The following is a 55631-nucleotide window of genomic DNA, read 5'->3' on the forward strand; positions in this document are numbered from 1 at the left end:
CTACGCCGACGGCCCCGCCGGTGGTGCCCGGCGGGGCCGTGGGGACGAGCGGAGGTCAGTCCTTGATCTCGCAGATCGTCGCGCCCGAGGTGAGCGAGGCGCCGATCTCGGCGGTGAGGCCCTTGATCGTGCCCGACCGGTGGGCGTTGAGGGGCTGCTCCATCTTCATGGCTTCGAGTACGACGACGAGGTCGCCCTCCTCGACCTGCTGGCCCTCCTCGACCGCCACCTTCACGATCGTGCCCTGCATCGGCGAGGCGAGCGTGTCGCCGGACGCCGCCGAGCCGGCCTTCTTCGTGGCGCGGCGCTTGGGACGGGCACCGGCGGCCAGACCCGTGCGGGCCAGGCTCATACCGAGGCTGGAGGGCAGCGAGACCTCCAGGCGCTTTCCGCCGACCTCCACGACGACCGTCTCACGGCCGGGCTCGTCGTCGGTGTCCGCGTCGGCGGGGGTGGTGAAGGCGGGGATGGTGTTGACGAACTCGGTCTCGATCCACCGCGTGTGGATCGTGAACGGGTCGGCGGTGAACGCCGGATCGGCCACCACCGCGCGGTGGAAGGGAATGGCGGTGGCCATGCCCTCGACCTGGAACTCGCCCAGCGCACGCGCCGCGCGCTGGAGGGCCTGCTCCCGGGTGGCGCCGGTGATGATCAGCTTGGCGAGCAGGGAGTCCCACGCCGGGCCGATGACCGAGCCCGTCTCGACCCCGGCGTCCAGGCGCACACCCGGTCCGGTCGGCGGGCGGAAGAGGCTGACGGTGCCGGGCGCGGGCAGGAAACCCCGGCCCGGGTCCTCGCCGTTGATACGGAACTCGATGGAGTGTCCGCGCACCGGCGGGTCGTCGTAGCCCAGTTCCTCGCCGTCGGCGATCCGGAACATCTCGCGCACCAGGTCGATCCCGGTGACCTCCTCGGTGACCGGGTGCTCCACCTGGAGCCGGGTGTTGACCTCCAGGAAGGAGATCGTCCCGTCCGTCCCGACGAGGAACTCGACCGTGCCGGCGCCGACGTAGCCGGCCTCCTTCAGGATCGCCTTCGACGCCGCGTACAGCTCCTCGTTCTGCTCCTTCGTCAGGAACGGGGCGGGCGCCTCCTCCACGAGCTTCTGGTGCCGGCGCTGCAACGAGCAGTCACGGGTGGAGACCACGACCACATTGCCGTGCGTGTCCGCGAGGCACTGCGTCTCGACATGGCGCGGCTTGTCGAGATACCGCTCGACGAAGCACTCGCCGCGTCCGAACGCCGCGACCGCCTCACGCACCGCCGAGTCGTACAGCTCGGGTACCTCCTCCAGCGTGCGGGCCACCTTCAGCCCGCGCCCGCCACCGCCGAACGCCGCCTTGATCGCGATCGGCAGACCGTGCTCCTCGGCGAACGCCACGACCTCGTCCGCGCCCGAGACCGGGTCGGGGGTGCCGGCGACCAGCGGGGCACCCGCGCGCTGCGCGATGTGCCGGGCGGCGACCTTGTCGCCGAGATCCCGGATCGCCTGCGGCGGCGGCCCGATCCACGTCAGACCGGCGTCCAGCACGGCCTGCGCGAACTCCGCGTTCTCCGACAGGAATCCGTAACCCGGGTGCACCGCGTCCGCGCCCGAGTCCTTCGCCGCCTGAAGAACCTTCCCCATGTCGAGATAGCTCGCCGCCGGGGTGTCCCCACCCAGCGCGAACGCCTCGTCGGCCGCGCGCACATGCGACGCGTCCCGGTCCGGATCCGCGTACACAGCCACCGAGCCGATACCGGCATCCCGGCACGCACGAGCAACACGGACAGCGATTTCGCCACGGTTGGCGATGAGCACCTTGCGCACGATGGCTCCCTCCTGGAAACAAGCTGAGTTTAGGGACTGCCGACACGACTCCTCGACCCGTCCCCAGTGGTGAGCTTGCCCACACGCAGTGTGATCCGAGGCCCGCTCAAGTCGCGAAATCCCTTGTGACGCAAGGGTACGCCGGGACTCTTAGCCGCACAGTAATCGCCTCAGGTGGCCAAGGTCTCTGTCAGAGCGCCCCGGCGCGTCTCATGATTCTTTGTTGAGTTCCCACTAACGCCTCTTGGATTCTTTGCCTCTGCCCGGGCCCTTGTCCCGTGGTTTACCGGTGAGTAGCCTTCCCGATGCCGAACGTACTTGGGGTAACAGGGGAAGAGGTGGGTGCCGTGGTGCGCAGACCGGTGGCCTGGGTGGCCGCGATCGTGCTGCTGGTGGAGGCGGTCGGCTTCGTCTTCGTCAACGGTCTGATGGCCACCGTCGTCGACAACCAGCAGATGTCACTCGCCGGACTCGACCCGGACGCCATGTCCACCGGCGCCTGGTCGGCGGGCGTCGCGACCGGCTTCTATCTGGTCGTGTGCGCGGTGCTGCTGGTGCGCGCGGCGATCACGGACCGGGGGTTCGGCCGGGTCGCGAAGCCGGTCCTGATCAGCTGCGCGGTCCTGCACGGGCTGCTCGGCGCGCTGGCGGTGGGTCTGGTGGGCTGGACGGCGTTCCTGTCGATGATGGTGGTGCTGGGGCTGCTCGTGCTGACACTCGTCGCGTACGGCGAGCGGACGGAACCGGCCCCCGAGGGCGCCCCGGCCGAGGCAGGCCCGTCGGCCGCCTGAACACGCGTGCGGGGCCGTGCTCGTGAGGACCGGGCCGCTCATGCCCAGAGATCGGTGATCGTGACGCCGTGCTCGGCCAGCAGTGTGCGCAGCAGCGGCAGCGAGAGCCCGATCACGTTCCCGTGGTTGCCCTCGATCGAGTCGACGAACGGCGCCGAGCGGCCGTCCAGCGTGAACGCCCCCGCCACGTACAGAGGTTCACCCGACGCGACGTACGCCGCGATCTCCGCGTCCGTCGGCTCCCCGAAGCGGACCGTGGTCGAGGCGGTCTCCGAGACGCTTCGGCCGGTCACGGTGTCGATCACACAGTGCCCCGTCCGCAGGACGCCCGCACGGCCGCGCATCGACTTCCACCGTGCCGTTGCCTCCTCGGCGTCGGCGGGCTTGCCGTGGGCCTCGCCGTCCAGCTCCAGCACCGAGTCGCAGCCGACGACCAGGGCGCCCGCGGCCTCGGGCCGTTCGGCGACGGCGGCGGCCTTGGCCTCGGCCAGCACGCGCGCCAGATCGGCGGGCGTGGGGGCCGACAGCGCGTCCTCGTCGACCCCGCTGACGATCACTTCGGGCGCGAGCCCGGCCTGCCTGAGCAGCCCGAGGCGGGCGGGTGAGGCGGAGGCGAGGACGAGGCGGCGGCGCTGATCGGTCATGACGAGCAGGGTAGCCACCCGGCGGCGGTGCGGGGTTCCCGGCCCGTTCCCGTACGCGGCCGGGAGCGGGCGGTGGCGGTGGTGTCAGCGGATGCCGGAGACGATCATCGCGAGGACCATCGCCAGCGCGAGGACGATGCCGGCGCGGCGCATCATCGCCTGCATGTCCCGCATTTCCTGGGGAGGTTCGTTCTCAGGGTCCGACCAGAGCATGCCTTCGATCCTGCGGGCGCGGCGGCGAGAACGCCTGAGTACCCGTACTCAAGCGTCCCCGCGCGCCGGACAGGACCTCGCGTCTGTCGTTCGGATCGGGCCCTAGCCCGGCCAGTACGTGCGTGCCCACGCCCGGGGCCCCGGGCGGCGGTTCTCGTGGCGGGCGATACGGGCCGGGTCCGACCAGCCCGGCGCGGGCGGCGGGCCGCCCGTCCCGCCCGACCCGGCCGCGGCTCCCGCGCGTGCCCGGACCACCGCGAGTGCGGCGGCCAGCTCCTCCGGGGTCGGGTTGCCCCGTACGACCTTGATCATTGCGGCCTCCTACAGAGGGATGTTGCCGTGCTTCTTCGGGGGCAGACTCTCCCGCTTCGTACGCAGCTGGCGCAGGCCCTTCACCAGATGGGCCCGGGTCTGGTGCGGCAGGATGATCGCGTCGACATAGCCGCGTTCGGCCGCGACGTACGGGTTCAGCAGCGTGTCCTCGTACTCCGCGATCAGCGCGGCGCGCGTCGCCTCCTGGTCCTCGGCGGCGGCGATCGTACGCCGGTGCAGGATGTTGACCGCGCCCTGCGCCCCCATCACCGCGATCTGCGCCGTCGGCCAGGCCAGATTGAGGTCGGCGCCCAGATGCTTGGAGCCCATGACGTCGTACGCGCCGCCGAACGCCTTCCGGGTGATCACCGTGATCAGCGGGACGGTCGCCTCCGCGTACGCGTAGATCAGCTTGGCGCCGCGCCGGATGATGCCGCCGTACTCCTGGTCCACACCCGGCAGAAAGCCCGGCACGTCCACGAAGGTGATGACCGGGATGTTGTACGCGTCGCAGGTGCGCACGAACCGCGCCGCCTTCTCCGAGGCGTTGATGTCCAGACAGCCGGCGAACTGCATGGGCTGGTTGGCGACGATGCCGACCGGATACCCCTCGACCCGCCCGAAGCCCGTGATGATGTTCGGCGCGAACATCGCCTGGGTCTCCAGGAATTCGGAGTCGTCCAGCACGTGCTCGATCACGCCGTGCATGTCGTACGGCTGGTTCGCCGAGTCCGGGATGAGGGTGTCCAGCTCCAGGTCCTCGGCGGTGGGCGCCACATCGGCCACCTCCGGGAAGGCCGGCGGCTCGGAGAGGTTGTTCGACGGCAGGTACGACAGGAGCGACTTCACGTACTCGACGGCGTCCTTCTCGTCACCCGCCATGTGGTGCGCGACGCCGGACGTCGTGTTGTGCGTACGCGCGCCGCCCAGCTCCTCGAAGCCGACGTCCTCGCCGGTGACCGTCTTGATCACGTCCGGTCCCGTGATGAACATGTGCGACGTCCGGTCGACCATCACGGTGAAGTCCGTGATCGCGGGGGAGTAGACGGCGCCGCCCGCGCACGGACCCACGATGAGGCTGATCTGCGGGACGACACCCGACGCGTGCACGTTGCGGCGGAAGATCTCGGCGAAGAGGCCGAGGGCGACCACGCCCTCCTGGATACGGGCGCCGCCGCCGTCGTTGATGCCGATGATCGGGCAGCCGGTCTTCAGCGCGAAGTCCATGACCTTGACGATCTTCTCGCCGTAGACCTCGCCGAGTGAACCGCCGAAGATCGTGAAGTCCTGCGAGTAGACACAGACCGGGCGGCCGTCGACCGTGCCGTAGCCGGTCACGACACCGTCTCCGTACGGACGGTTCTTCTCGATGCCGAAGTTGGTGGAGCGGTGCCGGGCGAACTCGTCCAGCTCGACGAACGACCCCTCGTCCATCAGGAGGTCGATCCGCTCGCGGGCCGTCAGCTTGCCCTTGGCGTGCTGCTTCTCCACCGCCCGCGCGGAGCCCGCGTTCGTGGCCTCCTCGATACGGCGCTGGAGGTCCGCGATCCTTCCTGCGGTGGTGTGGCTGTCATCTGTTCCGCGGGCGGTTTCCGGCTCGGACATGGGGATGCGGCTCCCTGCGGGTCTGCGGATCTGTCTGCCGCCGCTCGGCGTGCGACCACCGATCGCGTGCGGCTACTGATCCGTAGCGTATCGGCGGGCCCGACGTTCGGCAGTGCGTCGTTGGCCACACCCTCTCCACCGCCGCGCCTAGGCTGACGCGCATGACCGAGCACAACGCCGCGGGCAGCCGCTGGACCGACCTCGAACGCCCGCCCCTGAACACCACCGCCCTGCGCCGGGGGCTGATCGGGCCCGGGGGCCTGTGGACCTCGCTGGAGGTCGTCAGCACGACCGGATCCACCAACTCCGACCTCGCCGCCCGCGCGGAGGGCCTCCCGGAGGGCGCGGTGCTCGTCGCCGAGGAGCAGACCCGGGGGCGCGGGCGGCTGGACCGCGGCTGGTCTGCGCCCGCGCGGTCCGGCCTCTTCGTCTCCGTACTGCTGCGGCCGGGACCGGACGTGCCCATGGAGCGCTGGGGGTGGCTGCCGCTGCTCACCGGCGTCGCCGTCGCGACGGCCGTCGCGCGAACGGCCGGCGTGGACACGGCCCTGAAGTGGCCCAACGACCTGCTGGTCACGGTCGGCGGCAAGGAGGGCGACGAGAACGCCAAGGAGGAGCGCAAGGCGGGCGGGATCCTCGCGGAGCGCGCGGGGGACGGAGTCGTCGTCGGCATCGGTCTGAACGTCACCCTCACCGAGTCGGAGCTGCCCGTCCCCGGCGCCGGCTCGCTCGCGCTCGCGAACGCGGTGTCCGTCGACCGCGACCCGCTGCTGAGGGCGGTGCTGCGGGGCCTGGAGCGGTGGTACGGCGAGTGGCGGGAGGCGGCGGGGGACCCGGCCGCATCGGGGCTCCAGGAGGCGTACGTGGCGGGCTGCGCGACGCTCGGGCGCGCGGTGCGGGCGGAGCTGCCCGGCGAGCGGCAGGTCGTCGGGGACGCCGTCGCGATCGACGGGGACGGGCGCCTGGTGATCGCGACGGAAGGCGGCGGGAGGGAAGCGGTGGGCGCCGGGGACGTGGTGCATCTACGCGCGGTGTAGAAGCGGCACGGAAGCCGGGACGCGGTGGCGGACGGACACGCTCCGGGACGGGCCGGCCCGCCTTCCGCGACTACCCGCAACGGCGACCCCGACAGCCCCGACCTGCCGTATCGTTGAGGCGACCCACGACAGATGATCGGCAGGGCAGTGCGCAGGGAACGGGCAGGAGGCGGCTGGTGACGGTCGACGACACGACCTCCGGCGGTGGGGACGAGAAGCCGCCGTCGGAGTCCTCCGGTCACCCCACCCCGCACCACGCCGTCGACCATACGGCCGAGCCCACGGACGACCCCCTCGCCATCCGGCTCGAACAGCTCATCATCGGGGCCGAGCGCCGCTACACCCCCTTTCAGGCCGCCCGCACCGCCGGTGTCTCGATGGACCTCGCGTCCCGCTTCTGGCGGGCCATGGGCTTCGCGGACATCGGCCAGGCACGGGCCCTGACCGAGGCCGACGTCCTCGCGCTGCGCCGCCTCGCCGGTCTGGTCGAGGCCGGGCTGCTGAGCGAGCCGATGGCGATCCAGGTCGCCCGGTCGACCGGGCAGACCACCGCCCGGCTGGCGGAGTGGCAGATCGATTCCTTCCTGGCCGGGCTGACCGAACCGCCCGAGCCCGGAATGACACGGACCGAGGTCACGTATCCCCTGGTCGAGCTGTTGCTCCCGGAGCTGGAGGAGTTCCTGGTGTACGTGTGGCGGCGTCAGCTCGCCGCCGCCACCGGACGAGTGGTCCAGGCCGCCGACGACGAGGAGATGGTCGACCGCCGTCTCGCCGTCGGCTTCGCCGACCTCGTCGGGTTCACCCGGCTGACCCGCCGTCTCGAGGAGGAGGAGCTGGGCGAGCTGGTCGAGGCGTTCGAGACGACCTGCGCCGACCTGGTGGCCGCCCACGGCGGCCGGCTCATCAAGACGCTCGGCGACGAGGTCCTGTACGCCGCCGACGACGCGGGCACGGCCACGGAGATCGCGCTGCGGCTGATCGAGACCATGACGCACGACGAGTCGATGCCGGCGCTGCGCGTGGGCATCGCGTTCGGCACCGTCACCACCCGGATGGGCGATGTCTTCGGCAACACCGTGAATCTCGCGAGCCGGCTCACGTCGATAGCTCCCAAGGACGCGGTCCTGGTCGACGGGGCGCTCGCCGAGGAGCTGATCCGGACGGGCGACACCCCCGCGTCCGAGGCCGAGGCGGCGGAGCAGGCGGCGGAGGCCGAGAAGGCCGGTGAGGAGCCGCCCTCGTACCGCTTCGCGATACAGCCGATGTGGCAGCGGCCGGTGCGGGGCCTGGGCGTCGTGGAGCCCTGGCTCCTGACGCGGCGGCCCAGACCGGAGGCCTGACCCGTCGCTGCGGGGCGCCGCCTATGATCCCGGTCAACGATCGTTGACCGGGAAGCGGGTGGGTGCGGTGGGCGCGGAGAACGGGCGTCGGTTCGGGGAGTACGTCGAGGTACGCCGGCACGGTCAGGTGGCCGAGCTGGTCCTCGACCGGCCCAAGGCGATGAACGCGGTCTCGACGGAGATGGCGCGCTCCATCGGGGCGGCCTGCGCGGCGCTCGGCGAGGACCGGGACGTACGCGTCACCGTCCTCACCTCCACGCACGCGCGCGCCTTCTGTGTGGGCGCGGACCTCAAGGAGCGGAACGCGCTGAGCGACGCCGAGCTGGTCCGGCAGCGGCCGACCGCCCGCGCCGCGTACACCGGCGTCCTGGAACTCCCGATGCCGACCATCGCCGCCGTGCACGGCTTCGCGCTCGGCGGCGGGTTCGAGCTGGCGCTCTCCTGCGACCTCATCGTCGCCGACACGACGGCGGTCGTCGGGCTGCCCGAGGTGTCGGTGGGCGTGATCCCCGGCGGCGGCGGTACGCAACTGCTGCCGCGCCGCGTCGGAGCCGCCCGCGCGGCCGAACTGATCTTCACCGCACGGCGGTTGGAGGCCCCGGAGGCGCACGCCCTGGGCCTGGTCGACCAGCTCGTGGGGGAGGCGGCCGACCGCGACGAGGCGCTGGCGCTGGCCTCCCGGATCGCCGCGAATTCGCCGGTCGGCCTGCGGGCGGCGAAGCGCGCGCTGCGGCTCGGCCACGGACTCGACCTGCGGGCCGGTCTGGAGGTCGAGGACGCGGCGTGGCGGTCGGTGGCCTTCTCCGGCGACCGCAGGGAGGGTGTGGCCGCGTTCAACGAGAAGCGGAAGCCGGAGTGGCCCGGGGAGTAGGGCCCGGGATGGCGGACCTTGCGCACGTGATGAACGGAGAGTGACGACAGCTCGCTCCAAGTGATCAAATCACCCCAAAACACCCTAAGGTGGGGTGATGGGAGAGGACGCACGGCTACGGGCCGTGGTGGAGCTCGCGCAGGCCATGGCTTCGGCGCACACCCCCCACGAATCCTGGCGGGCAGCCGCGCTCGGCGCGCGCGAGGCGCTGGCCGGCAGCTTCGCCGCGCTGTCCGTGTGGGAGCGGGACCTCGGGCAGCTCAAGGTCCTCGTGAACGCGGGGGACCTGGCCGAGGGCGAGGAGGAGTTCCCCGAGGACGAGGCGTACCCGGTGCACCGCTTCCCCGAGATCGCCGAGTTCCTGCACGAGCGGTGGGCGGGGGGCGGCGAGCCCAACGCGTGGGTCGAGACGGTCGACGGCCCGGCCGCGACCGCCACCGACGCCGGCGGGCCGGGCTACTGCCACCAGCGGGTCGCGGCCCTGCGCAGACGCGGCCGGGGCTGCTGCGTCGTCGCGCCGATCGTGCTGCACGGGCGGGCGTGGGGCGAGCTGTACGTGGCGAGACCGCTCGGGGTGCCGGTCTTCCGGCGCGAGGACGCGGACTTCGCGACCGTCATCGCCTCCGTCGTGGCGTCGGGGATCGCGCAGACGGAGCGGCTCGAAGAGGTCCGGCGGCTGGCCTTCACCGATCCGCTGACGGGGCTCGCGAACCGTCGCGCGGTGGACATGCGGCTCGACGAGGCGGTCGCGCGGCACCGCGACGACGGATCGGTCGTCAGCCTCGTGGTCTGCGACCTCAACGGGCTGAAGCGGGTCAACGACACCCACGGGCACGCGGTCGGTGACCGGCTGCTGGAACGGTTCGGCTCGCTGCTCTCCGTCTGCGGGGCGCGGCTGCCGGGGGCGTTGGCGGCGCGGCTGGGGGGCGACGAGTTCTGTCTGCTGACGGTGGGGCCGCCGGCGGACGAGGTGGTCGAGGTGGCGGGTGAACTCTGCCGCCGGGCCGCGGAGTTGGAGCTGGGGGAGGGGGTGGCGTGCGGGATCGCGTCGACGGGGGATCCGATCGGGCCGCTGAGATCGGCACGGCGGTTGTTCCGGCTGGCGGACGCGGCGCAGTACCGGGCGAAGGCGGCGCGGTCGCCGGAGCCGGTGGTGGCGGGGCGGGACGGCGGGGTGGTCCGGCTGGCGGACGAGCCACCGCCGAGGCCGCCGGGGGGTGGGGAGCGGAGACGGTTCCGGGGCATGCCGAAGGTTCCTCCGGGGTGAGGGGTCCGATTGGGCCCGCGGGGTCGCCTGCGGCGGGCTGTGCCGTTCGCGTGCGGGCCTGTGCCTGGCTGGGGTCGGCCTCAAGCGCCGGCCGGGCTGGGGGTGGTTCCGGTGGTTGCCGGGTGCCGCTCCGGGGTCATGCCCGGACGGCGTGATTTACGCCGCGTGCACCGCTCGTTGGACCCGACGGGACCGGGTTGTCCACGCGGCACAAATCAGCCTGAGTGTCCGGACACGACCCCTGCGCGTCCCCCTCCAGCCCGCAGACCGGAGGAGCTTGAACAGCGCCACGCGACAGCCTGAGGGGGGCGGGGTCGCAGGAGGGGTGTGTTCGGACACTCAGGCTGATTTGTGGCGCGTGAACAAGAACGCCACAGCGGGACCAACGAGCCCCGCACGCGCCGTAAATCACGCCGTCCGGACACACCCCTCCGGAGACCCCGAACCCCGCCCGTCGGCAGACAACCGCAACCCACCGCCCCGCAACCACCCCGAGGCGACATAGTGACACGTTGAGTTTCAGTACGTACGCTCCTGAATATGAATATGCGCACAGTCGTCGTGGGGACCTCCGGCACCACCGCCGAAGACGTCGTCGACGTCGCCCGCGGCAACGCCCCCGTCGAGCTCTCCGCCGACGCCCTCTCCGCGCTCGCCGCCGCCCGCGAGGTCGTCGACTCCCTCGCCGCCAAGCCCGAGCCCGTGTACGGCGTCTCCACCGGCTTCGGGGCCCTCGCCAGCCGGCACATCGGGCCGGAGCTGCGCGCGCGGTTGCAGCGCAACATCGTGCGGTCGCACGCCGCCGGCATGGGTCCCCGGGTCGAGCGCGAGGTCGTGCGCGCGCTGATGTTCCTGCGGCTCAAGACCGTCGCGTCCGGTCGTACCGGCGTACGCCCCGAGGTCGCGCAGACCATGGCGGACGTGCTGAACGCGGGGATCACACCCGTCGTCCACGAGTACGGCTCCCTCGGCTGCTCCGGCGACCTCGCGCCGCTCTCCCACTGCGCGCTGACGCTGATGGGCGAGGGCGACGCCGAGGGCCCGGACGGGGTCGTGCGGCCCGCCGCCGAACTGCTCGCCGAACACGGCATCGTGCCCGTGGAGCTGCGGGAGAAGGAGGGGCTCGCGCTCCTCAACGGCACCGACGGCATGCTCGGGATGCTGGTCATGGCCCTCGCCGACCTCCAGCGCCTCTACACCTCCGCCGACATCACCGCCGCGCTGACCCTGGAGGCCCTGCTCGGTACGGACAAGGTCCTCGCCCCCGAGCTGCACGACATCCGCCCGCACCCCGGCCAGGGCGTCAGCGCCGACAACATGCTGCGGGTGCTCGCCGGGTCCGGGCTGACCGGGCACTTCCAGCAGGACGCCGCCCCCCGGGTGCAGGACGCGTACTCGGTGCGCTGCGCCCCCCAGGTGGCCGGCGCGGGCCGGGACACCCTCGCGTACGCCCGGATCGTGGCCGACCGTGAACTGGCCTCCGCCGTCGACAACCCGGTGGTCCTCCCGGACGGGAGGGTGGAGTCCAACGGCAACTTCCACGGCGCCCCCGTCGCCTACGTCCTGGACTTCCTCGCGATCGTCGCCGCCGACCTCGGCTCCATCGCCGAGCGCCGCACGGACCGGCTGCTCGACAAGAACCGTTCGCACGGGCTGCCCGCCTTCCTCGCGGACGACCCCGGTGTCGACTCGGGTCTGATGATCGCCCAGTACACGCAGGCCGCGCTGGTCAGCGAGATGAAGCGGCTGGCCGTCCCGGCGTCCGTCGACTCCATCCCCTCGTCGGCGATGCAGGAGGACCACGTCTCGATGGGCTGGTCGGCGGCGCGCAAGCTCCGCACGGCCGTCGACCATCTGGCGCGGATCATCGCCGTCGAGATGTACGCCGCGACCCGCGCGATCGAGCTGCGTACGGGCCTGCTGCCCGCGCCCGCGTCGATGGCCGCCATCGAGGCGGTGCGTGCCGCGGGGATCGAGGGGCCCGGGCCCGACCGCTTCCTGTCGCCGGATCTCGCGGCGGCCGACACCTTCCTGCGGGAGGGCCGGCTGGTCGCGGCGGTGGAGCCGGTCACCGGCCCGCTGGCCTGACCGCTCACGTACGTACGGAAGGGGCCGCCCGACAGCCGGGTGGCCCCCTCCGCTCTACTGCCGGGCGCGTCAGAGCGCGCCGCGCGCCTCTCTGCGTACCGAGTGCGCGACCAGCGCCGCGCCGATGCCCAGGAACGCCGTTCCGCCGATCACGTACGGCGTGGTGTCCACGCCGCTTCCCGTGTCGGCGAGGGCGAGGCCCGAGTTCTCGTGGGTGGTGGAGGCTGACCGCTGCTGGACACCGCGCTCGTTCGTGGCATTCGCCGAGGGGACGAAGAACAGGGCGCAGAGCAGGATTCCGGCGGCTATGGCCGTCAGCAGCGGTCGGCGTACGACAGGCACGTGCACGTAATCGATCTCCCTTGGGAAAACGCCGAATTGGCCGGGTGCGCCGATGCTAGTGAAAGCAGCGGGTCGCGGGAAAGTCGCCCGGGTCCGGAGGCCTACTCTCCGGTTATGAGCACTCCTGAGACCTCCCGTTATGTCCGGCTGCACGTGGAACTGGTGCTGGAGATCACTGATCCCGAAGAGCTGACCGCCGCCGCCCTGACCCTGATCGCGACGGACGACTCGATGCCCGAGGAAGAACGTACGCATGCCCGCTCCACGGTGCGGGAAGACGAGGCGGAGGCGCTCGCGTACCTGGTCGAGCCGCCGGAGCTGGTCGGCGACGTGCCCGGGGTGGAGCTCGCCCAGGCCTCGTGGAGCAGCGAGCGGATCGACTACGACCCCGAGGCCGTGGAATGGGACGTGGACGAGGAGGACCTGACGGACGGCGATAATGAGGGTGACGAAGGCGTGGACGGTGGGGGGACCGGGCGCCCGGGCGGGCTGTAGCCCGGGCTGGGTGACACCCCTAGCCCCGGGCCGTCGCACCGCGCGGACCGGGGCTTACACGTGCGCCGTCTGTGTATATCCCGGAACGCGAGTGGCGTTGGACACATCTTCGTCGGCGGTGGAACCGGACGTACCGGTATGGGTGTTCTTAAAGGTCATAGGGCAGGGAATCGGCGACGATGGAGAAGCGTGTGATGACGAACGGCAAGCGGCGCAAGGGCCTCGCGGCCGCGTCCGCACTGCTCGGCGGGGTGCTGATGCTCTCGGCCTGCAGCGGTGGCGACGGTGACGACGACTCCGGAGCCGGCGGTTCGAAGGATTCGCAGGCACAGGTGGACGAGGCTGCGGCGAAGGACACGTCCGAGGCCCAGATAGCCATTTCGCCCAAGAACGGTGCCGACGACGCGAGCATCAACAACGCCGCGAAGGTCACGGTCACCAAGGGCACGCTCACGAAGGTCGAGATGACCACCGGCGACGGCACCGCGGTGAAGGGCACGCTGGCGGCCGACGCGAAGAGCTGGAAGCCGGACGGCCAGCTGGAGCGGTCCACCACCTACAAGATCACCGCCACGGCGAAGGACTCCGACGGCCGTGAGGCCCACGAGAACTCGTCCTTCACCACCGTCTCGCCGGACAACAGCTTCATCGGCAACTTCACGCCCGAGGACGGCTCGACCGTCGGCGTCGGGATGCCGGTCTCGCTCAACTTCGACAAGGGGATCACCAACAAGGCCGCCGTGCAGGACGGGATCACCGTCACGTCGAGCAGCGGCCAGGAGGTCGTCGGCCACTGGTTCAACTCCCAGCGCCTCGACTTCCGCCCCGAGCAGTACTGGCAGGGCGGCTCGACCGTCACGCTGAAGCTGGCGCTCGACGGCGTCGAGGGCGCGGACGGTGTCTTCGGCGTCCAGCAGAAGACGGTCACCTTCAAGATCGGTCGTAACCAGGTCTCCACGGTCGACACCAAGGCCAAGACCATGACCATCCAGCAGGACGGCAAGACGATCAAGACGATCCCGATCTCGGCCGGCTCGCCCGACAACCCGACGTACAACGGTCAGATGGTGATCTCCGAGAAGTTCAAGGAGACCCGGATGAACGGCGCGACGGTCGGCTTCACCGACGACGACGGCAAGGGTGAGTACGACATCAAGGACGTGCCGCACGCCATGCGGCTGTCCACGTCGGGCACCTTCATCCACGGCAACTACTGGGGCGACGACTCGATCTTCGGCTCGTCCAACACCAGCCACGGCTGCGTCGGTCTGAACGACGCCAAGGGCGCCAACGACCCCAACCAGCCCGCCGCCTGGTTCTACGACAACTCCATCGTCGGTGACGTGGTCGTCGTCAAGAACTCCCCGGACAAGACCATCCAGCCCGACAACGGCCTCAACGGCTGGAACCTGAGCTGGGCGGACTGGAAGGCCGGCGCCGCCGCCTGACCCTCGCCACGTATCGCCACGGCGGCGGCACCCCCTCCGGGGTGCCGCCGCCGTCGCTCGTCCGGGGACCGGACGCGTCTCCGGTGCAACCAACGGCGCCGAAAACGAGTCTCACTGTCCGGGAAGGCCGTACAACTCGGGGGCACGGGCCGGGTAGTGCGCGTAGGTTCGGATCATGCTGATGACTCTGGGGACCCCGCCGTCGGAGGCGGAGACAGACGCCTGGCATGACGTGATCGCGGCTGCCCATCTCCAGGACGTGCCCGCGTCCGTACCGGAGCCCGGCCGCACCGAGACCGCCGGGAAGCTGCGGGTGCAGCCACCCCACGCGCGGATGCTCCGTCTGGTGTGGGCGGCACCCGACGGGTCCTACGACGGAGTGGCCGCGCTGCTCCTGTTCACCGAGGAGGGCAACCGGCACACGGCCCTCCTCGACGCCCTGGTCGTCCGCCCCGAGGCCCGCCGGCGCGGTGTGGGCGCACGGCTGTGGAGCGCGATACGGGCCGAACTGACCGCCGACGGGCGCACGTCGGTCTCCACCATGCTCGAACTGGGCGGCGCCGGCGAGGCGTTCGTCGACGGGCTCGGCTTCGGCAAGGCGCTGCCGCTCGCCTGGTACGTCCAGCGGGTGCGCGAGGCGAACACCCGACTGCCGCAGGCGCGGCTGCCCGACGGCTACCGGTTCGAGGACTGGAACGGTGTCGTCCCCGACGCGCTCGCCGAGGAGTTCGCGCGGGCGCACGACGTGATGCGGGACGCGCCCGGCGGCGTGGAGGAGCGGACACCGCGATGGGACGCCGAACGGGTACGGGGCGCGGCCCGGCTCGTGGACGACCGGGGCGGCATCATCCTGACCTCCGTGGTGCTCGCGGAGGCGGACGGCGCGGGCGAGGGCGTGGACCGGGTCGCCGCGTACACCGAACTCGTCCTGCGCGACCCCTCGCACACCCGCGCGCTCCAGTACGACACGGTGGTCGTCCCGGAGCACCGGGGGCGCGGGCTCGGCCGCGCCGTCAAACGCCATCTGCTGGGCAGGCTCGCCGAACGCCATCCCCGGGTACGGGAGATCAGCACCACCGTCGCCGACGACAACGCGCCGATGCTGGCGGTGAACGCGGCGCTCGGCTACCGGCGCGAGCGGCCGGCCGCGATCTTCCAGGCCAAGCTCTGAGTCCGGGTCCGCTCCGGCGAAGAGCCGCCGGACCGGACCCGGAGCTCCCCCGTCAGCTGCCGGGCACCACCCGTCCCGCCGCCAACTCCAGCCGCGCGCCTTCGAATTCGCCCCGGAAGCGGCGGTCGTGCGAGACCACGACCACGGCGCCCTCGTAATCGAGGAGCGCCCGCTCCAGCTCCTCCACCAGGCTCAGCGCCACATGGTTCGTCGGCTCGTCCAGGATCAGCAGATCGGCGGGGCGGGTCAGCAGCCGGGCCAGTTCGAGGCGGCGCCGCTGCCCCACCGAGAGGCCGGCCACGGGCACGGACAGGTCCTCCTCGCGGAACAGCCCGAGGGCCAGCAGTTCCTCGGTGTGCTCCTCGGGCAGCCCCCGCCGGCCCACCGCGAACGCGCCCAGCAGCGAGAGCCGCGACGCCGTCGGGCCCGCGGCCAACTCCTGGGCCAGATAACCGACTCCGGCCGTCACGTGCACGGTGCCCTCGTCCGGTGCGAGATCCCCGGCCAGCACCCGCAAGAGCGTCGTCTTGCCCGCGCCGTTGGGCCCGTCGACCAGCAGCCGGGTTCCCGCCTTCACCTGGAGCGAGTCCACCCGCAGCCGGTCCCCCACCACGATGCCGGTCAGCTCGGCCAGCACCCCGTCGGCCCCGGTGGTGGCCGGGGAGGCGGCGAAGGCCAGCGGCTCCGGCGGGGCGGGCACCGGCTCCCGTTCCAGCCGCTCCAGCCGTACCCGCGCGGCCCGCACTTGGCCCGACAGCTTCGCCTCGTGCGAGCGGCGGTGCTTGCCGAAGCCCTGCCGGGGGTCCTTCCCCGTCGAGGCGAGGCGCTGCCCGGCGGCGGTGACCAGCTCCTTCGTACGGGCCAGATCGTCCAGCCACTCCTGGTGGTCCTGCTCCCAGCGGCGGCGGGCGGCGGCCTTGGCGGTGCGGTAGCCGCTCCAGCCGTCGCCGTACCGGGTCACCGCGCGGGTGTCCCGGTCGACCTCCAGGATCGTCGTCGCGATCCGCTCCAGGAACGCGCGGTCGTGGGTGACGGCGACCACCGTGCCTTGGTGCGCCCGCAGCCGCTCCTCCAGATAGGTGGTGGCACGGAGATCGAGATGGTTGGTCGGCTCGTCGAGCAGCAGCAGCTCGGGCGCCGCAGCGAGGACGCACGCGAGCGCCACCCGGGACCGCTCACCGCCGGAGAGCGACCCGAGCGGGCGCTCCCGGCCGACATGGGCGAGCCCGAGTCCGTGCAGGGCGGCGTCGACGCGGGCGTCCGCCTCGTAGCCGCCGCGCTCCTCGTAAGCGGTCAACAGATCGCCGTACGCGGTCAGTTCGTCCTCCGTGGCGCCGGCGAGCGCGGCCTCGGCCGCGCCGATACGCCGTTCGAGCTCCCGCAGATCGGCGAGCGCGGCGTCCACCGCGCCCTGGACCGTGCTCTCCGGATCGAGCCCGAGGGTCTGGGCGAGATACCCGGTCCCGCCGGGGAAGTGGACGGTGACCTCCCCGCCGTCCGGTGACTCGGCCCCGGCGAGCAGCCGGAGCAGGGTGGACTTACCGGAGCCGTTCTCCCCGATGACCCCGGCCTTCTCGCCGGGCCGTACGGAGAGTGACACCTGATCGAGGACGGTCCTGTCGCCGTACGACTTGGAGACGTCCTTCATCGACAACTGGGCGCGTTCGCGCATGCTTCTTCCCTGAAAGTGACATGCCTCGGCGGCGCGCGTCGGCGCGCGGGTGACCGGAGGCCGGACGGGCGGAGAGATGCGGACGCCGGCGGTCCTGAGGACCTACGGGGCGTCCGTGCCCGGAATCAGCGGAAGAAGTAGTACGAGTACACACCCATGCCGGCCAGCGTACCGAAGGGCGTGGCAGGGCGCCCTTCGATTTCCGCCGGACACCTCCTAGAGCTTCGCGGCCAGTTCGAAGGCGTGCGCCGACACCCAGGTGTACGCCGCCCGTATCTCGTCGACCACGCCCCGCTCGCGCAGCGCGGTCATCGCGGGATCGCCGCGCTCCGCCGCCTCCTCGATGCCGCGCCAGGAGCGGTCCTGCCACCACAGGATCGTCCGGACGATGCCGTCCCGGTCGTCCAGCCCGTACGCGTCGCAGACCAGCGTGATCCGGCGGGCGGCGTCGCCCACGTCCGGCACCCGGGGGCCGAGGTCCAGATACCGCCAGCAGAGATGGGCGACGTCGTGGACACGGTCGCCGGGGGCGGCCAGGTCCCAGTCCAGAAGCGCCACGGGCAGCGGCTCGGAGCCGTTCTGCGCCGCGTAGACGGTGTTCCTGGGCGACAGGTCGTTGTGACACACGACCTCGCGGCCGGCGGCGAACGACGATCCGGCCGTCAGGTCGTGGAACTCCCGCACGAGCTCGGAGACCCGTGCCAGCCGGGCGTCCGACAGGGGCAGGTCCACCTCCCCCTCGATGTGCCCGAACACCTCGCGGCCCTGCTCGTCCAGCCCCCGGAAGCGCGGTGCGCCGCCCCAGCCCCGCTCCTCGAACCAGCCGAGCAACTCACGCGTGTACGCGGCGCGTCGGGCCGACGACGTGGGGGAGCGCCGGACGGTGTCACCGACGCGTACGACCTGATTGATGAACCCACCGGGCAGAGGAGTCTCGTCCATGCCCCCACGATGCCAGGCCCCGCCCGACGGGGACGAACGAGCGGTCGACGCTCAGACGCCCTTACGGATACGGGCGCGTGCCTCCGTGCCGCGCAGTGCCGTCGCGCGGGTCGCCGTGAAGAACGCGGCCGGGTCCCGACGGGTGCGCCACGGAAGGGCGTTCACATAACCGTCGACCAGCCGGAAGGCCTCCAGGGCCTCCTCGTGCCGCGACTGGCGCGTCAGGAAGTACGCCAGCAGGTGGCGCATCTCCGGGAGCCGGGGATGGTCGTCGGGCGCCGCCGCCGCGTCCGCGAGAGCCGCGTCGACCAGGGCCGTCAGCCGAGGGGCCGTGTAGTCGCGGGGCGTCGCCGCCGCGTCGTGGTGGTCGAACCAGGCGATCAGCGGGAACGCCGTCATCAGCGTGCCCGGCGGCGCGTCCGCCGTCGCCTGGGCGGCGAACTCCCCGGCCAGCTCCGCCGAGCCGTGCCACGCCCCGCTCCAGTACTGGATGGCCGCCTCGTGCGCCCCGTACAGCGGCGCCGACGTCGGATGCGGGGTACGGGCCGTGATCTCCGCCCACAGCTCACGCAGCTGCTCCGGCCCGTAGCCGACGCCCAGGGCCGTACGGATCTCGATGATGTACGGCGAGGGGTCCTCCGGGCCCAGCGCCGCCGCGCGGGCGGTGTCGGCGCGGGCACCCGGCAGCAGTTCGTTGAAGCGGTCCGCCTGCTCGGGCGTGGTGTGCCTGGCGTACGGCGAGCCCCGCAGCAGCCAGGCGCGCGAGACCGTCGCCGACGCCTGGACCAGCTCCGCGTCCACGTCGGGGGATTCCTCGGAGCGCGACGCGCGCCAGGCCCGCAGCCAGGAGTCGTCCCGGGCCGCCGCCTCGCCCAGCACCCGCGCGTAGAGGGAGCGCCGCTCCCAGTCCCGGTCCCTGCCCGTGGCGGCCAGCAGCACCGCCGCCGGCTCCCAGCGGCCCGACCGCGCCTCGGCCAGCGCATGCTGAAGGGCGCTGTCCTCGCCGGCCAGCTCCGTGTTCTGCCGGTCCCTGGGGAGCAGCCCCAGCTCCGCCTCCGTACCGACGAGTGAGGACACGCTCCGGCGGGCCTTCAGCCAGAACCAGATGCCGAACGCGAAGAGTACGAAGGGCAGAGCGCGTGCCATCTGATGGCCCCCAGAGGTGCGGAGAACAGGTGAAGAGACGGTGTGGGGGATCTGCGGAGTATGCACCACCGCAGGTCAGCGGGGCAATGGTGCCTCGACGTCCGGGCCGGGGGCCGGGCGTGCCCGGGGAGTTACCCGTCCGTCCGCCCCTACCGCGGCAGCGTCGCCGGATTCCCGCCGTTCGCCTCGTACCCCGCCACCGCCAGCGCCCGGTACACCGCGTACCGCGCCGCCGGGTCCTCGTCGAGCGTCCACGGCAGCGCGCCGACATAGCCGTCCACCCGTACCAGCTGGTGCATCGCCTCGGACCACCGCGCGCCGCCCACCAGGAAGAGGATCAGCAGATGCCGCACGTGCGCGAGCATCGGGTCGTCGGGGCGCGCCGCGTGGACCGCGAAGAGCGCGCCCTCCATCGCCTTCGAGACCACCGCGCTGGAGAAGAAGTCACGCACCAGCGTGAGGTCACCCATGTGCTCGTACACCGCGAACAGCGGCAGCGCCGCCAGCAGCGAGCCCTCCGGGGCGCGCGCGGCCGAGGCCGTCGCGAACCGGTCCGCCTCCTCGCGTGAGCCGTGCCACTTCTCGCACCAGTAGTGCAGCGCCGCGAGATGCGCGCCCATGTGGTCCGGCGCGCGGTCGATGACCTTCGCCCAGAGCTGGTCGAACCGCTCGTGCGGATAGCCGAGCCCCCGGGCCACGGCCAGCTCGACGATGTACGGCACGGGATCGCCGGGCGAGAGCAGCGCAGCGTCGCCGCAGACCGAGAGGGCCTCCTCAAGGATGATCCGGAAGTCGTCCGTGCCCGCCGCCGACGAGCGCCACGCCTGCTGCACCAGGAACTCCGCGTGCACCTGCGCGCCGCCCGCGTCCTTCGGCGAATCCGCGCGCCACGCCCGCAGCCACGCGCCGCCGACACCCGGCTTCTGCTGGAGCTCCAGCGACGCGGCGCCCGCGAAGGCCTGCACCCGCTGCCAGCGCACCTCGCCCTCCTTGGCCGTCCCGGCGAGCAGCTGCGCCGCCGCGCGCCAGTCCTGGGTGCGCTGCACGACGTCCAGTACGTCCAGAAGGTCCTGGTCCGGCCCCGGAAGCCGGACGTCCAGCTCCTCCTGCCGGACGAACTCGTAGTCGTCCGGGTCGGCGGCATCGGGCGAACCGGGCGCGACCTGGCGGATGCCACCGCCCCGGCGCCGCACGACGGGAGCCACGACGGCCGCCACCATGCCCGCCGCGATCAGGAACCAGAGAATCTCCATGCACCCCATTGTCCCGGACGCGGACGGCGCTCTGCCTCGCCCCCCGGGCCGCTACGCTCAGGGCCCATGAGCGACGAGCACAGCTTCGAGACCATCGCCATTCACGCGGGGAACACGCCTGATTCCCTCACCGGCGCGGTCGTACCCCCCATCTATCAGGTGTCCACCTACAAGCAGGACGGAGTCGGCGGACTGCGCGGCGGCTACGAGTACAGCCGCAGCGCCAACCCCACACGCTCCGCGCTGGAGGAGAACCTCGCGGCCCTGGAGGGCGGCCGGCGCGGACTCGCCTTCGCCTCCGGCCTGGCCGCCGAGGACTGCCTCCTGCGTACGCTGCTGTCGCCGGGCGACCACGTGGTGATCCCCGACGACGCGTACGGCGGCACCTTCCGGCTCTTCGCGAAGGTCGTCTCCCGCTGGGGCGTGGAGTGGTCGGTGGCCGACACGTCCGACCCGGTCGCGGTACGGGCCGCGCTGCGCCCCCGTACGAAGGCGATCTGGGTCGAGACCCCGTCCAACCCGCTCCTCGGCATCAGCGACATCGTGGCGCTCGCCGACGTCGCCCGCACCGCCGGGGCCCGGCTCGTCGTGGACAACACCTTCGCGAGCCCCTACCTCCAGCAGCCGCTCGCCCTCGGCGCCGATGTCGTCATGCACTCGACCACCAAGTACATGGGCGGTCACTCGGACGTGGTCGGCGGCGCGCTGATCACCGCCGACTCCGCGCTCGGCGACGAACTCGCCTACCACCAGAACGCGATGGGCGCGGTCTCCGGCCCGTTCGACGCATGGCTCGTGCTGCGCGGTGTGAAGACGCTCGCCGTCCGGATGGACCGCCACAGCGAGAACGCGACGCGGGTCGCGGAGATGCTCCTGCGGCACCCGAAGGTCTCGAAGGTGTACTACCCGGGCCTGCCGGACCACCCCGGCCACGAGGTCGCGGCCAAGCAGATGAGGTCCTTCGGCGGCATGGTGTCCTTCCAGGTCGCGGCCGGCGAGGAGGCGGCGATCGAGGTCTGCGGCCGGACGAAGGTCTTCACGCTGGGGGAGTCGCTCGGCGGTGTCGAGTCGCTGATCGAGCACCCGGGGCGGATGACGCACGCGTCGGTGGCGGGCTCCCCGCTGGAGGTGCCGGACGATCTGGTCAGGCTGTCGGTCGGTATCGAGTCCGCCGACGATCTGCTGACGGACCTTCAGCAGGCCCTCGCCTGACGGGAGTCGGGGTGACGGCGGACGCCGCCGTCACCAGCCCTCCAGCGGCGGGGTCGTCTCGGACGGCGGGACCGACCACGGCTCCACGACCGACGCCCACACCGTGAACGCGACCACGGCCACCGTGACGAGCAGCCAGAGGAGCAGTCGCACGGTGCGCCTGCGGGCCAGAAGGCGGTTGCCGAGGGCGGTCGCACGGGCCGTGAGATCGACGGGGACCGGCGGATGCGGCAGATCGAGCATCCGGCGGACCTCGTCCTCCTTACGGCTGTGGCCGCTCATCGCGTGGCCTGCCGGGAGAGCAGCGACAGCGGCCAGTGCGGAGCCGGACGGCGGGGCGGCGCGGGCTGCCGCATCGCGCCGACGGCCCGCGCGCAGATCGCCCGCACCCGCTCGACCGGCAGCCCGATCAGCGCCGCCGTCTGCTCCTCGGCCACCCCCTCGTACAGCCGCAGCACCAGGATGAGCCGCTCCTGGGGAGTGAGCCGGCCGAGCAGACCCTCCCCCGTGCGGGGCTGCCGCCAGGCGCCCCGCGCGTACCGCACCGCGATCTCCTGGCGCGCGGCGTCGTACGGATCCTCCCCGCGCAGCCGCTCCCAGTCCGCGTACGTACGGGCCAGAGCGGTCGTCAGCAGGTGCTCGGCGCGGGGTCTGGAGTCGGCGGGCTCACCCGTCAGCAACATGGCGGCATGCAGCAGTCGCCCTGCCGCGCCCGCGACGAACGCCTCGAACTCCTGGGCGCGACGGCGATCCGAACCCGGCTGCCCTCGCTGTCGCACACCTCATATGAGGACAGACCCGGGCCGAAATCAAGAGGCCGGCGGTGGCTCCGTGCCGTCGGGTTCGTCCACCGGGGCCCGGTGCGACACCGGTTCGGCCGACGCGGGGCCGGCCTGGCGTGCCGACAGGGCGGTGTTGAAGCGGGTGAGGAGCGTGCAGAACGAGTCCCGCTCGTCCTCCGTCCAGCCGTCCGTGACCTGCGACATCAGTTCACGGCGCGAGGACCGGACCTCGTCGAGGCGGCTCAGCCCGCGGGCCGAGAGCTCCAGGACGACGGCGCGGCCGTCCTCCGGGTGCGAGGTGCGCTTGACCAGGCCGGTGTCGACGAGCGGCGCGACCTGGCGGGTGACGGTGGAGGAGTCGATCCCCATCCCCGCCGCCAGCGCCTTGACGCCCATCGGGCCTTCCAGGTCGAGCCGGTTGAGCAGCAGATAGGCGGCGCGGTCCATGGAGTTGCGCACCTGGCCGACGCCGCCCAGGCGGGTCTGTTCCGCCCGTCGGGCGAAGACGGCCACCTGGTGCTGGAGTGCGTCGAGAAGTGCGGCGTCGTCGGACGCGCCGACGGATTCGGTACCGACTGAAGGTGCCGGTGCGGTCTCTAAAGGTGCGGAGCCGGAAGGGTCGGAACCGGAGGATTCGGAGCCGGAGCCCGGGGAGGCCGACACAGCGGAAGTCATGTCCTGAGTAGGGGGCATGGCTGGGGCTCTCTCGTGCGGTGGTCGGTTGGTGGGGGACAGAGTACGCGGCCCCGCCCCTGGCCGTACCAGCCGTGGGTAAACCCGTGGACGACCCTTGGTTTCGGGCGTCCGGCCGGGTGATGAGCTGCGAGACTGGCCGTCATGACCTTCGGTACGTCGCGTCCCTCCGGATCGTTCACCTCCGCCTCTGCGCGCGGCTCCGCGCCCAGCCTGATCCTCGACGACATCCGCGGGGCACAGAAGATGCTCGCCGGGGTCGCGCGGAAGACCGCGATGGAGGGCAGCAGGCATCTGACGCGTCTCGTCGGCTCCCCGGTCCACCTCAAGTGCGAGAACCTCCAGCGCACCGGGTCGTTCAAGCTGCGCGGCGCGTACGTACGGATCGCCGGGCTCAGCCCCGAGGAGCGCGCGGCCGGTGTGGTCGCGGCCAGCGCGGGCAACCACGCGCAGGGCGTCGCGCTCGCCTCCACCCTGCTCGGCGTGCGCTCCACCGTCTTCATGCCCGTCGCGGCGCCGCTGCCCAAGGTCGCCGCGACCCGGGAGTACGGCGCCGAGGTGCGGCTGCACGGCCAGGTCGTCGACGAGACCCTGGCGGCGGCGCAGGAGTACGCGCGGGAGAGCGGCGCGGTCTTCATCCACCCCTTCGACCACCCGGACATCATCGCCGGACAGGGCACGGTGGGCCTGGAGATCCTGGAGCAGTGCCCCGAGGTACGGACCATCCTCGTCGGGCTGGGCGGCGGCGGCCTGGTGGCCGGCATCGCCCTCGCGGTCAAAGCGGTACGGCCGGACGTGAAGGTGATCGGCGTACAGGCCGAGGGCGCCGCGGCGTTTCCGCCCTCGCTGCGGGCCGGGCGGCCGATGTCGATCGACGAGCAGCAGACGATGGCGGACGGCATCAAGGTCGGCCGGCCGGGTGAGATCACGTTCCCGCTGGTCAGGGATCTGGTCGACGAGGTGCGCACGGTCTCGGAGGACGAGTTGTCCGCCGCGCTCCTGCTCTGTCTGGAGCGGGCGAAGATGGTCGTGGAACCGGCCGGCGCGAGCACCGTCGCGGCGCTGCTCAGCGCGCCGGGGGCGTTCGACGGGCCGGTGGTCGCCGTGCTGTCGGGAGGCAACGTGGACCCCCTGCTGATGCAGCGGATCCTGCGCCACGGGATGGCGGCGTCCGGGCGCTACCTGCGGCTGCGGCTACGGGTCACCGACCGGCCGGGGGCGCTCGCGACGCTGCTGGGGATGCTGTCGGTGGCCGACGCCAACGTCCTGGACGTGAGCCACGTACGGACCGATCCGCGGCTCGGGCTGACGGAGGCGGACGTGGAGCTGCATCTGGAGACCAAGGGTCCCGAGCACTGCGCGGACGTGGCCACGGCGCTGCGGGAGGCCGGGTACACGATCCTCGGCCAGGGCTGAGGCCGTCACCTGCGCGTCGTCTCCCGGTCGTCTGTCGGCGCGTCCGTCGGCTTAAGCTCTCCATGAGTACGGATCGCACGATTTGACCGCATCTGACGTAACGCTGGGAGTGCCCCTATGCCAGGCGCCATCTATGCCGAGGGTCTGGTCAAGACGTTCGGCGAGGTAAGAGCGCTGGACGGCGTCGACCTCGATGTCCCCGAGGGCACGGTCCTCGGGCTGCTCGGACCCAACGGCGCGGGGAAGACCACCGCGGTCCGTGTGCTGACGACCCTGCTCCGGCCCGACAGCGGAAAGGCCGTCGTCGCGGGCATCGACGTGGTCAAGAACCCCAACGAGGTCCGCAGGAACATCGGACTCTCCGGGCAGTTCGCCGCGGTCGACGAGTATCTGACGGGCCGCGAGAACCTCCAGATGGTCGGCAGGCTCTACCAGCAGAGCGCCCGCGCGGCCAAGGCCAGGGCCGCCGAACTCCTCGACCGCTTCAACCTCGCCGACGCGGCCGACCGCACCACCAAGACCTACTCCGGCGGTATGCGCAGACGCCTCGACCTCGCGGCGGCCCTCGTCGTCTCCCCGCCCGTGATGTTCATGGACGAGCCGACGACCGGCCTCGACCCCCGCAACCGTCAGCAGTTGTGGGGCATCATCCAGGAACTGGTCGCGGGCGGCACGACCCTGCTGCTGACCACCCAGTACCTGGAGGAGGCCGACCATCTGGCCCACGACATCTGCGTCATCGACCAGGGCCGGGTCATCGCCCGCGGCACCGCCGACGAGCTCAAGGCCCGCACCGGCGGCGAGCGCGTCGAGGTCGTCGTCCACGAGCACGACCAGATCAGCCCGACCCGCGATGTGCTGGCCCGCTTCGGCAAGGGCGAGGTGATGGTCGACGGGCACACCCGCCGGCTCACCGTCCCGGTCACTGGCGGGGCCAGACTCCTCGCCGAGATCATCAGGGAACTCGACGCCCGGGGCGTGGAGATCGACGACATCGGGCTGCGCCGCCCCACGCTCGACGACGTCTTCATCTCGCTCACCGGCCACGCGGCGGAGGAGGGCCAGGAGAACGGCGAGGGCGGCACCGGCAGCGGCCCCCCGTCGGCCAAGGACCCGGGCAAGGACCGGGACAAGGCCCCGGGCAAGGATCGGGACAAGGCCCAGGACAAGGACCCGGCTCCGGAGGACCCCGCCGACGCGGCCGGGGCCACGCCGTCCGGCCCCCGCACGGACGACACCGTCACGGACCCGAAGGAGAGCGCCCAATGAGCGCCGTGACCGACGCCTCCCCCAAGGGCCTCGCGCCTCCCCCGCGCGGCCGCGTCTTCCAGTCCGCCCACGACTCGCTGGTCGTGGCCAAGCGCAATCTGATCCGGATGATGCGCATCCCGGAGATGATCGTCTTCGGGCTGATCCAGCCCATCATGTTCGTGGTGCTCTTCACCTACGTCTTCGGCGGTTCCATCAACATCCCTGGCGCCGCCCCCGGCAGCTCCCAGGCCTACCGCGAGTTCCTGATGGCGGGCATCTTCGCGCAGACCGTGACCTTCGCCACGGCCGGCGCGGGAGCCGGCATCGCCGACGACATGCACAAGGGGCTCATCGACCGGTTCCGCTCACTGCCCATGGCACGCGGCGCGGTCCTGACCGGACGTACGCTCGCCGACCTCGTACAGACCGCCCTGACGCTCGTCGTCCTCGCGGCGGTCGCCCTGATCATCGGCTGGCGCACGCACGAGAACATCGGCAGCGTGCTCGGCGGCTTCGCGCTGCTGCTCTTCCTCGGCTACGCCTTCTCCTGGATCGGCGCGCTGATCGGGCTCATCGTCCGCACACCGGAGGCCGCCACGTCCGGCGGGCTGATCTGGCTTTTCCCGCTGACGTTCATCTCCAACGCGTTCGTGCCGGTCAACGGCATGCCCGCGTTCCTTCAGCACGTCGCGGAGTGGAATCCGTTCAGCGCGACCGTGCAGGCGGCGCGTGAGCTCTTCGGCAACACGATCGCCGGCCGTCCGGCCTCGGTGACCGGCGCCTGGCCGATGGAGCACCCGATCTGGGCGTCGGTGATCTGGTCCGTCCTGATCATCGTGGTGTTCCGCACCCTGGCGGTACGGCGCTACCGCTCGGCGACCGCGTAGAGCCCACCCGGCGGCACTGTCCTGATCCACCGGCCCCGGGGGAGGGACCGGTGGATCCCTGCTTCTAGCCCTGGTACGGCTTCGCGGCCAGGATCTTCACCGAGGCCTTCTTGCCGTTCGGCAGCTCGTACTCCGCGTCGTCGCCGACCTTCTTGCCGTTCACACCCGTGCCGAGCGGCGACTGCGGTGAGTACGTCTCGATGTCGGAGCTCGCGTACTCGCGCGAGGCCATGAGGAACGTCAGCGTGTCGTCCTCGTCGCCGTCGAAGGCGATCGTGACGACCATGCCGGGCTCGACGATCCCGTTGTCGGCCGGAGCCTCGCCCACCTTGGCGTTCTGCAGGAGCTGGGTCAGCTGGCGTACCCGCAGCTCCTGCTTGCCCTGCTCCTCCTTGGCCGCGTGGTACCCGCCGTTCTCCTTCAGGTCCCCCTCCTCGCGGGCGGCCTCGATCTTCTGGGCGATCTCGACGCGCGCGGGACCAGACAGGTGATCCAGCTCGGCCTTGAGCTGGTTGTACGCCGCCTGGGTGAGCCAGGTGACGTTCTCGCTGGTCTGGGTCACAGGTGCTCCTCGTAGGTACTGGGAATACAAAGCAACGCCCTACCCAGAAGGATTGTGCCTTCTCGGGTGGGCGAAACCACGAGCCTAACAATTCCGCGGCGTCAGGGCAGGACGAAAGGCATCAGAATCACATCAACGCAGGTCAGCGACGTGAAACGGAGGGGCGCCGGGGAGAGTCAGAGCAGAATCCGGCGACGTGAGAGGTGGACCACGCTTGTCAGCTGTCGTCGGACGTACAGCCGACGAGCTCCGCGCTGGTCGCGCTCGCGGTCGTACGGACGGTGACGACGCGGTCTATCCGCGTCTCGGGACCGTCGAAACGGACGTCCTTGCGGCCGACCTCGCCGCCGTCCTCCGCGCGTGAGCGGAGGGTGCAGGTGCCGGCCGCGTCCCTGTCCTTGCGGACCTCGAGATGCACCTCGACCGCGGTGGCCGATACCCGCTTGAATTTGATGAGCTCGCCGGAGACACTCTGGCCTGCCACATAGTCGTACCCGAACCAGCCGACGAGCGCGAGAAGGCCGACGCCGAGCACCGAGCCGACGACCTTGAGCCCCCGGTCCGCGCGCTCGTCCGACGAGCGGCCGTAGCGGCCCTCGGGAAGAACCGGTGGGCGTTCCGCGGTCATGGACGTTCCTCTCCGGAATTTTCCGTCCCTGGATTCCGTCACTATAGAAGCAGCCCGTTGGCACACATCACTGAGGACCGAGTCTTGACTGACCAGCTGCGTTTGATGGCCGTGCACGCCCACCCCGACGACGAGTCGAGCAAGGGCGCGGCCACCATGGCCAAGTACGTATCCGAGGGGGTGGACGTGCTGGTCGTGACCTGCACCGGAGGCGAGCGCGGCTCCATCCTCAACCCCAAGCTCCAGGGTGACGCCTATATCGAGGAGCACATCCACGAGGTCCGCAAGAAGGAGATGGACGAGGCCCGCGAGATCCTCGGCGTCCGGCAGCAGTGGCTCGGTTACGTGGACTCGGGGCTGCCCGAGGGCGACCCGCTGCCGCCGCTTCCTGACGGCTGCTTCGCCCTCGAGGACGTCGACGAGGCGGCGGGCCGGCTCGTGCGGATGATCCGTGAGCAGCGGCCCCACGTCATCACGACGTACGACGAGAACGGCGGTTACCCGCACCCCGACCACATCATGACCCACAAGATCTCGATGGTGGCCTTCGAGTCCGCGGCGGACGCGGAGAAGTACCCCGAGGCCGAGTTCGGTCCGGTGTGGCAGCCGCGGAAGCTCTACTTCAACCAGGGCTTCAACCGTCCCCGTACGGTCGCGCTGCACGAGGCCCTGCTGGCGCGGGGGCTGGAGTCCCCGTACGCGGAGTGGCTGGAGCGCTGGAAGGAGTTCGGGCGCGAGGAGCGCACGCTGACCACGCATGTGCCGTGCGCGGACTTCTACGAGATCCGTGACAAGGCGCTCATCGCGCACGCGACCCAGATCGATCCGGACGGCGGCTGGTTCCGTGTCCCGATGGACATCCAGCGGGACGTCTGGCCGACCGAGGAGTACGAGCTCGTGAAGTCGCTCGTCGACACCTCCCTCCCCGAGAGCGACCTCTTCGCGGGCATCCGCGACAATGCCTGATATGTATGCGACCCACGCAGTGACGCAGCTGGTCCCGCTCGCCAAGGAGCTGGACGAGAACAAGGTGACGCCCGGCGTCCTCGGCTTCATCGTCTTCGCCGTGATGGCGGGCGGGGTGTGGCTCTTGATGAAGTCGATGAACCGCCACATGGGCAAGGTCGACTTCGAGGAGAAGCCGGCCCCGGAGAAGACCCCGGCGCCGCCGTCCACCCACCAGACGACCTGACCCGACCCCCCGTACCCGGGACCGCCGCACGGCCGGCGGGGGCCCGGGTTCCCGCACGAGGGCCGGGCTAGGGCGGGGGCGCGCCGAGCTGAGCGGCCCCCGCCGGAGGGGCCCCGGTCGCGCGCCGGTGAGGGCGCGCGCACCGGGCGGGGCCGCCGTCAGGCCTGGGCCGGTTCCACCGGGACCCCCATCACCTCGCGGGCGTGACGGCTCGGGACCATGCCCAGGCGCCAGGCCTGCCAGCCGTCCTCCAGGGCGACGCCGCGTTCCAGCATCACCGTGAAGGTCTCCACGCAGTCGTCCAGCTTGCCGTCCCGCGAGGGGTGCCGGGCCGCCACCAGTTCGGTGAGTTCCTGTTCCGCCACGACCGAGCCGACGTCGACACCGCCCGCCGAGCCGTACGGCAGCAGCGTGCAGCGCAGGAAGCGGGCCCAGTCGGCGCCGCGGTCGTCGCCGTACGAGGCGAACAGCTCCGCCGCCTCGTCGCACAGCGCGAGCGCCTGCGCCGCCTTGCTGTTGCCCGCGTCGATGATCGCCAGCTCCAGACAGGTCCACGCCTCGCCGTGCGCGACACCGATCCGCCGGAAGTCCGCCCGGGCGTCGACCAGCAGCTGCCGGGCGAAGCCGGAGTTACGGAGATTGCCGGTCTGGGCGGCCCGCTGGTCGCGGGTGACCCGCCCCGAGTGGTGCCGGGCACAGGCCAGCCCGTACACGTCCCGCATCCGGGAGAACATCGAGCGCGCCCGCTCCAGCTCCCGTACCGCCTGCGCGGTCTCGCCGCACTCCTCCAGCGCCTGGCCCAGGTAGTACAGCGTCCACGCCTCGCCGCGCGCGTCCTCGTTGTCGCGGTGCCGCGAGAGCGCCTGGCGGAACTGGTCCGCCGCCGACTCCCCCTCGCCGTCCACCAGCCGGGCCCGGGCCAGCTGCGTCAGCGCCCAGGCCTCCCCGCGGCCGTCACGGGTACGGCCGTACAGGTCCATCGCCTGGCCCAACTCCCGCTCGGCGCGCGGGACATCCCCCATCCGCAGACAGACCTGCCCGAGCTGGAAGTGCGTCCACGCCTCCCCGTGCAGCGACTCGCCCTCGCGGTGCAGGACGAGCGCCGTGGCGAGCAGCGTGATCGCCTCGTTGAGATTCGCCCGGTCGCGCTCGACGGCCGCCAGCGCGTGCAGGGTCCAGGCGCGGTCGGTGCCCAGTTCGGCCGGGGCCTGGAGTTCGAGTGCCTCGCGCAGCTTCTCGGCGGCCCCGATGAGATTGCCCTGGTGGTGCAGGGTGATGCCCAGCGAGCAGAGCGCGCGGGCGGCGCCCGCGTCGTGGTGCGCCTCGCGGTAGAGGTCGACCACCGACGTCAGGGTGGTCTGGGCCTTGTCCAGCTCACCGAGCTGCCGGGCCGCGATGCCCGTACGCCACTGCACGGAACGGATCAGCAGCCCCTGGTCGACCGCCTGCGCCAGCTCACTGATCTCGCCGAGCCGGTAGAGGTCCCCGCGCAGCAGGCAGTAGTCGCAGAGCGCGCCCAGCAGGCTCAGTACCGCCGCCTGGTCGACACCCTCCGCGTGCCGCAGCGCCGCCGTGATGAAGCTCGACTCGTCGTCCAGCCAGCGCAGCGCGGCGTCCAGCGAGGAGAAACCGTGCCCGCCGAACTGGTCCGCGCGCGTGGACGTCTTGCCGTCCACCAGCCGGATCACCGAGTCGGCGAGCTCCGAGTAGTTCTGGATCAGGCGCTCCTGCGCGGCACTGCGGTCGGCCGCCTGCTCCTCGTCCAGCAGCCGGGCCAGCGCGAAGGCCCGTACGACGTCGTGCAGCCGGTAGCGGCTGGCGCGCACATGGTCGATCAGGCCCGCGCGGGAGAGCACGGCCAGCAGCCGCCCGGCCTCCTCCTCGTCCGTGGCGAGCAGCGCGGCGGCGGCCGCGGCGCCGAGCGAGGCGCGCCCGGCCAGCGCCAGACGCCGCAGCAGCCGGCGCGCCTGGTCGCTCTGGTCGGTGTACCGCAGCCACATCGCGCGCTCGGCCGGGTCGACCGGGCCGTACGCCTCCAGGTCCGCGGCCAGTTGCCGCGACGTACGCGAACCGAGCGACGAGCCGGCGATACGCAGTGCCAGCGGCAGGCCGCCGCACAGCTCGCCGACGCGGTCGACGCTCTGCGCGTCGTACGGGCCGCCCTCGGGCTCCTCGCCGACGGCCCGCAGCAGCTCCTCGCAGCCCGCGCCGTCCAGCGCCTCCACCGGGAGCTGGTGCACCCACGCCGGGGTGTCCGCCGGCAGCTCGACCGGCTGACGGCACGTCACCAGCAGGAGGCTGTCGGAGCGTTGGGGCAGCAGGGTGCGGATCTGCTCCGCGTCGGAGGCGTCGTCGAGCACTATCGTCACCGGCAGCCCGGTCAGATGCTGGTGGTACAGCTCGCTCAGCCGCCGTACCTGCTGCTCCGGCGACGACCGCTCACGGAAGAGCAGTTGCTCACGCGGCGCCCCGAGCCGGTTCAGCAGATGCAGCAGCGCGTCCCTCGTCGACAGCGGCGTCTGGCCCCCGCCACCGCCCCGCAGGTCCACCACGCACGCCCCACGGAACTGGTCCTTGAGCTGGTGCGCCGCCCGCACCGCAAGGGTCGTGCGGCCCGAGCCCGGCGCGCCGTACAGCACGACGACCGTCGGCCGGGTCTCCGTCGACGCGCGGGCCGCGTGCACCCATCGCGCGATCTGCCCGATCTCCTCCCTCCGGCCGGCGAACGGGCCGTCCGGCGCGGGGAGATGACCGAAGGACTGCTCGAGGACGCTGCGCCGGCGGGCGGCGGCGCTACGGTCCGAGCCCCGCAACTGCGGTGCGACGGTGGGCTTCTTCGTCGTCCGCCGGGTCGCCTGGGTCAGGACCCGCTGCTGGTCCAGATACGGGCGGATGCCCCGTACCTCCAGCGCCGTCAGCCACTGGAGCCTCAACTGCTCGACGTCGCCCGTCCGTCCGGCGGCCCCCGCCCGCCCCGGGCGCCCGCCCCGTCCCGCCTGACGCCCGCCGGAGGCCACCTTCGCGACGGCGGTCGCCGTGCCGGCCAGCGCCACGATCACGCCCGTGCCCGCCGCTGTACCCGCGCCCGTGCCGAGCGCGACGTCCGCGACCACCGCCGCGGCGGCGGCGACGAGCGCCACGAGGGCGGGAGTCGCGAGCGCGCCCCTGCCGAACCGCTCCGACATCGGCCTCCGCGCGGCCGACGCCTCGTCCAACGCGGCCTCGTACAGCGCGTACTCGTCGGCCGCGGCCTCCGCGATCGAGTCCAGCGCGCTCCGTCCGCGCGCCAGAAGGACCTTGCCGTCGATCCGACCGCCGGAGCGCCGCACCTCCTCCTCGACGGCGCGAACCAACAACCTCTCGGCCTCGGCCCGATGGCTGTCCCGCATATGTCTCCCCCTCCGAGAGCATCCCGGTACTTCGGCGTGCCCCGGGCAGTGTCCTGCGCGGGGCACGCGGGCGCGAGGCGGCGGGCCGCGCCCGCGGCGGCCGGTGCCGTCGCACCGCGCCGGACGCCTACGCGCGCAAGTGGTGCGCATGCGTGCCCGTACGTCCTGCCCGCGCGGAGCCTCTTTACGCCCGCGGCGGAAAGAGCCGGGACGGTGGTCCGCCGCGTGGTCCCGGGGAAGGGCTCCGGCTTAGGGTCGGAACGGCGGGTGCCGCGACCTGTCCACAGCTGACGGAGGTAACCATGGGTGAGGGCGTGCTGCGTGCCGTTCCCGGTCCCGGCGACGGCCCCGGCCCTCGCCCGGGCGGCGGTCCCGGGCAGGACGAGGGCCACGACGAGCCGCTGATGCGGGACCTCGTGGGGGCCGCGCTGCGCCGCGCCCGCCTGCGGCAGGGCCGGACGCTGCGGGACGTCGCCGACCGGGCGCGGGTCTCGCTGCCGTATCTGTCGGAGATCGAGCGCGGGCGCAAGGAGCCGTCCTCCGAGGTACTGGCGGCCGTCTGCCGCGCGCTCGGCCTGCACCTCGTGGATCTGGTGGGCGCGCTGCACACCGACCTCACCTCCGTGAGCACGGTGACGGTCTCCGTGACGACGAGGGCCACGGCGCACTGGGGCGGGCCGCGCCGGAGCACCGGAGCCCGCCGGGACGGACAGGCGATGGGCGTGCTGCTCGCCGCCTGAGCCCCGCCCTCGGCGGTACGAGCCCTCCCGGCGGCACGCGGCCCGGCCCCCCCGCTCCGGGCCCCGCACCGGTTCCGGCGCCCCCCGCCGGCGGCCGGTCAGCGCTCCGCCGGGCGTCCGCGTTCGGCCAGTTCACGGGTCGTGATCACACCGTCCACCAGGCCGTACTCCTTCGCCTGCGCGGCGCTGAAGTACTTGTCGCGGTCCGTGTCCTCCCGCAGCCGCTCCACGCTCTGACCCGTGTGGTGCGACAGGATGGACTCGATCTCCGCCCTCGTGCGCAGTACTTCGGCCGCCTGGATCTCCAGGTCCGCCGCCTCGCCCTGCCCCTGGGTGGACGGCTGGTGCAGCAGCACCCGCGAGTGCTGGAGCGCCGTGCGCTTGCCGGGCGCGCCCGCCGCGAGGAGTACGGCGGCGCCGGAGCCCGCCTGACCGAGACAGACGGTCGCCACGTCCGCCCGTACGAACTGCATCGTGTCGTAGATCGCGGTCAGCCCGGTGGCCGAGCCGCCGGGGGAGTTGATGTAGAGGTGGATGTCCATGTCGCTGCTCTCGTGGTCGAGATGGAGCATCTGCGCCATGATCACATTGGCCACGCCGTCGTCGATGGACGTGCCGAGGAAGACGATCCGCTCGGAGAGCAGCCGGCTGAAGACGTCGTAGGAGCGCTCACCGTTCGGTGTCCGCTCGACGACGACGGGGACGGTGTACTGCCCGCTCATGCCGCCACCTCCCGGCCGGTGCCGGCCGTACCGCCGGCGGGGCCGAAGCCGAAGCCGCTCGCGGCGTCCCCGCCCAGCTCGGCCACGCTCCGTACGACGCGGTCCACGAAGCCGTACTCCCGCGCCTGCTCGGCCGTGAACCACCGGTCGCGGCGCTGATCGGCCGCGATCGTCTCCAGGCTCTGACCGCAGTGCTCGGCGATCAGCTTCTGCATGGTCAGCTTGGTGTACGCGAGATTCTCGGCCTGTACGGCGATGTCGGCCGCCGTCCCGCCGAGCCCGCCGGAGGGCTGGTGCATCATGATCCGCGCGTTCGGCAGGCTGTAGCGCTTGCCGGGTGTCCCCGCGCAGAGCAGGAACTGGCCCATGCTCGCCGCGAAGCCCATCGCCAGCGTGGCGACGTCGTTCGGGATGAACCGCATGGTGTCGTAGATGGCCATCCCGGCGTGGACCGAGCCACCCGGGCTGTTCACGAACAGGACGATGTCGCGCCTGGGGTCCTCCTGCGACAGGAGCAGCAGTTGGGCGCAGATCCGATTGGCGATCCCGTCGTCCACCTGCTCACCGAGCACCACGATCCTGCCGTGCTGGAGCCGTCCCGCGATCTGGTCGTCGAACGGCACCGCGCCGGTCTCCGCCCGGGTGCCGGTCTCCGCCCGTGAAACGGTCGAGAGCATCACTACCTCCATGACCCGGCCCCCGACGGCGGGCGCTCACCCGCCTCGGCCGGTCCTCTCCACCCTGCGGACCGGGCTCCGGCGGAAGCGAGGGATTCTGCCGTGCGGAGATCTCCTGCGGGCAGATCCGGGGGCCCGGGGGTGGACCGGGGCGAGGGACCGGGGGCGGGCAAAGAGAAGGGAGGATGCCCCCTGTGGGGACACCCTCCCTCCAGACCTCGCGAGAAGGCGGGCACGGGGAGCACAACCCCGTCCGGTCCCAACCCTCCCCAGCGCTCGTGAAGCCGGATGACTTTCCGGACGACGTCCTGCTGGTTCACTACGGCCCGCGAGGGCTTGGCGCCTGGCCGGTCGTCAACCCTCCGCTCCACCGCGGTGGTTGACGCGCTCTCCCAAGCCCGTGGCTCAAGCATGCGGGGCGCGGTGAACCCCTGTCAAATGTTCATCGGTAGCGCGTGGTTGGGCGGGCACCGTACGGGCGGGGTCACCCCTGCCCTTGTGCCGTGCTGAAACCGTTTCTTGGGGGGGATACAGAGACGCTTGTATCCGGTGGAGACCCCCCGCTTGTACCCGGCTGTACTAAACTAGCCTTCTACTAATGACTACTTGTGGCTACGAGGCATACTGAGGGAGGCCCGGTGCAAGCGAGAAGTGGTGAGGCCCGGCAGCCCGAGCTGACCGCGCTGAGGGCGGCGGAGGCGGCGGCGAAGCGGGCCCGGAGCAAGGCGCAGATCCGGTACCGCTTCGTACAGCGCCAGGCCGTCGACGACGCCATCCCGCCCCTGGCGCACATGATCCGCGGCGGGCGCGGGGGCCAGGTGCGGCTGAAGCTGTTCCTGTCGATGCTCTGGATGCAGACCGATGACACGGGGGTGCCGCTGCCGTATCCGTCGCGGGTCTGGGCCGTGCTGCTGGGACTTGAGGATCCGGCGGGCAAGGGGGCCCGTCGTGTCGCCGAGGCACTGGCATGGCTGGAGAGGAACGGGTACGTCACCGTCGCCGCGCGTCCCGGGCACGCCAATGTGGTGACGGTGCTGCACGATTCGGGGAACGGGGAGCCGTACGCGGCGCCGGGGTTCGCGGCCAATCGCGAACGTGCCCGCACCGGACGCGCGACGGAGCACCGCTATGTACAGCTTCCGCTCACGTTCTGGACCAAGGGCCACCTGTCGGTTCTCTCCGGAGCCGCCGTGGCCATGCTGCTCGCCCTGCTCTGCGAACGAGGGGCCGGTGAGGCCGACAAGGCGCTGTGGTTCAGCCCCGGCGACGCCGAGCGGAGGTTCGCCCTCAGCGAGGACACACGGGGGAAAGGGCTGAAGGAGCTCGCGGAGGCGGGGCTGGTGCAGACACGCCGGCGTCCGATCAACCCCACGGAGTTCGACGCGCTCCGGGTCCGCAATGTGCACGAACTGAGACTGGAGCGTCTCTCGGAGGTCGCCCGGATCTCCCGCGTCCGGCCGAACGCCGACTTCGCCGACCTCATGGGCGGGTGAAGGACCGGTGATCCGGGGGCGGTTGCTCCGGGGCGGCTTGGCCGGGGGCCGGTTGGTCCGCCGTCCACGCGGTGGTCCGCACAATTTCGCGTAGAGCCGGCGGGCAGCGTCTTACGTGTCGCGCGTAGATGTGCAATCTTGTCTGCATGACCGGCAGTACCGCCGACGCGGGGCTCAACTGACGCTGTATCAGGCTGAGTTGGGATTTTCGCGTGGACAGGTGCAGCCGGGACGCTACGCGCGTAGTTGACCTCCCCGTCCCCCACCGAAGAGGAAACACACAGTGAACAAGGTCCTCAGAAGCACCGCGATAGGCGCCTCCGCCCTCGCCCTGGCGTTCTTCTCGTTCCCCGCCGCCGCCCAGGCCGCGCCCGCGGACACCAAGGCCCCGGCCGGCGCGCTCGCGAAGCTCAGCCACGCCACGGCCGCCGCCCAGCTCAGCAACGCGGGCATCGGCATCCGTTCCAGCGGCGGCTGCACCAACCGCAACAACCCGACCTGTACGTCCCTCGACCAGGTCAACTCCGCGACCATCCAGGGCGCGATCACCCTCAAGGGCGCCACCGGCTGCGCCATGACCGTCACCGGCGGCACGGAGACCGGCCACGCGTCGGGCACCTACAGCCACTGGAACGGCTACAAGCTCGACTTCGCCATGTCGAGCTGCCTGACCAACTACATCACCGGCACGTTCACCTCCATCGGCGGCAGCAAGTGGCAGTCGGCCTCGGGCAACATCTACTACAACGAGGTCAACCACTGGGACGTGACCTACCACAACTGCGGCGGCTGCTGACCCCCTCCGCCCGCTGACGGCCGGACCGCAGGGCGTTCCCTCGCACACGGGGGCGAGGGAACGCCCTGCGACACGGCTGGTGGCCCCGGAAAGCCCCTGTCGAGTCGTCCAGGGCGCCATCGCCCGCCGGGGCGGCTGCTCCCTCTGGAATCCGGCCCCGTGGCGGGTGGGCGGGGGTTCTTCGGGTAGGTCAGGATTGGGGCATGCCCAACCGACTCGCGCATGCCACGTCTCCGTACCTTCTCCAGCACGCGGACAACCCCGTCGACTGGTGGCCCTGGGAGCCCGATGCCTTCGAGGAGGCGCGACGGCGGGATGTGCCCGTTTTTCTGAGCGTGGGGTACAGCGCGTGTCACTGGTGTCATGTGCTCGCCCACGAGAGCTTCGAGAACGAGGCGACCGCGGCGTACATGAACGAGCACTTCGTGAACATCAAGGTGGACCGCGAGGAGCGGCCCGACGTGGACGCCGTGTACATGGAGGCCGTGCAGGCGGCGACCGGGCAGGGCGGGTGGCCGATGTCCGTCTTTCTCGACGCGGAGGGCCGGCCCTTCTACTTCGGCACCTACTTCCCGCCCGTCCCCAGGCACGGCATGCCGTCCTTCCGCCAGGTCCTCGAAGGCGTCAACTCCGCCTGGACCGAGCGGCGCGCGGAGGTCGGCGAGGTCGCCGGGCGGATCGTCGGGGAACTCGCGGGGCGCTCCCTCGCGCACGGCGGTCAGGGCACCCCCGGCGAGGAGGAGTCGGCCCAGGCACTGCTCGCGCTGACCCGGGACTACGACGAGAAGCACGGCGGATTCGGCGGCGCGCCCAAGTTCCCCGCGAGCATGGTCGTGGAGTTCCTGCTCCGCCACCATGCCCGTACGGGGGCCGAGGGCGCGCTCCAGATGGCCGTCGACACCTGCGAGGCCATGGCGCGCGGCGGGATCTACGACCAGCTCGGCGGCGGGTTCGCCCGCTACTCGGTGGACCGCGAGTGGGTGGTCCCGCACTTCGAGAAGATGCTCTACGACAACGCGCTCCTGTGCCGTACCTACGCCCGGCTGTGGCGTACCACCGGGTCCGATCTGGCGCGGCGCGTGGCGTTGGAGACCGCCGACTTCATGGTGCGTGAACTGCGCACCGCCGAGGGCGGGTTCGCCTCCGCGCTCGACGCGGACAGCGACGACGCCGCCGGGAATCACACCGAGGGCGCGTATTACGTATGGACCCCCGCGCAGCTCGGGGACGTACTCGGCGAGGCCGACGCGGAGTTCGCCGCGCGGTACTTCGGGGTGACCGACGCGGGCACCTTCGAGGAGGGCGCCTCGGTCCTCCAACTCCCGCAGGGCGAGGGCGTGGTGGACGCCGCGCGCGTAGCGTCCGTGCGGGAACGGCTCCTCGGCGCGCGGGACACCCGGCCACGGCCCGAGCGGGACGACAAGGTCGTGGCCGCCTGGAACGGGCTCGCCATCGCCGCGCTCGCCGAGACCGGTGCCTACTTCGAGCGGCCGGATCTCGTGGAACGCGCGACCGAGGCCGCCGATCTGCTCGTCCGGGTGCACATGGACGAGACGCGGCGCCTGTTCCGTACCTCCAAGGACGGCCGCGTCGGCGCCAACGCCGGTGTGCTGGAGGACTACGGCGATGTCGCCGAGGGCTTCCTGGCGCTGGCGGGAGTGACGGGCGAGGGGGTGTGGCTGGACTTCGCGGGGTTCCTGCTGGACACCGTCCTCGACCAGTTCGTCGGTGAGGGCGGCGCGCTGTACGACACGGCTCATGACGCCGAGCCGCTGATCCGCAGGCCCCAGGACCCGACGGACAACGCCACGCCGTCCGGCTGGACCTCGGCCGCGGGCGCCCTGCTGTCGTACGCCGCGCACACCGGCTCCGAGGCCCACCGCACCGCCGCCGAGGGGGCCCTCGGAGTCGTGAAGGCGCTCGGACCCCGGGCGCCCCGCTTCATCGGGTGGGGTCTCGCCGTCGCCGAGGCGCTGCTCGACGGCCCCCACGAGATCGCCGTGGTGGGGCCGCGCGGCGACGCGGCGACGGCCGCGCTGCACCGTACGGCGCTGCTCGGGACGGCGCCGGGAGCCGTCGTCGCCGTCGGCGAGCCGGACGGGGACCAACAGGCCGACGGCGAGGCGGAGTTCCCGCTGCTGGCGGGTCGGCCGCTGGTGGACGGACGGGCGGCGGCGTATGTCTGCCGGGGGTTCGTCTGCGCGGCCCCGACGACCGAGGTCGACGTACTGAAGGGGCAGTTGACGGTACGGGTGTAGCCACGGCCCGTCCGCACACGGCCGGGAACGGGCGGGCGTGCGGGGAGCCGGGAGGACCCTCTAGAGCGACAGCCCGCCCTTGAGCGTGTCCAGCGCGCGGTCGATGAGCACGGCCAGATCGTCCTTCTGGCCGTGCTCGGCCCAGTAGATCGTCACCTCGCGCAGCGCCGCCATCACGGACGCCGTGAAGACCAGCACCTCCAGGTCGCCCCGCTCACGCCCCGTACGGTCGGCGACCGCGCGAGTCAGCATGAGCGAGGTCTCCGCCATCGTCTCCGTCATCCTGGCCCGTACGGCGGGGATCTCCAGCATCAGCTTGCTGCGCTGGGCGAACTCCTCGGGCTGGTCGACGAAGGCCGTCTCGACCGCCCGCCGCAGCACGGCCCGCAGCGACTCCAGCACGGGCTCGTCGGCCGGGCGCGCGCGGATCGCCTCCTCCATGACGGGGTCGAACTCGTCGGTGAGGACGATGTCCTCCTTCGTCGGGAAGTAGCGGAAGACGGTGGAGGGGGAGACCTCGGCCGCCGCCGCGATCTGTTCGACCGTCGTCGCGTCGTACCCCTGTTCCTCGATGAGCCGGTACGTCGCCTCCCGGATCGCGACGCGGGTCTTGAGCTTCTTGCGTTCGCGCAGGCCCAACCGGGGCTGGGGCGGGGGCGCGTCGTCGTCGGAGGGGAGCGGTGCGGAGGCGGCCATGCCGATCATTGTCGGGCATCGGTCGGCGCGCCCACCACGTCCGGGCCCGCGCCGTCCCTCGTACCTTCGTCCACGCCGTCCCTGGCGTCCGCGCCCGCCTCCTCCCTGGCATCCGCACCCGCCTCCGTACCGGCACCCGCCTCCGCGCCCGGCGCCTTCCCCGTCGGCAGCAGCCCCGCGACGAGCAGCGCGGCCACCAGCGCGGCGATCCCGCTGACCAGCAGCGCCGTGGACATCCCCTGCACGAACGCGGAGTTCGCCGCCGCCGTCAGTCCTTCGTCGCCCAGACGGTCCGCGATCAGATGCGCCGCCACGACCGAGTCACCGGCCGCGTCGCCCGCGGCGGCCGGCAGGCCGGAGGTGTCCAGCCGGTCGGTGTACACGGCCGCCAGCAGGCTGCCCAGCAGCGCGATACCGATGGCGCTGCCCACCTGACGTACCGTCAGCAGCAGCCCGGATCCGCTGCCCGCGCGGTCGACGGGGAGCACCGCCAGCGCGGTGTCCATCGCCGGTACGACGGTGAAGCCGAACCCGAGCCCCGCGACGGTCAGCCACACGGCGGTGAAGGTGTAGTCGCTGTCCACGGAGGTACGGCTGCCGAGGATCGTCGCGAACGCGAGGACGACCAGCCCCGCGCCGATCACCGGGCGCGGACCGAAGCGCCGTACGGCCGGGGTGCTGGACTTCGCCGCCACCATCAGACCGCCCATCAGCGGCAGCATGCGCAGTCCGGTGCCGAGGGCGTCGTTGCCCAGCACCGCCTGGAGGTACGGCGGCAGAATGAACATCAGGCCAGCCAGCATGAACATCGCCAGCGTCGCGGTGAGCGCGTTCGGCAGGAACCGGCGGTCACCCAGCAGCCCCATGTCGAGCATCGGCCGGGCGGCGGTGCGCTCGCGCAGGACGAGCGCGGTGAGCAGGACCGCCGCCGCGGCGAAGGCGGCGATGACGAGGGGGTCGCCCCAGCCGCGTACCGGGACCTCGATGATCCCGAAGATCAGCCCGGCCAGTCCGACGGCGCTCAGCGCGGTCGAGAGCGCGCCGACCTCGGGCGCGGCCGGGTCCTTCGACTCGGGCACGAGGAAGACGCAGGCGGCGATGCCGATCACGGCCATCGGGATGTTGAGAGCGAAGATCGACCCCCACCAGAAGTGGTCGAGCATCCAGCCGCCGACGATCGGGCCGAGCGGCAGTCCGGCCGCCGCCGCGGTGGTGAGCGTGGCGACGGCCCTGGGGCGCTCGTCCGTGTCGAAGATCGAGGGCAGTACGGCGAGCGCCAGCGGCATGACGAGGGCGGCGCCGATCCCCATCAACGTACGGGCGCCGACGACCAGTTGGACGGTGTCGGCGAGCGCGCCGAGCACCGAGCCGGCCAGGAAGACCGTGAGGCCGGCGACCAGCGTCCGGCGTCGGCCGAAGCGGTCGCCGAGCAGTCCGGCGGGGAGCATCAGCGCGGCGCACGCGACGATGTAGGCGTCCGCCATCCACTGCTGCTCCCCGGTGGTGGCGTCGAGCTGCCCGGCCATCGTCGGCAGCGCCACGTTGAGGATCGTCAGATCGAACGCGAGCACGAGCATGCTCGCGACCAGTGCTCCCAGCGCCCACCAGCGGCGTGCCATGACTGCCCCCTCTGAGTGTTAATGTCAAATGACAGTAACTCTCAAAAGGGGGTGAGTGTCAATGTGAAGTTGTGGTCCCGGCGGGCACGTGGCCGGGGTGCCGTACGCGCCGGGTGCCGGCCCCCGGGTCAGGAGTGCTGGGAGGCCACCAGTGAGATTCCGACGTAGTGCACGACGAACGCGGCGAGCGTGAGCGAGTGGAAGACCTCGTGGAAGCCGAACCAGCGCGGGGACGGGTTGGGGCGCTTGAGCCCGTAGATCACGCCGCCCGCGCTGTAGAGGAGCCCGCCGGTGACGATCAGGACGAGGACGACGATCCCGCCCGTACGCAGGAAGTCGGGCAGGAAGAAGACGGCGGCCCAGCCCATGGCGATGTAGCAGGGGGTGTAGAGCCAGCGCGGGGCGCCCACCCAGAAGACCCGGAACGCGATGCCCGCCGCCGCTGCCACCCAGACCGCCCAGAGCAGGGTGCGGCCGGTCGAGTCGGGCAGCAGCAGCATGGTCAGCGGCGTGTAGGTGCCCGCGATGATCAGAAAAATATTGGCGTGATCGAGCCGTCTGAGTATCGCCTCGCCGCGCGGGCCCCAATTGCCGCGGTGGTAGACGCCGCTGACGCCGAAGAGGAGGCACGCCGTCACCGCGAAGATCGCGCAGGCGAAGCGTGCCTTGGTCGAGTCGGCCGTCGCGATCAGCGCGATCCCCGCGATCAGGACGGCCGGGAACATCCCCATGTGCAGCCAGCCGCGCATCATCGGCTTGACCGGTGTCGGCAGCTGGATCTCGGTCGGTCCCCCTTCGGGTTGCGGGGGGTTCGCGAGCGAGTCGGAGGCGGGAGAAGTCATGCGGTCATGCTACCTACGGGACCGTAGGTAACAGCTGGGGATGGCTGCTTACCCACCCTCTCGTACGAGGAGGAGCACGGAGTGGCGATGCTCACGTGTGCGGCCCTCTGGACAGATGGGCGCGGGAGTCGGATGATCAAATGAGTGCGGTCGGCACCGGATGAGCGGTAACGAAGCGTCCGGGTCGCAGCCCCCACGGGGCATACACCTACAAACCCTCATCAAGGAGTAACCGTGGCGCGCGACGCAGAGCTCTCCAGCGAAGACCCCCTCAGTCCCGAGGAACCGACCGGTCCCTCCGGTCAGGCGGGTCCCGTCGGCCGGACCGGTTCGACCCGTCACCCGGAGCTGCTCTCCTGGGTCGACGAGATCGCGGCCCTGACCCGGCCGGACCGGGTGGTCTGGTGCGACGGCTCGGAAGCCGAGTACGAGCGCCTCTGCGAAGAGCTCGTGGCGAAGGGCACGTTCACGAAGCTCGACCCGATCAAGCGCCCCAACTCGTACTACGCGGCCTCCGACCCCACCGACGTGGCGCGCGTCGAGGACCGCACCTTCATCTGCTCCGAGCGCGAGGAGGACGCGGGCCCCACGAACAAGTGGAAGGCTCCCGCCGAGATGCGCGAGGCCTTCACCGGCGAGCAGGGCGTCTTCCGCGGCTCGATGCGCGGACGGACCATGTACGTCGTCCCGTTCTGCATGGGACCGGTCGGCTCACCGCTCTCCGCGATCGGCGTCGAGATCACCGACTCCGCCTATGTCGCGGTCTCCATGCGCACCATGACGCGGATGGGACAGCCGGTCCTCGACGAACTCGGCGACGACGGCTTCTTCGTGAAGGCCGTCCACACCCTCGGCGCGCCGCTCGCCCCCGGCGAGGCCGACGTGCCGTGGCCGTGCAACACCACCAAGTACATCTCGCACTTCCCCGAGGACCGGGAGATCTGGTCGTACGGCTCGGGATACGGCGGCAACGCGCTGCTGGGCAAGAAGTGTTACGCGCTGCGCATCGCCTCCGTGATGGCGCGCGACGAGGGCTGGCTCGCCGAACACATGCTGATCCTCAAGCTCACGCCGCCGCGCGGGGAGAGCAAGTACGTCGCCGCCGCCTTCCCTTCGGCCTGCGGCAAGACCAACCTCGCCATGCTGGAGCCCACCATCTCCGGCTGGACGGTCGAGACGATCGGCGACGACATCGCGTGGATGCGGTTCGGCGAGGACGGCAGGCTGTACGCGATCAACCCGGAGGCGGGCTTCTTCGGGGTGGCGCCGGGCACCGGTGAGCACACCAACGCCAACGCGATGAAGACGATGTGGGGCAACTCCGTCTTCACCAACGTGGCGCTCACCGACGACGGCGACGTGTGGTGGGAGGGCATGACCGAGGAGCCGCCCGCGCACCTCACGGACTGGAAGGGCAACGACTGGACGCCCGCGTCCGAGACCCCGGCCGCCCACCCCAACGCCCGCTTCACCGTCCCCGCGGGCCAGTGCCCGATCATCGCGCCCGAGTGGGAGGACCCCAGGGGCGTCCCGATCTCGGCGATCCTCTTCGGCGGCCGGCGCGCCTCCGCCGTACCGCTGGTGACGGAGTCGTTCAACTGGCAGCACGGTGTCTTCCTCGGCGCGAACGTCGCCTCCGAGAAGACCGCGGCAGCCGAGGGCAAGGTGGGTGAGCTGCGCCGCGACCCGTTCGCGATGCTGCCGTTCTGCGGCTACAACATGGGCGACTACATGGCCCACTGGGTCAGGATCGGCGCCACGGCCGCCGCCAAGGGCGACGAGGCGAAGCTCCCGAAGATCTACTACGTCAACTGGTTCCGCAAGAACGACACGGGCCAGTTCGTCTGGCCCGGCTTCGGCGAGAACGGCCGCGTACTGAAGTGGATCGTGGAGCGCCTGGAGGGCAAGGGCGAGGGCGTCGACTCCCCGATCGGCGTCCTCCCGGCGAAGGGCGCCCTGGACACCAAGGGCCTGGCGCTCTCGGAGGAGGACATGGACTTCCTCCTGACCGTGGACAAGGAGGTCTGGCGGGAGGAGGCGTCCCTGATCCCGGACCATCTGAACACCTTCGGTACGCACACGCCGCCGGAGCTGTGGGACGAGTACCACGCCCTGGTGAACCGCCTGGCCTGACCCCGCGCCCGGCCCGACCCCGCGCCCGCGCCCGCGCGGGCGCGGCCGGACCACCCTCCGAAAGCGGCCCCCGGAGCCCATCCCTCACGGCTCCGGGGGTCTCGGCGATACCCTCGGGGTGACCGGCGCGCCACACCGACGGGGGACCACCGTGATCCGCGACCTGTACAACGTCCGACCGATGGATCCGGAGCCGGGCCCCACCCCGCTGACCCCCGACGAGGAACGCCGTGCACGGGCGACGCTGTTCACCGAACTCGGCAACGCGATCGCCGACCAGAACTGGACCGGCTTCCCGGCCCACTCCCCGGTGGAGCGCCAACGCCTCGTCGCGGTGGGCCAGATGCTCAGCGCGCACTGGGGCATCCCGGTGGCCGTCGAGGCGGAGGACCAGTGCCGGATGCGGCTGTCACTGCCGGGCCATGAACTCCTCCGCGTGCCGGGTGGGCCGACCCGCTGAATCTTCGGGCCGCCCACCGGTTCGCGGGCCCTCGCGCCGGCCGTCCACGGCACAGTGGACCCATGAGCACCGACGGTACGAACCTCCTCGCCCATGCCCGCGTGGCAACCCGGCTCCCGGCCCAGGACCTGGACCGGGCCCGCCGTTTCTACGCCGAGAAGCTGGGCCTGGACCCGGTCGACGAACGCCCCGGCGGCCTCCTCTACCGCTGCGCGGGCACGGAATTCGTCCTCTTCCGGTCGACGGGCGCCTCGCCAGGCACGTTCACGCAGATGGCGCTGGAGGTCGACGACATCGACACGGTCATGGCCGAACTCAGGCGCCGGGGCGTGTCGTTCGAGGACGTCGACGTCCCCGGACTCGTCACCAGGGACGGCGTCGCCGAGGTCGAGGGCAACTACCCGAGCAAGGGCGCCAGGGGCGAACGCGGCGCGTGGTTCCGCGACAGCGAGGGAAACATGCTGGGCATCGGCGAACCGGTCCGCTGAGCGCTCAGCCCAGCAGATCACCGATGATCGCCGATCGCGCCTGGCCGATGACCCCGTCCAGCAGCGGGTCCGAGGAGGCACGGGGCGGTGCGGGCTGTGGCTGGGCCTGGTGCTTCCGCTTGCCCAGAAGGAAGAGCGACCGGCCGTCGGGCATGGCCGCGACGCAGAAGTAGCGCAGGTCGCCCGCGATCAGGAGCACGCCGACGCCATCGGTCATCGCATAGACGACCTCCTCGGGCACCTTCGTGTGGAAGCTCGCCGCGACCGATCTGTCCGGTGCCAGGAGCTCCAGGTACTGCCTCCCCCCGGAGAAGGCCTCTTGACGATCGACCAGTCGGCAGGGCCAGAGCTGCCAGGGACGGGCCAGAGCCTCACGCGCGGGTTTGCGGAACGGCTGCCCGGTGAGGGCTCCGTGGAGGGCGGACCCCGCGGCCAACCAGAACAGCAGCGCGCCCAGGCCCGCCACGGCCTTCGCGGCAATGAGGGACACGAGGAACGCGGTCACCGTGAATCCCGAGGCGAGAAGCACAACGCAGCCGAAACCGATCCAGTCCTTGGGGCGTGGCGCGCAGAGTTCGTCCACCCGCCCCAGCACACCGGGCGTATCCCGCGCCGCCCCCGCCGAGATCGGATAGCCGTACTGCCGCGCAAGCATGGAGTCCCCCCGGTCGATGGTTGCACGGCGCATCCTGGGCTGACGGCCCCTCACTGTCAGGCGGTGTCCGCGACCGCCGGCTCAGGGAGCCTGGCGGCGTTCCTCCAGGTAGTGGGTGTGGGACTCCTGACGGCGGGCCTCCGCCTCGTGGATGCCGGCCGCCAGCGCGTGCGCCTCGTCGTGCAGGACCGTCAACTGGCGTTCCAGATGGTGCTCCGGCGGCTCGGCGGACGGTTGCAGCCGGCTCCACCAGCGGGTACGGACGTACGCGTCGACCGATTCCGGGATGTCCTGGCGGATCGCGCGGGACAGGCTGTGCACCGCCTCCGGGTCGGTGATCAGGGCGTCGGCGACCCAGCCCGGGTCGAGGAGCGAGGTGATCAGCTCGTTCAGATCGGTCAGCCGGCCGGCCGCCGGCGCGGGCAGCGACACCTCGGTCAGATAGTCCCTGAGCTTGGCGAAGTCCTGGCGCAGCTCCTCCAGTTGTTCCGAGGGCCGGGCGAACTCCGGGGTGTCCGGGCGCTCCGGCGGGGCGATGAGCGCGCCCGCGGCGTACAGCCCGCCGACCACCACCGGCCAGAGGCTGCCCGCCAGGCCGGCGACGGTCAGACCGAGGCCCACCAGGCCGAAGACGGAGCCGGTCAGGTTCTTCCGGGATTCGACGTAGCGCAGGATCCTACTGGTAGCCACGGATCTCCTCGAAGGCCCCGTCCAGCGAGCCCTTGTTCGCGTCGAACAGCCGGCCGCCCGTCAGCGTCGCGATGTCCGTCAGCTCCCGGCGGTCGGAGTCGCCGAACAGGATGGGGAAGACCGGCGTCCGGCGCTGGCCCGCCGGCAGTGCCCGGTAGAAGGAGTCGAAGCCGGACGCCGCGTCTCCCGCCGTGTTCTCGCCGTCCGTCATCAGGACGATCGAGGTGAACGACGGGCCGCTGTTCCGAGGGGCCCCGATCACCCCGTACGCCTCCTTGAGGCTGCTGTAGATCGCGGTGTCGCCCTGGGCGGAGAGCGCCGCGATGTCCGCGTCGAGCGCGGCGACGGCGGCCGAGGGGTCCCCGGGGTCGATGGTACGGGTACGGATCTGCTTCACGGCCGAGCCGAAGGGCATCAGCGTGACCTCCTCCCGCTCCCGGAAGTCGCCGGTCAGTTCGCCGAGCGCCGACTTCAGCCGGGCCAGTCGGTCGCCGTCCATGGAGCCCGAGGTGTCCAGGACGTACACGGTGCGCGAGGGGCGGCGGAGTTCGTTCTCGTACGCGTCGAGGAGGCCGTCGGCCACCGAACGCGAGCCGGGGAAGGGCAGTTCGCGGCGGCCCTCCCGGCCGATGCCCGGGGCGGGCTTCACCGACGTCACCACCGGACGGCGCAACGTCCGGGTGGTGATGGCCTGTTGGGCCTCCGGACCGCGCAGATACTCCGTCAGCTCACGGCCCGCCTCGCGCGCCCCCTCGTCGGCGGAGGTGAGAAGGGTGAACGGGTAGTCGGCCGTGACCACGCCGTCCTTGGGACGGATCACCGTCAGCCGGGAGCCGGCGTCGCCACCCTCGTCGCGGTTCAGGGACAGCAGCACCGACTCGTAGTTCACCATCGCGTCGACCGTGCCGCGCCGCTCGTACGCGGAGGCGAGCCAGCCCGACGAGCCGGAGGTCAGCTCCTGGCCGGCGAAGAACTCCCTGAGCCTCGGCGTCGCCTCCCGGATCTGGCCCTCGGTGAGCGCCGCCTGGGCGCCCGAGAGGCCGGAGGTGACCGAAACCAGCGCGGCGAAGCCAGAGTTGGAGCGCTCGGGGTCGGTCATCCCGTACGTCAGCTTCCCGTCGGCGACCGCCCGGTGCACCTGTGACCAGGTGACGGTGGACGGGTTCCAGCCGAGGCGCGACACCGTCTCCGCCTTGACGCCGAGCGCGACCGGCGAGGTCATCACCGGTGTCTCCGAGGAGATCCTCGGGACGACGGACGGGTCGAGACGCAGATAGTCGTTGGACGACAGCCACACCGCGTCGTATTTCCCGTCCGCCTTCCCGGAGCTGACGAGTTCGGCCCCGTCGAGCGTCCCGACGTACGTCGGGCTGACCGTGATCCCGGTCGCCTCACGGGCGGCGTCCAGGACCGGCTTCATGTCGGACAGTTCGCTGGAGGCCAGGACCCGGAGCGTGCGCGCGGGCCCCCGCTCGTCCGGTCCGGGGGAGGCGTCCCCGTCGTCGCTCCCGCCGGTACAGGCGGTGCAGGAGATCAGCAGGGTGACGACAGCGGCCCAGCCGGCCGCGCGCGTGCGGCCCCTCATCTGCGGCTGCCGTCGAGCACACCCGGGCCGTCCGACGCGCTCGACCGGGCGCGCTCCACGTACCCGCTCGCCGTCCGGAGCTCGGCCGTCAGGGACTCCACGGTGGCGGCCATCGACTCGGTCGCCTGGATCTTGTACGTGTCGATGGTCTCCAGCGTCCGGTAGATCTGCTGGAACGCCGCCCGGAGCGTCTCGGCGCCCACCGCCGGGTCGGCGGCGATGCGCTGGATCTCGCCGCTCTGCGTGGCGAGCATCTCGGCGTTCCCGCGGATCAGGTCCTCCGTCGTCGAACGCAACACGTTGACCTGCTCGGTCACCTTGCGCTGGTTCTCCAGCGCGGAGGCGAGCATGATCGCGATCCGCAGCGCGGACACGGTCGTGGTGGCCGCCCGGTCGACGCCCTTGATCAGCTCCTCGTTGTTCTTGCGGACGACGTCCATCGCCAGATACCCCTGGGCGCAGACCGCGATCTGGGTGAGCAGGTCCTGGTGCTTCTGCCGCACCGGGAACAGCACGTCGGCGCGGAGCGCGTCGGCGGCCTCGGGGTCGGTCGACTGCGTCTCGGCCACGCGCTGTTCGATCGCCGCGTCGAGGGCCTCGGTGAGGACCACGTACTCCTGGAGCTTGCCCATGGTCTCCCAGAGGCGCAGCCGCTCGGTGTGCAACGCGGAGTTGTCCCGGCGCAGTTCGTCCTGGCCGCCGCGGAGCGAGCCGACGATCCGGTTGAGCGTGTGCTGGGACGAGGCGTACTTGGCGACATGGTCGCGGAGCCTGTTGCCGCCGGGCAGCCGGGAGAGCAGCTTGCGCGCGCCGCGGCCCGGGCCGGTGTCCCGGGGGTCCAGGTCCTCGACCGTGCGCCGCAGTTCGACCAGCGACGACGAGACACGGCCCTGCGCGTTCTCCCCGTCGCTCGCCAGCGAGCGGACGGTGCGGTCCAGCATGCGGTTGGACTGCTGGGCGGCGCCGCGGATGTCGCTCGCACCCAGCGCGTCGATCTCATGGATCCGGGCGCCGAACTCGGGCGAGCGCGTGTCCAGTCCGGCCAGCGACTCCACGTACTCGGCGGCCCGCCGGGCCATCTCCTCCCGTACGGAGTCGTCGACCGGGACAAGTCCCGCAGCCTGCTCCGAAGGGACCGGGGGCACCGGCTCCGGCGGGGTCAGGATCAGGGCGGGAGCGGCGTCGGCGCCCGCGCCCGGGAGAGGTGTGTCGGTGCTCATGTCTGCTCGTCCCCCGTCATGAACGGGCCTTCTCGGCCATCCGGTGCAGGACCTGGGAGGTCGGCACCGGCGCCTGTCGGACCCCGGTCAGTGTCTGGTTGAGATAGTCGGTGTGGGCCGCCGTCGCCCCGGTGAACTCGGCCGCGGCGCCCTGCGGGCGGAAGCCGTGCCGGACCGCCAGCTCGCGCAGCCGCTTGTCGGTGGCGAGCGCCTCGCCCAGCTTCCGGCCGTCCTCGTTGAGCGGTACGACGGTGTGGTCGCTGGAGACCGTGGTGTCCGGGTAGAGCACGACCAGATCGCCGACGTCCTGCTTCTGCAGCAGCAGAGCGGCCACCTGCGACTCGTACACCAGCACCAGCGGGTTGCCGACGCCGCTGATGAAGTCGCGGAACGGGGCGTCGGTGCTGGTCTGCTGGGCGCCCTGGACGGCGGTCAGCTTCTTGAGGAGCGGAGCCGTACGGTTCACGGCCGCGTCGTCGGTGGCGACCCGGCCGCCGTCGGCGACGTAGGAGGCCGCCGCGAGGTACAGCGCGCCGGAGTTGGACTGGTTGGGGTCGGTGCTGGTGATGAAGACGGTCCCGGTCAACTCGGCGTGCGCGGCGGACCCCTTGAGCTGCTGCCAGGTCCTGTCGGCGCGGGCGGCGGCCAGATACGGGCCCATCCGCAGCGTTCCGCCGGATTCTCCGTCGAGGGTGGCCAGGCCGTTGTCCGCGAGGACCTTGGCGGCCGAACGGTGGGCCACGACGACGAGCGGCGAGTAGAAGGGCCGGATCGGCGCGCTGGTGACCTTCGACTTCTTCCGCAGCTCGTCGGCCGGGGCCTTCGAGGAGGGGAAGGAGAAGTCGAATCCGTCGAGCGACAGATCCTCCATCGCCCAGGAGCCGGACGTCTCGTAGGTGACCTTGAATCCCTGGGCGGCCAGGGCCTCCACGACGTCGGGGTCGGCGAAGAACTCCGCCTTCTCCGAACCGATCACTCCGCGCACGGTCTTCGTTGCCGGGCCGGAGTCCCCGCTTCCCGGGTCCGCCACGACGATCGCTGCCACTCCGCCGATCAGCAGCACCGCGAGGACGATGCCTATGATGCGTTTCACACCCGCAGAGTGCTCCCGGAAACCCACATTCCGCGTCGAGTCAGGTGTACGGAGCGTGAAGTACCCGTCCCGTTAAGGAACGTTGGAGAGTTCCTCGGCCAGCTCCATACAGCGCAGGCGGGCCGGGGAGAGGTCGTACGGCATCTTGCCGATGGCCTCGAACGCGCTCATGGAGCCGGCCTCCCGCGCCTTGGAGCCGTCAGCGGCGGTCTCGGGGTGCAGGGTGTCCCAGGCGTCGAAGAGGGCGTCGTCGTCCTTGTCCAGGCCGGACTCCTCGATGACGGTCCGCAGGGCGTTCTCGAAGGCGTGCCGCTCGGCGGCGACCCGAGCCACCCGTGGATCATCGACGGCGACGCTGTCGTCGAGTGCCGCCTCGGCTTCGTCGACGCGGTCGGAGTCCTCCCGCAGAGTGGGATGCGTGGCCAGGGCGACGAAGCGGGTGGCCTGGACGGCCGCGCCGAGCGGTCCGAAGATCCGCTCGGTGACCAGCAGAGTGTCCAGGTCCGCCTGGCGCAGGGAGCCCTCGGGCAGGCCCTTGAGGCGTTCGGTGACGAAGTCGGAGAGCAGACCGGTCCGGCTGCCCTCGGCGCGCATCCGCCGCACGGCGGTCCGCTGCCGCCGCGATTCCGCCTCCTGCTCGGCGAGGGTCTCCTCCAGCCGCTCCAGGATGCCGTCGATACCGTCTCCGCTGTCCGCACCGGTGGTGAAGGCGGCACGGATGTCGTCCAGGGCGATCCCGGCGTCGGCCATCCTGCGGATCCACAGCAGGCGGATCATGTCCTCGTACCCGTAACGGCGGCGTCCGTCGCCGCCCCGCTCAGGCTCCGGGAGCAGGCCGATCTCGTGGTAGTGGCGAATCGCCCGGGGCGTGCTGCCGACGAAGGCCGCCGCGTCACCGATCTTGACCTGGCGGGGTGGCACGAAGGACGAGTGCATGGGCGGAGACCTTTCCTCCAGGGACCGTGACGTAGGTCCACGGGACCACATGCCGCTACGGAAGGTGCAACCCATGCCGGACGGTCTCACCGATGACCTGGCTGGGCCCTCAGAGCGCCGTGGCCAGCGGGTGTTCCTCCGGGGAGCGCAGGGCCGCCGTGTGGGCGTCCATCCGCTGGGCCGCGAGGATCGCCGCCGCCGTGTCCGCGCGGGACGCCGCGACCACCAGGGCGCGGCCCGCCAGGGCCAGAGCGCGGCGGTGCAGTTCGGGTGTGGGGGTGGTGGGGTGCGGGACGCGGGTCGGGGGTGTGCCGCGCAGCCGTGTGACCTGGTGGGCGATCAGGCCCGCCGCGTGGTCCAGCCCGAGGTCGTCGGTGACGGCCAGCAGTGCCGCGAGGTGGCCGGCGAGCTGGATGTCCAGCTCCTCCTCGCGGCTGCGGTGGGGGAAGTCGGTGTCGGCCATCGAGTGGACCGACTTGGTACGGATCGGCTCATACATGGGGATGGTCTCCTGGCGTCGTCAGGAAGCCATCCTACATTGGAATCAGTCTAAAGTTGAGCCGAGTCGAACCGGGTCTCTACGGCTGTGAGTAGCCCTCCAGGAAGTTCCCGATCCGGGTCACCGCGTCCGCCAGCTCCGGGGCCGCCGGGAGTGTGACGATCCGGAAGTGGTCGGGCTCGGGCCAGTTGAAACCGGTCCCGTGCACGACCATGATCTTCTCGCGTTGCAGCAGGTCGAGCACCATCTGCCGGTCGTCCTTGATCTTGAAGACCTTCGGATCGAGCCGGGGGAAGAGATAGAGCGCGCCCTTCGGCTTGACGCAGGTGACGCCCGGGATCCGTGTCAGCAGTTCGTACGCGGTGTTCCGCTGCTCCAGGATGCGTCCGCCCGGCAGGACGAGGTCGTCGATCGACTGGCGCCCGCCCAGCGCCGTCGCCACCGCGTGCTGCGAGGGCATGTTGGCGCACAGCCGCATGTTGGCCAGGATCGTCAGGCCCTCGATGTACGAGGTCGCGTGCGTCTTCGGGCCGCAGACCGCCAGCCAGCCGGAGCGGAAGCCCGCGACGCGGTAGTTCTTCGACAGGCCGTTGAAGGTGAGGGTCAGCAGGTCCGGCGCGAGGGCGGCGGTCGGGGTGTGGGTCGCGCCGTCGTACAGGATCCGGTCGTAGATCTCGTCCGAGCAGACGATCAGGCTGTGCCGGCGCGCGATCTCGGTGAGTCCGAGCAGCATCTCGTCGCTGTAGACGGCGCCGGTCGGGTTGTTCGGGTTGATGATCACGATCGCCTTGGTGCGGTCGGTGATCCTGCGCTCGACGTCGGCCAGGTCCGGCATCCACTCCGCCTGCTCGTCGCAGCGGTAGTGCACGGCCGTGCCGCCGGCCAGGGAGACGGAGGCGGTCCACAGCGGGTAGTCCGGTGCCGGTACGAGGACCTCGTCCCCGTCGTCGAGCAGTGCCTGCATCGACATCTGGATCAGCTCGGACACGCCGTTGCCGAGATAGATGTCCTCGACGTCGAGCTCGATGTTCTTCGTCTGGTAGTGCTGCATCACCGCGCGCCGCGCGGAGAGCAGCCCCTTGGCATCGCCGTATCCGTGCGCGTCGCCGAGATTGCGGAGGACGTCCTCCAGGATCTCGGGCGGGCACTCGAAGCCGAAGGCCGCCGGGTTCCCGGTGTTGAGCTTGAGGATGCGGTGGCCTGCTGCCTCCAGCCGCATCGCCTCGTCGAGGACGGGACCCCGGATCTCGTAACAGACATTGGCGAGCTTGGTTGACTGGATGACCTGCATGACGGCGAGCTTACGACCGGGTAACGCGGGGCGCCTGGTGTTTTTGACCACGTCGGTCCGCACTGTGAGACGGACGGGTCCGGGAGGGGCCCCGGGCCCCACGTTTTGTTGAGGCAGTGTTCACCGAAGAGGCGCGGACAGTTCACCCGGGCAGCGGAGCCCCGCACAACGCTGAGCGCTCATGAAGAAGCGCAGCACACTCCTCGCCCTGGCCACCGTCACGGTCATGGCCGCCACCACCGCCCTGCTGCCCTCCGCGCAGGCCACCGTCGAGAACCGGGGCGGCCACGGCCACGGGAAGCCCGGCCACCAGGGCGGCACGCTCGACCTCACACTCCTCGGCCGCTACGAGAGCGGCAAGTTCGACGAGGGCGGCGCGGAGATCACCGCGTACGACTCCCGGACCCGCAGGGTCTTCACCATCAACGCGCAGGCCGGCACCGTCGACGTCCTCGACATCCGGAACCCCGCGAAGCCCCGTAGGACGGGGCAGCTCGTCACCCCGGGCGCCAACAGCGTCAGCGTCCACGACGGTCTGGTCGCCGTCGCCCAGGAGGCCGGGACCAAGACCGACCGCGGCACGGTCTCCTTCTTCCGCGCCTCCGACGGCCGCAAGCTGGACGAGGTACGGGTGGGCGCCCTGCCCGACATGGTGACGTTCACCCCGAAGGGTGACCGCGTCGTCGTCGCGAACGAGGGCGAGCCCGACTCGTACTGCGCGCCGGGCGGCACCGAGCCCGCCGGGACCGACCCCGTCGGCTCCGTCAGCGTCATCGACCTGGACCGGGGCCGGGGCCGCGACGGCGAGCTGCGCCGCGCCACCGCGCGCACGGCCGGTTTCGAGAAGTGGGACCGCAGGAAGAAGGAGCTGACCCGCGACGGCGTCCTGATCTACGGCCCGAACGCCTCCGTCAGCCAGGACATCGAGCCCGAGTACGTGGCCGTGTCCAAGGACGGCCGGACCGCCTGGGTCACCCTCCAGGAGAACAACGCGCTGGCGCTCGTCGATCTGCGCCGCGCCGAGGTCGAGAGGATCGTCCCGCTCGGCGAGAAGGACCACTCGGAGCGGGGCAACGGCCTGGACGCCTCCGACAAGGACGGCGTCAACATCCGCACCTGGCCGGTCAAGGGCCTCTACAAGCCCGACGGGATCCACGCCTTCACCGCGCGCGGCGGCGAGTACACCGTCAGCGCGAACGAGGGCGACGCCCGCGAGTGGGACTGCTTCGCCGAGGAGGTGCGGGTCAAGGACGTCGAGCTGAACCCGAAGGCGTTCCCGGACGCCGCCGCGCTCCAGGAGGACGACGCGCTCGGCCGTCTCAACATCACCAGCACCTCGCCCACGGACAGCCAGGGCCGGGTCACCGAGCTGAACTCGCTGGGCGGCCGTTCGATCTCCGTACGCGACGAGCGCGGCCGGCTCGTCTGGGACTCCGGCGACGACCTGGAGCAGCTGACGGCGAAGGCGTTCCCGGAGGACTTCAACACCGACAACGCCGAGAACGACCCCGACAGCCGCAGCGACAGCAAGGGCCCCGAGCCGGAGGGCATCACCACCGGATCGGTGCGCGGCACGACGTACGCCTTCGTCGGTCTGGAGCGGCCCGGCGGCATCGCGGCGTACGACCTGAGCGACCCGCGCCGCCCGAAGGCCGCCGGATACGTCAACTCCCGTGACTTCGGCGGCGACCCGGAGGCCGGCACGGCGGGCGACCTGGGTCCGGAGGGTGTGCTCTTCGTCCAGGCGAAGGACAGCCCGACGGGTGACGCGCTGCTGGTCGTCGGCAACGAGATCAGCGGTACGACCTCGATCTACCGGGTCCGCTGAGGAACCCGGGAACAGGGGCTCACGGGCTCACCCGGCGACGGCGCGCAGCGCGCCCGGCCTGCGGCCCGCGAGCGCGTCCAGCGCTGCGGCCGTGGGCTCGTCCGCCGGCAGATGGACGACGAGGCGGAAGCCGTCCCCCTCGGGCAGCTCCAGGGTCTCGTCCGCCAGCCGCAGCTCACCCGCGCCGGGGTGCGTCAGCCGACGCACCCCGGCGTGCCCGGGCGCGCGCAGCCGCTGCTTCCACCGCTCGGTGAACGGGGCGCCCGCCAGCAGGGTCAGCTCCTCGACGAGCGCGATCAGATCCGGGTCGTCCGGCAGGGAGTCGGTCCTGATCCGGGCGATCAGAGCGTCGGCGACGCGCTCCCACTCGGGGTACGCGTCGCGGGCCCGGGGATCGGTGAACACGAACCGGGGCAGGCTCGGCGCGGGCGGGTCCAGCAGACCCAGGGGG

Annotated in this window: 53 protein-coding genes (1 of these 53 cut by a window edge); 23 read left to right on the top strand and 30 right to left on the bottom strand. The window is 71.6% G+C overall.

What is annotated here, in order from left to right; translation table 11 throughout:
* Positions 1-55: 55 nt before the first annotated feature.
* On the bottom strand, positions 56-1810 hold the full coding sequence (locus ACFWU9_RS03835) for an acetyl/propionyl/methylcrotonyl-CoA carboxylase subunit alpha (protein WP_384314642.1): 1755 nt from the start codon (positions 1808-1810) through the stop codon (positions 56-58).
* Between the two features lie 338 nt (positions 1811-2148).
* On the opposite strand from ACFWU9_RS03835, the gene ACFWU9_RS03840 reads away from it, so the two are divergent.
* Positions 2149-2601, top strand: coding sequence for a hypothetical protein (locus ACFWU9_RS03840; RefSeq protein WP_384314915.1), 453 nt, complete (start codon positions 2149-2151; stop codon positions 2599-2601).
* Between the two features lie 38 nt (positions 2602-2639).
* Here the strand turns inward: ACFWU9_RS03840 and ACFWU9_RS03845 are convergent, their stop codons facing one another.
* From ACFWU9_RS03845 to ACFWU9_RS03860, 4 genes are all read right to left on the bottom strand, one after another.
* Positions 2640-3245, bottom strand: coding sequence for a nucleoside triphosphate pyrophosphatase (locus tag ACFWU9_RS03845; protein ID WP_384314644.1), 606 nt, complete (start codon positions 3243-3245; stop codon positions 2640-2642).
* An 84-nt stretch (positions 3246-3329) separates the two neighbouring features.
* On the bottom strand, positions 3330-3458 hold the full coding sequence (gene mmpB, locus ACFWU9_RS03850) for a morphogenic membrane protein MmpB (RefSeq protein ID WP_384314646.1): 129 nt from the start codon (positions 3456-3458) through the stop codon (positions 3330-3332).
* Positions 3459-3560: 102 nt separating this feature from the next.
* A complete protein-coding gene (locus tag ACFWU9_RS03855; RefSeq protein WP_384314647.1) occupies positions 3561-3770 on the bottom strand; it encodes an acyl-CoA carboxylase epsilon subunit in 210 nt (69 codons plus the stop codon).
* Positions 3771-3779: 9 nt separating this feature from the next.
* Positions 3780-5375: an acyl-CoA carboxylase subunit beta gene (locus tag ACFWU9_RS03860; protein WP_384314649.1), complete on the bottom strand. Its 1596-nt coding sequence runs from the start codon at positions 5373-5375 to the stop codon at positions 3780-3782.
* Between the two features lie 161 nt (positions 5376-5536).
* On the opposite strand from ACFWU9_RS03860, the gene ACFWU9_RS03865 reads away from it, so the two are divergent.
* From ACFWU9_RS03865 to hutH, 5 genes are all read left to right on the top strand, one after another.
* The gene (locus ACFWU9_RS03865; protein ID WP_384314651.1) at positions 5537-6412 is read left to right on the top strand and encodes a biotin--[acetyl-CoA-carboxylase] ligase; all 876 of its coding nucleotides are present in this window, start codon (positions 5537-5539) and stop codon (positions 6410-6412) included.
* A gap of 176 nt (positions 6413-6588) precedes the next feature.
* Entirely contained in the window at positions 6589-7752 is a 1164-nt protein-coding gene (locus ACFWU9_RS03870; protein ID WP_384314653.1) for an adenylate/guanylate cyclase domain-containing protein, read from the top strand.
* A gap of 67 nt (positions 7753-7819) precedes the next feature.
* The gene (locus ACFWU9_RS03875; protein WP_384314655.1) at positions 7820-8623 is read left to right on the top strand and encodes an enoyl-CoA hydratase/isomerase family protein; all 804 of its coding nucleotides are present in this window, start codon (positions 7820-7822) and stop codon (positions 8621-8623) included.
* A gap of 94 nt (positions 8624-8717) precedes the next feature.
* Entirely contained in the window at positions 8718-9890 is a 1173-nt protein-coding gene (locus ACFWU9_RS03880) for a diguanylate cyclase domain-containing protein (protein ID WP_384314657.1), read from the top strand.
* A 540-nt stretch (positions 9891-10430) separates the two neighbouring features.
* Positions 10431-11978 (top strand): histidine ammonia-lyase, encoded by a 1548-nt coding sequence (hutH, locus tag ACFWU9_RS03885; RefSeq protein ID WP_384314659.1) that lies wholly within the window; start codon positions 10431-10433, stop codon positions 11976-11978.
* Positions 11979-12047: 69 nt separating this feature from the next.
* On the opposite strand, the gene ACFWU9_RS03890 is transcribed toward hutH, so the two are convergent.
* Positions 12048-12320, bottom strand: coding sequence for a hypothetical protein (locus tag ACFWU9_RS03890; RefSeq protein ID WP_384314916.1), 273 nt, complete (start codon positions 12318-12320; stop codon positions 12048-12050).
* A gap of 114 nt (positions 12321-12434) precedes the next feature.
* Here ACFWU9_RS03890 and ACFWU9_RS03895 point away from each other — a divergent pair, with 114 nt between their 5' ends.
* The 3 genes from ACFWU9_RS03895 to ACFWU9_RS03905 all read left to right on the top strand — a co-directional run bounded on the left by ACFWU9_RS03895 (position 12435) and on the right by ACFWU9_RS03905 (position 15434).
* Positions 12435-12815: a hypothetical protein gene (locus tag ACFWU9_RS03895; protein WP_384314661.1), complete on the top strand. Its 381-nt coding sequence runs from the start codon at positions 12435-12437 to the stop codon at positions 12813-12815.
* 179 nt (positions 12816-12994) lie between these two features.
* The gene (locus tag ACFWU9_RS03900; protein ID WP_384314663.1) at positions 12995-14263 is read left to right on the top strand and encodes an Ig-like domain-containing protein; all 1269 of its coding nucleotides are present in this window, start codon (positions 12995-12997) and stop codon (positions 14261-14263) included.
* A gap of 175 nt (positions 14264-14438) precedes the next feature.
* Complete coding sequence (locus ACFWU9_RS03905; RefSeq protein ID WP_384314665.1) at positions 14439-15434, top strand: GNAT family N-acetyltransferase; 996 nt, start codon at positions 14439-14441, stop codon at positions 15432-15434.
* A 52-nt stretch (positions 15435-15486) separates the two neighbouring features.
* Here the strand turns inward: ACFWU9_RS03905 and abc-f are convergent, their stop codons facing one another.
* The 4 genes from abc-f to ACFWU9_RS03925 form a co-directional block, all read right to left on the bottom strand.
* A complete protein-coding gene (gene abc-f, locus ACFWU9_RS03910) occupies positions 15487-17106 on the bottom strand; it encodes a ribosomal protection-like ABC-F family protein (protein WP_384314667.1) in 1620 nt (539 codons plus the stop codon).
* A gap of 216 nt (positions 17107-17322) precedes the next feature.
* A complete protein-coding gene (locus tag ACFWU9_RS03915; protein WP_384314669.1) occupies positions 17323-18048 on the bottom strand; it encodes a phosphotransferase family protein in 726 nt (241 codons plus the stop codon).
* A gap of 51 nt (positions 18049-18099) precedes the next feature.
* Positions 18100-19194 (bottom strand): hypothetical protein, encoded by a 1095-nt coding sequence (locus ACFWU9_RS03920; protein ID WP_384314671.1) that lies wholly within the window; start codon positions 19192-19194, stop codon positions 18100-18102.
* Between the two features lie 149 nt (positions 19195-19343).
* Positions 19344-20447, bottom strand: coding sequence for a hypothetical protein (locus ACFWU9_RS03925; RefSeq protein WP_384314673.1), 1104 nt, complete (start codon positions 20445-20447; stop codon positions 19344-19346).
* Between the two features lie 66 nt (positions 20448-20513).
* Here ACFWU9_RS03925 and ACFWU9_RS03930 point away from each other — a divergent pair, with 66 nt between their 5' ends.
* Entirely contained in the window at positions 20514-21659 is a 1146-nt protein-coding gene (locus ACFWU9_RS03930) for a cystathionine gamma-synthase (RefSeq protein WP_384314674.1), read from the top strand.
* Positions 21660-21689: 30 nt separating this feature from the next.
* On the opposite strand, the gene ACFWU9_RS03935 is transcribed toward ACFWU9_RS03930, so the two are convergent.
* From ACFWU9_RS03935 to ACFWU9_RS03945, 3 genes are read right to left on the bottom strand one after another with little or no spacing between them, the layout of a single operon-like run.
* Positions 21690-21941, bottom strand: coding sequence for a hypothetical protein (locus ACFWU9_RS03935; protein WP_384314676.1), 252 nt, complete (start codon positions 21939-21941; stop codon positions 21690-21692).
* Entirely contained in the window at positions 21938-22438 is a 501-nt protein-coding gene (locus ACFWU9_RS03940) for a sigma factor-like helix-turn-helix DNA-binding protein (RefSeq protein ID WP_384314678.1), read from the bottom strand. Before ACFWU9_RS03940 ends, ACFWU9_RS03935 begins: the two co-directional genes overlap by 4 nt.
* Positions 22439-22468: 30 nt before the next feature.
* Positions 22469-23116: a MarR family winged helix-turn-helix transcriptional regulator gene (locus ACFWU9_RS03945; protein ID WP_384314680.1), complete on the bottom strand. Its 648-nt coding sequence runs from the start codon at positions 23114-23116 to the stop codon at positions 22469-22471.
* 264 nt (positions 23117-23380) lie between these two features.
* Between ACFWU9_RS03945 and ilvA the strand changes: the two genes are divergently transcribed.
* From ilvA to ACFWU9_RS03960, 3 genes are all read left to right on the top strand, one after another.
* Positions 23381-24550 carry a threonine ammonia-lyase gene (gene ilvA, locus ACFWU9_RS03950; protein WP_384314917.1) on the top strand — a complete coding sequence of 390 codons (1170 nt, stop codon included), beginning with the start codon at positions 23381-23383 and terminating at the stop codon, positions 24548-24550.
* A gap of 117 nt (positions 24551-24667) precedes the next feature.
* Complete coding sequence (locus tag ACFWU9_RS03955; protein WP_384314682.1) at positions 24668-25819, top strand: ATP-binding cassette domain-containing protein; 1152 nt, start codon at positions 24668-24670, stop codon at positions 25817-25819.
* Positions 25816-26688: an ABC transporter permease gene (locus ACFWU9_RS03960; protein WP_384314683.1), complete on the top strand. Its 873-nt coding sequence runs from the start codon at positions 25816-25818 to the stop codon at positions 26686-26688. The genes ACFWU9_RS03955 and ACFWU9_RS03960 overlap by 4 nt, the downstream gene beginning before the upstream one ends.
* Positions 26689-26752: 64 nt before the next feature.
* On the opposite strand, the gene greA is transcribed toward ACFWU9_RS03960, so the two are convergent.
* Both greA and ACFWU9_RS03970 read right to left on the bottom strand, forming a co-directional pair.
* Positions 26753-27250 (bottom strand): transcription elongation factor GreA, encoded by a 498-nt coding sequence (gene greA / locus ACFWU9_RS03965; protein WP_384314685.1) that lies wholly within the window; start codon positions 27248-27250, stop codon positions 26753-26755.
* Between the two features lie 217 nt (positions 27251-27467).
* A complete protein-coding gene (locus tag ACFWU9_RS03970) occupies positions 27468-27878 on the bottom strand; it encodes a DUF4307 domain-containing protein (RefSeq protein ID WP_384314687.1) in 411 nt (136 codons plus the stop codon).
* Between the two features lie 84 nt (positions 27879-27962).
* On the opposite strand from ACFWU9_RS03970, the gene mca reads away from it, so the two are divergent.
* Together mca and ACFWU9_RS03980 are read left to right on the top strand one after the other, a co-directional pair.
* Positions 27963-28844 carry a mycothiol conjugate amidase Mca gene (gene mca, locus ACFWU9_RS03975; RefSeq protein ID WP_384314689.1) on the top strand — a complete coding sequence of 294 codons (882 nt, stop codon included), beginning with the start codon at positions 27963-27965 and terminating at the stop codon, positions 28842-28844.
* Positions 28837-29070: a hypothetical protein gene (locus ACFWU9_RS03980; RefSeq protein ID WP_384314691.1), complete on the top strand. Its 234-nt coding sequence runs from the start codon at positions 28837-28839 to the stop codon at positions 29068-29070. The genes mca and ACFWU9_RS03980 overlap by 8 nt, the downstream gene beginning before the upstream one ends.
* A gap of 158 nt (positions 29071-29228) precedes the next feature.
* On the opposite strand, the gene ACFWU9_RS03985 is transcribed toward ACFWU9_RS03980, so the two are convergent.
* Entirely contained in the window at positions 29229-32459 is a 3231-nt protein-coding gene (locus ACFWU9_RS03985) for a tetratricopeptide repeat protein (RefSeq protein ID WP_384314692.1), read from the bottom strand.
* Between the two features lie 302 nt (positions 32460-32761).
* On the opposite strand from ACFWU9_RS03985, the gene ACFWU9_RS03990 reads away from it, so the two are divergent.
* Positions 32762-33199 carry a helix-turn-helix domain-containing protein gene (locus tag ACFWU9_RS03990; RefSeq protein ID WP_384314694.1) on the top strand — a complete coding sequence of 146 codons (438 nt, stop codon included), beginning with the start codon at positions 32762-32764 and terminating at the stop codon, positions 33197-33199.
* Positions 33200-33297: 98 nt separating this feature from the next.
* Here ACFWU9_RS03990 and ACFWU9_RS03995 read toward each other — a convergent pair whose 3' ends face one another.
* Both ACFWU9_RS03995 and ACFWU9_RS04000 read right to left on the bottom strand, forming a co-directional pair.
* A complete protein-coding gene (locus ACFWU9_RS03995; RefSeq protein WP_384314696.1) occupies positions 33298-33921 on the bottom strand; it encodes an ATP-dependent Clp protease proteolytic subunit in 624 nt (207 codons plus the stop codon).
* Positions 33918-34598, bottom strand: a complete 681-nt coding sequence (locus ACFWU9_RS04000) for a ClpP family protease (protein WP_384314697.1) — start codon at positions 34596-34598, stop codon at positions 33918-33920. Before ACFWU9_RS04000 ends, ACFWU9_RS03995 begins: the two co-directional genes overlap by 4 nt.
* A gap of 638 nt (positions 34599-35236) precedes the next feature.
* On the opposite strand from ACFWU9_RS04000, the gene ACFWU9_RS04005 reads away from it, so the two are divergent.
* From ACFWU9_RS04005 to ACFWU9_RS04015, 3 genes are all read left to right on the top strand, one after another.
* Positions 35237-36091 (top strand): hypothetical protein, encoded by an 855-nt coding sequence (locus ACFWU9_RS04005; RefSeq protein ID WP_384314699.1) that lies wholly within the window; start codon positions 35237-35239, stop codon positions 36089-36091.
* Positions 36092-36422: 331 nt separating this feature from the next.
* Complete coding sequence (locus ACFWU9_RS04010) at positions 36423-36887, top strand: hypothetical protein (RefSeq protein WP_384314918.1); 465 nt, start codon at positions 36423-36425, stop codon at positions 36885-36887.
* A 203-nt stretch (positions 36888-37090) separates the two neighbouring features.
* Entirely contained in the window at positions 37091-39145 is a 2055-nt protein-coding gene (locus ACFWU9_RS04015; protein WP_384314701.1) for a thioredoxin domain-containing protein, read from the top strand.
* A 60-nt stretch (positions 39146-39205) separates the two neighbouring features.
* On the opposite strand, the gene ACFWU9_RS04020 is transcribed toward ACFWU9_RS04015, so the two are convergent.
* The 3 genes from ACFWU9_RS04020 to ACFWU9_RS04030 form a co-directional block, all read right to left on the bottom strand.
* Positions 39206-39841: a TetR/AcrR family transcriptional regulator gene (locus tag ACFWU9_RS04020; RefSeq protein ID WP_384314702.1), complete on the bottom strand. Its 636-nt coding sequence runs from the start codon at positions 39839-39841 to the stop codon at positions 39206-39208.
* 5 nt (positions 39842-39846) lie between these two features.
* Positions 39847-41460, bottom strand: a complete 1614-nt coding sequence (locus ACFWU9_RS04025) for an MFS transporter (protein ID WP_384314704.1) — start codon at positions 41458-41460, stop codon at positions 39847-39849.
* A gap of 128 nt (positions 41461-41588) precedes the next feature.
* Complete coding sequence (locus tag ACFWU9_RS04030) at positions 41589-42302, bottom strand: hemolysin III family protein (RefSeq protein ID WP_384314706.1); 714 nt, start codon at positions 42300-42302, stop codon at positions 41589-41591.
* A 234-nt stretch (positions 42303-42536) separates the two neighbouring features.
* Here ACFWU9_RS04030 and ACFWU9_RS04035 point away from each other — a divergent pair, with 234 nt between their 5' ends.
* The 3 genes from ACFWU9_RS04035 (at position 42537) to ACFWU9_RS04045 (ending at position 45383) form a co-directional block, all read left to right on the top strand.
* Positions 42537-44435, top strand: coding sequence for a phosphoenolpyruvate carboxykinase (GTP) (locus ACFWU9_RS04035; protein ID WP_384314708.1), 1899 nt, complete (start codon positions 42537-42539; stop codon positions 44433-44435).
* Between the two features lie 181 nt (positions 44436-44616).
* On the top strand, positions 44617-44895 hold the full coding sequence (locus tag ACFWU9_RS04040; protein WP_384314710.1) for a hypothetical protein: 279 nt from the start codon (positions 44617-44619) through the stop codon (positions 44893-44895).
* A 62-nt stretch (positions 44896-44957) separates the two neighbouring features.
* Positions 44958-45383, top strand: a complete 426-nt coding sequence (locus ACFWU9_RS04045) for a VOC family protein (RefSeq protein WP_384314712.1) — start codon at positions 44958-44960, stop codon at positions 45381-45383.
* Between the two features lie 4 nt (positions 45384-45387).
* Here the strand turns inward: ACFWU9_RS04045 and ACFWU9_RS04050 are convergent, their stop codons facing one another.
* The 8 genes from ACFWU9_RS04050 to ACFWU9_RS04085 all read right to left on the bottom strand — a co-directional run bounded on the left by ACFWU9_RS04050 (position 45388) and on the right by ACFWU9_RS04085 (position 53352).
* Positions 45388-46071 carry a hypothetical protein gene (locus ACFWU9_RS04050; RefSeq protein WP_384314714.1) on the bottom strand — a complete coding sequence of 228 codons (684 nt, stop codon included), beginning with the start codon at positions 46069-46071 and terminating at the stop codon, positions 45388-45390.
* A gap of 48 nt (positions 46072-46119) precedes the next feature.
* Positions 46120-46728 (bottom strand): hypothetical protein, encoded by a 609-nt coding sequence (locus tag ACFWU9_RS04055; RefSeq protein WP_384314715.1) that lies wholly within the window; start codon positions 46726-46728, stop codon positions 46120-46122.
* A complete protein-coding gene (locus ACFWU9_RS04060) occupies positions 46715-48313 on the bottom strand; it encodes an extracellular solute-binding protein (protein ID WP_384314717.1) in 1599 nt (532 codons plus the stop codon). Before ACFWU9_RS04060 ends, ACFWU9_RS04055 begins: the two co-directional genes overlap by 14 nt.
* Complete coding sequence (locus ACFWU9_RS04065) at positions 48310-49533, bottom strand: toxic anion resistance protein (RefSeq protein ID WP_384314719.1); 1224 nt, start codon at positions 49531-49533, stop codon at positions 48310-48312. Before ACFWU9_RS04065 ends, ACFWU9_RS04060 begins: the two co-directional genes overlap by 4 nt.
* Before the next feature lie 16 nt (positions 49534-49549).
* Positions 49550-50653 carry a hypothetical protein gene (locus ACFWU9_RS04070; protein WP_384314721.1) on the bottom strand — a complete coding sequence of 368 codons (1104 nt, stop codon included), beginning with the start codon at positions 50651-50653 and terminating at the stop codon, positions 49550-49552.
* A gap of 45 nt (positions 50654-50698) precedes the next feature.
* Positions 50699-51562, bottom strand: coding sequence for a MerR family transcriptional regulator (locus tag ACFWU9_RS04075; protein ID WP_384314723.1), 864 nt, complete (start codon positions 51560-51562; stop codon positions 50699-50701).
* A 109-nt stretch (positions 51563-51671) separates the two neighbouring features.
* The gene (locus tag ACFWU9_RS04080) at positions 51672-52061 is read right to left on the bottom strand and encodes a hypothetical protein (RefSeq protein WP_384314725.1); all 390 of its coding nucleotides are present in this window, start codon (positions 52059-52061) and stop codon (positions 51672-51674) included.
* Positions 52062-52140: 79 nt separating this feature from the next.
* The gene (locus ACFWU9_RS04085; RefSeq protein ID WP_384314726.1) at positions 52141-53352 is read right to left on the bottom strand and encodes a pyridoxal phosphate-dependent aminotransferase; all 1212 of its coding nucleotides are present in this window, start codon (positions 53350-53352) and stop codon (positions 52141-52143) included.
* 181 nt (positions 53353-53533) lie between these two features.
* Between ACFWU9_RS04085 and ACFWU9_RS04090 the strand changes: the two genes are divergently transcribed.
* Positions 53534-55180 carry a choice-of-anchor I family protein gene (locus ACFWU9_RS04090; RefSeq protein WP_384314728.1) on the top strand — a complete coding sequence of 549 codons (1647 nt, stop codon included), beginning with the start codon at positions 53534-53536 and terminating at the stop codon, positions 55178-55180.
* A gap of 27 nt (positions 55181-55207) precedes the next feature.
* Here the strand turns inward: ACFWU9_RS04090 and ACFWU9_RS04095 are convergent, their stop codons facing one another.
* Positions 55208-55631 carry the end of a helix-turn-helix domain-containing protein gene (locus ACFWU9_RS04095; RefSeq protein WP_384314730.1) on the bottom strand. 437 nt of this gene lie beyond the right edge of the window, so only the last 424 of its 861 coding nucleotides appear in the window; its start codon lies off the right edge, out of view; it ends in the stop codon at positions 55208-55210.

Origin of the sequence: Streptomyces sp. NPDC058653 (genome assembly GCF_042716895.1) — a bacterium.
GTDB lineage: Bacteria > Actinomycetota > Actinomycetes > Streptomycetales > Streptomycetaceae > Streptomyces.

What these genes read in the sequence shown, in the direction of transcription:
- ACFWU9_RS03985 (WP_384314692.1), bottom strand. Translation starts at nt 32,459, where the DNA reads ATGCGGGACAGCCATCGGGCCGAGGCCGAGAGGTTGTTGGTTCGCGCC.
- ACFWU9_RS03945 (WP_384314680.1), bottom strand. Translation starts at nt 23,116, where the DNA reads ATGACTTCCGCTGTGTCGGCCTCCCCGGGCTCCGGCTCCGAATCCTCC.
- ACFWU9_RS03860 (WP_384314649.1), bottom strand. Translation starts at nt 5,375, where the DNA reads ATGTCCGAGCCGGAAACCGCCCGCGGAACAGATGACAGCCACACCACC.
- abc-f (WP_384314667.1), bottom strand. Translation starts at nt 17,106, where the DNA reads ATGCGCGAACGCGCCCAGTTGTCGATGAAGGACGTCTCCAAGTCGTAC.
- ACFWU9_RS04065 (WP_384314719.1), bottom strand. Translation starts at nt 49,533, where the DNA reads ATGAGCACCGACACACCTCTCCCGGGCGCGGGCGCCGACGCCGCTCCC.
- hutH (WP_384314659.1), top strand. Translation starts at nt 10,431, where the DNA reads ATGAATATGCGCACAGTCGTCGTGGGGACCTCCGGCACCACCGCCGAA.
- ACFWU9_RS03995 (WP_384314696.1), bottom strand. Translation starts at nt 33,921, where the DNA reads ATGAGCGGGCAGTACACCGTCCCCGTCGTCGTCGAGCGGACACCGAAC.
- ACFWU9_RS04090 (WP_384314728.1), top strand. Translation starts at nt 53,534, where the DNA reads ATGAAGAAGCGCAGCACACTCCTCGCCCTGGCCACCGTCACGGTCATG.
- ACFWU9_RS04075 (WP_384314723.1), bottom strand. Translation starts at nt 51,562, where the DNA reads ATGCACTCGTCCTTCGTGCCACCCCGCCAGGTCAAGATCGGTGACGCG.
- ACFWU9_RS03925 (WP_384314673.1), bottom strand. Translation starts at nt 20,447, where the DNA reads ATGGAGATTCTCTGGTTCCTGATCGCGGCGGGCATGGTGGCGGCCGTC.
- ACFWU9_RS04080 (WP_384314725.1), bottom strand. Translation starts at nt 52,061, where the DNA reads ATGTATGAGCCGATCCGTACCAAGTCGGTCCACTCGATGGCCGACACC.
- ACFWU9_RS04015 (WP_384314701.1), top strand. Translation starts at nt 37,091, where the DNA reads ATGCCCAACCGACTCGCGCATGCCACGTCTCCGTACCTTCTCCAGCAC.
- ACFWU9_RS04060 (WP_384314717.1), bottom strand. Translation starts at nt 48,313, where the DNA reads ATGAGGGGCCGCACGCGCGCGGCCGGCTGGGCCGCTGTCGTCACCCTG.
- ACFWU9_RS03935 (WP_384314676.1), bottom strand. Translation starts at nt 21,941, where the DNA reads ATGAGCGGCCACAGCCGTAAGGAGGACGAGGTCCGCCGGATGCTCGAT.
- ACFWU9_RS03845 (WP_384314644.1), bottom strand. Translation starts at nt 3,245, where the DNA reads ATGACCGATCAGCGCCGCCGCCTCGTCCTCGCCTCCGCCTCACCCGCC.
- mmpB (WP_384314646.1), bottom strand. Translation starts at nt 3,458, where the DNA reads ATGCTCTGGTCGGACCCTGAGAACGAACCTCCCCAGGAAATGCGGGAC.
- ilvA (WP_384314917.1), top strand. Translation starts at nt 23,381, where the DNA reads ATGCTCGCCGGGGTCGCGCGGAAGACCGCGATGGAGGGCAGCAGGCAT.
- ACFWU9_RS04025 (WP_384314704.1), bottom strand. Translation starts at nt 41,460, where the DNA reads ATGGCACGCCGCTGGTGGGCGCTGGGAGCACTGGTCGCGAGCATGCTC.
- ACFWU9_RS03970 (WP_384314687.1), bottom strand. Translation starts at nt 27,878, where the DNA reads ATGACCGCGGAACGCCCACCGGTTCTTCCCGAGGGCCGCTACGGCCGC.
- ACFWU9_RS03855 (WP_384314647.1), bottom strand. Translation starts at nt 3,770, where the DNA reads ATGATCAAGGTCGTACGGGGCAACCCGACCCCGGAGGAGCTGGCCGCC.
- ACFWU9_RS03980 (WP_384314691.1), top strand. Translation starts at nt 28,837, where the DNA reads ATGCCTGATATGTATGCGACCCACGCAGTGACGCAGCTGGTCCCGCTC.
- ACFWU9_RS04085 (WP_384314726.1), bottom strand. Translation starts at nt 53,352, where the DNA reads ATGCAGGTCATCCAGTCAACCAAGCTCGCCAATGTCTGTTACGAGATC.
- ACFWU9_RS04000 (WP_384314697.1), bottom strand. Translation starts at nt 34,598, where the DNA reads ATGCTCTCGACCGTTTCACGGGCGGAGACCGGCACCCGGGCGGAGACC.
- ACFWU9_RS04050 (WP_384314714.1), bottom strand. Translation starts at nt 46,071, where the DNA reads ATGCGCCGTGCAACCATCGACCGGGGGGACTCCATGCTTGCGCGGCAG.
- ACFWU9_RS03920 (WP_384314671.1), bottom strand. Translation starts at nt 19,194, where the DNA reads ATGGCACGCGCTCTGCCCTTCGTACTCTTCGCGTTCGGCATCTGGTTC.
- ACFWU9_RS04030 (WP_384314706.1), bottom strand. Translation starts at nt 42,302, where the DNA reads ATGACTTCTCCCGCCTCCGACTCGCTCGCGAACCCCCCGCAACCCGAA.
- ACFWU9_RS03900 (WP_384314663.1), top strand. Translation starts at nt 12,995, where the DNA reads ATGGAGAAGCGTGTGATGACGAACGGCAAGCGGCGCAAGGGCCTCGCG.
- ACFWU9_RS03915 (WP_384314669.1), bottom strand. Translation starts at nt 18,048, where the DNA reads ATGGACGAGACTCCTCTGCCCGGTGGGTTCATCAATCAGGTCGTACGC.
- ACFWU9_RS04045 (WP_384314712.1), top strand. Translation starts at nt 44,958, where the DNA reads ATGAGCACCGACGGTACGAACCTCCTCGCCCATGCCCGCGTGGCAACC.
- ACFWU9_RS03865 (WP_384314651.1), top strand. Translation starts at nt 5,537, where the DNA reads ATGACCGAGCACAACGCCGCGGGCAGCCGCTGGACCGACCTCGAACGC.
- ACFWU9_RS04040 (WP_384314710.1), top strand. Translation starts at nt 44,617, where the DNA reads ATGGATCCGGAGCCGGGCCCCACCCCGCTGACCCCCGACGAGGAACGC.
- ACFWU9_RS04020 (WP_384314702.1), bottom strand. Translation starts at nt 39,841, where the DNA reads ATGGCCGCCTCCGCACCGCTCCCCTCCGACGACGACGCGCCCCCGCCC.
- ACFWU9_RS03905 (WP_384314665.1), top strand. Translation starts at nt 14,439, where the DNA reads ATGCTGATGACTCTGGGGACCCCGCCGTCGGAGGCGGAGACAGACGCC.
- ACFWU9_RS03990 (WP_384314694.1), top strand. Translation starts at nt 32,762, where the DNA reads ATGGGTGAGGGCGTGCTGCGTGCCGTTCCCGGTCCCGGCGACGGCCCC.
- ACFWU9_RS03895 (WP_384314661.1), top strand. Translation starts at nt 12,435, where the DNA reads ATGAGCACTCCTGAGACCTCCCGTTATGTCCGGCTGCACGTGGAACTG.
- ACFWU9_RS03960 (WP_384314683.1), top strand. Translation starts at nt 25,816, where the DNA reads ATGAGCGCCGTGACCGACGCCTCCCCCAAGGGCCTCGCGCCTCCCCCG.
- ACFWU9_RS03930 (WP_384314674.1), top strand. Translation starts at nt 20,514, where the DNA reads ATGAGCGACGAGCACAGCTTCGAGACCATCGCCATTCACGCGGGGAAC.
- ACFWU9_RS03955 (WP_384314682.1), top strand. Translation starts at nt 24,668, where the DNA reads ATGCCAGGCGCCATCTATGCCGAGGGTCTGGTCAAGACGTTCGGCGAG.